The organism is Promicromonospora sukumoe 327MFSha3.1, assembly GCF_000385135.1.
GTDB lineage: Bacteria > Actinomycetota > Actinomycetes > Actinomycetales > Cellulomonadaceae > Promicromonospora > Promicromonospora sukumoe_B.
The window spans coordinates 287,005-344,164 of record NZ_ARQM01000012.1 but is presented as its reverse complement, the minus strand read 5'-3'; the positions used below and the strand labels follow the sequence as shown (position 1 = coordinate 344,164).

Here is a 57,160-nt window from a genome sequence, read left to right as displayed (position 1 = left end):
GTCGCCGACTCCAAGCTGCTCACGCCGGGCGCGCGCGAGACCATCGCGCCCGCCGTCCGGCGCTGGGCCGTCGCCTGGGGCGTGGGGCACGCGGGACCGGCCGAGATCGACGAGGTGGGAATCATCGCCGCGCTCCGCCTGGCCGGGCGCCGCGCCCTGGCGCAGGTGCGGCAGGTGTGCGGCGACGTCGACGTCGTGGTGCTGGACGGCAAGCACAACTGGCTGTCCACCCCGGCGCTCGACCTGTTCGCCGCGGCGGACGCCCCGGAGGACGACCTGCCGGAGCCGGCGGTGCGGACGCTGATCAAGGCCGACATGACCTGCACCTCCGTGGCGGCGGCGAGCGTGCTGGCCAAGGTGGAGCGCGACGCGATCCTGGTCGAGCTCGCGCAGCGGCATCCCGAGTACGCGTGGGACCAGAACAAGGGCTACAGCGCGAAGGCGCACATGGACGCCCTGGGCCTGCACGGGCCCACGCCACAGCACCGCAGGTCCTGGAACCTGCCCGGAACAGCGGCGTCGGTGGGATGATGTCGCTGTGAGCGCTGAAGACCTCGAGAACTACGAGACGGAGATGGAGCTAGCGCTCTATCGCGAGTACCGCGACGTGGTGGGCCTGTTCGCCTATGTGGTGGAGACCGAACGCCGGTTCTACCTGGCCAACCAGGTCGACCTCCAGGTGCGGTCCGCCGCGGGCGAGGTGTACTTCGAGCTGCGGCTCGGGGACGCCTGGGTGTGGGACGTGTACCGCTCGGCGCGGTTCGTGAAGTCGGTGCGCGTGGTGACGTTCAAGGACGTGAACGTCGAGGAGCTGGCCAAGGCCGAGCTCGCGCTCTGAGCGATCTTCTCGAGATTGCTCGGGGGTCGGCGCAGACCCTCGTGACGAGGCCCCAAGGCTTCGAGTGCGACCTCGACCCTGTGGATCGTCGATCCGTGCACAGGTGACCCTGCGGACGCCGTCGGCGGGCACCTCCGTGACCAAGGCTGGTCACGGAGGTGGACGCGATGGCGAAGAAGGACGGCGTAGGCCGGTACGGCGAGCGGGTCGCGGTGCGGCACGTGGAGGCGCGCGGCTGGCGGGTGCTCGACACCAACTGGCGCGGCAGCGAGGGTGAGCTCGACATCGTCGCGCTCGACGGCGACGTGCTCGTGGTGGTGGAGGTCAAGACCCGGTCGGGCCTGGGGTTCGGGCACCCCGCGGAGGCGGTGACACCGCGCAAGCTGACCCGGATCAAACGGCTGACGGGGCAGTGGCTCACCGTCTTCCGGGAACGCCTCGCGGCGGAGCGGCTGGAGGCGGAGGGGCAGGCCGGCGGCGCGGAGGCGGGCGGTCCGGTGGCGGTGCTGCCCGACGTGCGGACCTGGTTCGGCGCGATCCGCATCGACGTGGTGGCGGTGACGCTCCAGCGGCAGGGACCCGCCGTCGTCGAGCACCTCGAGGCGGTGGCCTGATGGGGATCGCGACCACGCGGGCGGTGTCGCTCGTCGGCATGCAGGGGCACGTGGTGGAGGTGCAGGCGCACTTCGCGGCGTCGGTCCCGGGGTTCACGCTGGTGGGGCTGCCGGACGCAGCGCTGAGCGAGTCGCGGGACCGGGTGCGGGCCGCGGTGACCTCCACGGGGCTGCCCTGGCCCGTCAAGAAGATCACGGTGAACCTGTCGCCCGCGTCGCTGCGCAAGCAGGGCAGCGCGTACGACCTGGCGATAGCGGTGGCGATCCTCGCGGGCGCCGACGGACCGTCGTCCCCGGGGATGCGCCGGACCGGCCTGGACCGGGTGGTGCACCTGGGCGAGCTGGGGCTCGACGGGCGGATCCAGCCGGTGCGCGGGGTGCTGCCGACCGTGGCGGCCGCCGTGGCGGCGGGCTTCCCGGACGTCGTGGTGGCTGCCGGCGACGCCGACGAGGCGCGGCTGGTGCCCGGCGCCCGGGTCGTGGGCGCCGCGAGCCTGGCCGAGGTGGTGGCGCTGCACGGCGGCCCGCCGGAGCTGGTGCGCGAGGTGGTGGCGGTGCGGCCGGCCCGCACGGCGCTCTCCGCGCGGCTGCCGGGGGACCTGGCCGACGTCGTGGGGCAGGAGCGGCCGCGCGCGGCCCTGGAGGTGGCGGCCGCGGGCGGGCACCACCTGCTGCTGGTCGGCCCGCCCGGGGCGGGCAAGACGATGCTCGCCTCCCGACTGCCGGGCATCCTCCCGGACCTGACCGACCGCGAGGCCGTCGAGGTCACGGCCGTGCACTCCGTGGCCGGCACCTTCGATCCCGGCGGCGGGCTGATCCGGCGCCCGCCGTACGAGGACCCGCACCACACGGCCACCCAGGCGGCCGTCGTGGGCGGCGGCTCCGGCATCCCGCGGCCGGGGGCGGTGTCGCGGGCGCACCGGGGGATCCTGTTCCTGGACGAGGCCCCGGAGTTCGGCGCCCGGGTGCTGGAGACCCTGCGCCAGCCGCTGGAGCAGGGCGAGCTGGTGATCCACCGGTCGGGCGGCGCGGCGCGCTACCCGGCCCGGTTCCAGCTCGTCATGGCGGCCAATCCCTGTCCGTGCGGGCTGGCCATCGGCAAGGGACTCGAGTGCAGCTGCTCGCCGACGCTCCGGCGCCGGTACTTCGCGCGGCTCTCCGGGCCGCTGCTGGACCGCGTGGACGTTCAGGTCGAGGTCCAGCCGGTGGACCGGGTCGAGCGCATGGAGGGCACGTCCGAGCCGACGTCGGCGGTGGCCGCACGCGTGCTCGCCGCCCGCCAGGCCGCTCGCGCCCGGCTGGCGGAGACACCCTGGTCCACCAACGCGGAGATGCCCGGGCGGTTCCTGCGCGACCTGCTCCGGCCGCACCCCGGGCTGCTCGCCCCGATCGAGAAGGCCATGACCGCCGGGACGCTCAGCCTGCGCGGCGTCGACCGGGTGCTGCGGATCGCCTGGTCCATCGCGGACCTCGCCGGCCGCGCGGCGCCCACGGTGTCCGACGTCGGCAACGCCCTCCTGCTGCGCACGGGAGGCGAGCATGACTGACCCGCTCTTCGAGCTGCCGCGCGCCGGCCTCCGCTTCGACCGGGACGACCCGGTGCTGGCCCGGGCCGCATGGAGCCGGATCGCCGAACCGGGGGACCTGGTCGCGGGCGCCCTCGTGGGTCACCTCGGTCCCGTCGACGCCCTCGACTGGCTGCTCGACGCCGCCCGCGACCCCGATCGCGCCGGTGCGGCGCTGCGGAGGATCGGCGGCGCGGACACCGTCCAGGAGGCACTCGCCGGGTCGCCCGGACGGGCCGACGCGCCCGGACACCTGCTCGATCCGGGCCCCGAGGGTCCGGCGGCCGGCGGGGGCCGGGCCGCCGGTCTCGTCGTGGCCGCGGTCGGGCGCTGGGCGCCCCGACTGGAGCGCCTGGACCCCGAGGGGGAGCTCGCGGTGCTCGACCGCTACGCCGGCACGTTCCTCACCCCGGACCACCCGGGCTGGCCCACGGCGCTCGACTCCCTCGGTGCGGCCGCGCCCCTCGCGCTGTGGGTACGGGGCGACGCGGACCTGGCCGCGCTCGCGGAGCGCTCGGTGTCCCTGGTCGGCTCGCGCGCCTGCACCCCCTACGGGGTGCGGGTCACGCGGGACCTCGCGTGCGGGCTGGCCGACCGCGGGTTCACGGTGGTCTCGGGCGGCGCCAACGGGATCGACGCGGAGGCGCACCGCGGCGCGCTCGTCTCGGGGGCGCGGACCGTGGCGTTCCTCGCGGGCGGGGTCGACCGCCTCTACCCGGCGGCCAACACGGACCTGCTCCGGCGCGCGATCGACCAGGGCGCCGTGGTGAGCGAGGTGCCGCCCGGCTCGGTGCCGGGCAAGCGGCGGTTCCTCCAGCGCAACCGGCTCATCGCCGCCTTCACGGCGGGCACGGTGGTGGTCGAGGCGGCGCTGCGCTCCGGCGCGCTGTCCACGGCCAACCACGCCGTAAGGCTCCTGCGCCCGCTCGGTGCGGTGCCCGGGCCGGTCACGTCGATGGCGTCCAGCGGCTGCCACGAGCTGCTCCGGCAGGGCGCGGCCGTCTGTGTGACCGACGCCGCGGAGGCCGCCGAGCTGGTCGGCGACCTCGGCGAGACCGCCCCGCGCCGCCAGGGCGAGGTCCGCCCCGGCGACGACCTCGACACGGCCGGCAAGGCGGTGCTCGACGCACTGCCCGTGCGCAAGCCGGCGCACGAGCGCTCCATCGCACGGGCCGCCGGGCTGGCGCTCGCCGACACGACGGGGGCGCTCGGCCTGCTGGAGCTGATGGGGCTGGCCGAGCAGCGGGACGGCGGGTGGCGGAGGCGGTGAGGTGGGGCGCCCGGCCGCGGCCTGGGGCGGGGCCGAGCGGGGCCGGGCGCTCGGCCCCGGCCGCGCGGCTGGTGGGCTGACCCGGCGGGAGCCGCTGCGGACGGGTCAGCCTGCCGGGTCGAGGACGAGCTTGCCGACCGTGCCCCGGGAGCGCAGGGCCTCGTGCGCTCCGCGGGCGTCGGACAGCGGGTACTCCCCGCCGGCGACGACGCGGATCTCGCCGCGTCCGGCCAGCTCGAACAGCTCGGACAGCGCCCTGCCGTAGAGGTTGCCCGGCAGCTTGAACACGTGCGGCAGCCACATGCCCGCGACGGTGCTGCTGTGGCCGAGCAGGTTGCGCAGCTCGACGGGCCTGGGCTGCTCACGCCCGGCCATGCCGTAGAAGACCAGCCGGCCGAACGGTGCGAGCGCGGCCACGCTCTGGTCGGTGGTGGTGCCGCCGACCATGTCGAGCACGATGTCGACGCGGCCTCCGTTGGCCTCGATCAGGGTCGTCGTCATGTCGGCGGCGCGGGAGTCGACGGCGACGTCGGCCCCGAGGCCGAGGGCCAGCGCGCGCTTGTCGTCGGTGCTCGCGGTGGCGACGACCCGGCCGGCGCCCCACGCCTTGGCGAGCTGCACGGCGATCGTGCCGACCCCTCCGGCGGCCGCGTGAACGACCACGGACTCGCCCGCCTCGAGGTGGGCGTTCTTGCGCAGCAGGATCCAGGCGGTCGTGCCCTGTACCAGCATCGACAGCGCGGTGAGGTCGTCGACCTCGTCGGGCACGGGGAAGGTCAGGGCCGCGTCGGCGACGGCGCGCTCCGCGTACCCGCCCCCGCCGGTCAGGAGCGCGGCGACCCGGCGGCCGTCCGCGGTGCGCCCGACGACCTCGCTCCCGGGAACGAACGGCAGCCTGGTCGGCGTCTGGTACGAGTTCTCGATCTGGTGGGTGTCGGCGTAGTTGACGCCGATGCGGGAGACGTCGATCAGCACCTGCCCCGGTCCCGCCGCCGGCTCCGGCACCTCGGCGGGCCTGAGCATCTCGGGCCCACCGAACTCGGTGATCTGTACGGCACGCATCATCGCGGTCCTCCTGCGCTCGTCCGGCTGCACTCGTCCGCCCCGAGTCTGGCAGAGGCCCGGCGCCGGCCCCGCTCACCGCTCCCGTCTGCCCGGGGAATCGCGGCGCGCCTGCTTCACCCGGTGGCGGGCGCGCGGCACACTGGCAAACGTGGACCTTACCGACCTGTCCGGCTTGCCTCGGCTGCCCGAGCAGTTGTCCGACGCCGTGTCCCGTTTCGCCAGCTACCTCCACGCGCAGCGGGGGCACTCCGCCCACACGCGGCGTGCCTACGTGGCGGACGTGACCGACCTGCTGCGGTACGCGATGCGGCACGGGAGCACGAGCCTCGACGAGATCGACCTGACGCTGCTGCGCGGGTGGCTCGCGTCCCAGTCCGAGCGCGGGCTCGCGCGATCCACGCTCGCGCGCCGTGGCGCCTCGGCCCGGGCCTTCCTGCGCTGGGCGCACCGCACCGGGCTCGTGCCCGTGGACCCCTCGGCCCGCCTCGCGAGCCCCAAGGTGCCGCGCACCCTCCCGACCGTGCTCGACGTCGACGCGGCCGGCCGGCTGCTCGACGGCGCCCGGGCCGCCGCGGACGCCGCTGACGAGCCGGACCGGCCCGCTGCGCTGCGCTCGTGGGTGGCCGCCGAGCTGCTGTACGGCGCGGGGATCCGCGTGGGCGAGCTGGTCTCGGTCGACGTCGGGCACGTGGACCCGCGCGACCGGCTCGTGCGGGTGCTCGGCAAGGGCGGCAAGGAGCGGGTGGTCCCGTTCGGCATCCCGGCCGCCCGGGCCGTGGACGCCTGGCTGACCGACGGCCGCCCGGCGTTCATGACCGCCACCACCGGTGACGCCTTCCTGGTGGGGGAGCGTGGCGGGCGCTGGGGCCAGCGGCAGGTGCGCGAGGCCGTGCACCGGCTCGCGGCCCAGGCCGGCGTCGACGACGTCGCCCCGCACGCGCTGCGGCACTCCGCCGCGACGCACCTGCTCCAGGGCGGTTCCGACCTGCGCGCGGTGCAGGAGGTCCTCGGCCACGCCAACCTCGCCACCACCCAGCGCTACACCCACGTGGACGCCGAGCGGCTGCGCAGCGTGTACGCCCAGGCGTTCCCGCGCGCCTGACCGGCCGTTCCTCGACCGGCCGGTCCTCAACCGTCCCGCGCCTCAACCGTCCGGCAGCAGCACGATCGGCGGCCGGTCCAGCAGGGACAGCGGGTCGATGTACCGCTCGCCCCGCCGCACGCCCCAGTGCACGCAGGACCGGGGCGTGCAGTGGTTCGGCGTCGCGCCGTCCTCGACCACGCCGACCGCCGTGCCCGCGGCCACGGCCGTGCCGACCGGCACGGACGCCGCCACCGGTTCCAGGCTCGTGCGCAGGCCGTCGGGATGGGTGACCACCACGACCCCACGGCGGGCGACCTGCCCGGCGAACGTGACCACCCCCGGACCCGGGGACAGCACCGGCGAACCCACCGCGGCCGTCAGGTCGACGCCGCGGTGTCCCGCGCCCCACTCCTCCTCGGGCGGGTCGAACAGGCGCTCCACCCCGGCGGGCGGGTCCACCCCCGCGACGGGCGGCACGTAGCCGGTCGCTCCGGATCCGGGCCCAGAGCGGCTGGATCCGACACCAGGACTTGCCGCGCCCGGCCCTACAACACCCGCCCTCGCGGCCCCCGCCCCCGCGTCACCCGCCCCCGCGACACCGGCGGCCCGCAGGGCGAACGGCCCGGCGGCGTCGGCCGGGACCGCGACGTCGGGCCCCGTCCGTAGCGCCCCGGCGGGCGGTGCCGTCGCCACGGTGACGAGAAGGATTGCTACGAGAACGAAGAGCGGTAGGAAGCGCCGGCCCGGGGCCCGACCACCGGTCCAGCGGGGGTTACGAGAGTTCGTCATGCCGCGAGCATCACTCGACGGGCCGCCATGCGGGAGCGGTCCTGGACCCGCCTGTGCACGAACCGGCTCGGAGGCGCCCTGTGGTCGCGCTCGCTGCCTTCTGCCGCCGTCACGAGCGTCGGTCGGCGGGCGAGAACGTCCGCCAGGACAACCCCGCGCGACCGCCCGCGCCAGAGCGGGCGACGTCACAACGGGGGCCCGTCGCCGAGGTCCTCGCCGCGGGGGCCGGTCGGGTAGACTTCAACCCGCGACCGGCATGTGCTGCCAGTCCGGCAGGCGTCCAGCTCCGCTGGCCCTCTGCCTGACAGGGAGATCTCCGGTCGACATCGCGCGCCACATCGAGTCGCGTCCGGCAGTGGTCCGGCCCCCAGGGTCGGCGTCGGGAACGACGTGGCGCCAGGGGCACCTTCACGAGAAGGCGCCGCCAACCGAACCGTGGCCCAGGCCTTGTGTCCTGTGCCGCCTGAAATGCGTGCGGAGCCCCGGGTCGATCCCGGACCGCACCGAAAGGACGTGTCATGGCCGTCGTGTCCATGCGCCAGCTCCTCGAGAGCGGTGTCCACTTCGGACACCAGACCCGCCGTTGGAACCCGAAGATGAAGCGCTTCATCTTCACGGAGCGCAACGGCATCTACATCGTCGACCTGCAGCAGTCGCTGCACTTCATCGACAGCGCCTACGACTTCGTCAAGGAGACGGTCGCCCACGGCGGCTCCATCCTCTTCGTCGGCACCAAGAAGCAGGCCCAGGAGCCGGTTGCCGAGCAGGCCGCCCGCGTCGGGATGCCGTACGTGAACCACCGCTGGCTCGGTGGCATGCTCACCAACTTCACCACGGTGCACAAGCGTCTCCAGCGCCTCAAGGAGCTCGAGGAGATCGACTTCGACGACGTGGCCGCCTCGGGCCTCACGAAGAAGGAGCTCCTGGTGCTGCGCCGCGAGAAGGACAAGCTCGCGCGCACCCTCGGCGGTATCCGTGACATGGCCAAGGTCCCCTCGGCCGTCTGGATCGTCGACACCAACAAGGAGCACCTCGCGGTGGACGAGGCCCGCAAGCTGGGCATCCCCGTCGTGGCGATCCTCGACACCAACTGCGACCCCGACATGGTCGACTACGCGATCCCGGGCAACGACGACGCGATCCGTTCCGTCACGCTGCTCACCCGTGTGATCGCGGACGCCGCCGCCGAGGGCCTCATGCAGCGCCACTCGGGCGGTGCCAAGACCGGCACCGAGGCCGAGGCCGCCGCCGAGCCGCTGGCCGAGTGGGAGCGCGAGCTCCTCGCCGGTGACACCACCGAGGGCACGGTCGAGACCCCGGCCGCCGTCGCCGAGGGCACCGTCGACGAGGCCGCCGCCGAGGCTGCCGCCGCAGCCACCCCGGCCTCCCCGGCCGAGGTCGTGGAGGCCGCCGAGGCCGCCGAGGCCGCTCCGGCTGCTGCTCCCGAGGCCGAGACCGAGAAGTGACGCGCTGCGTCGGCCGGGTGCGTCACGCGCGGACCCGGCCGGCGCGCCGTCCCTGACGGTCGTACGACCTCCCAAGAACAACACGACTGCACGGAGGACCAGAACAATGGCGAACTACACCGCCGCTGACATCAAGGCGCTGCGTGAGCGGACCGGCGCCGGCATGCTCGACGTCAAGAAGGCCCTGGACGCGGCCGACGGCGACGCCGACAAGGCCATCGAGATCATCCGGACCAAGGGCCTGGCCCGCGCCGCCAAGCGCGAGGGCAACGCCACGTCCGAGGGTCTCGTCGCCGTCAAGGTCGAGGACACCGCGGCCGGCCAGGTCGCCACCATGATCGAGCTGAACGCCGAGACCGACTTCGTCGTCAAGAACGAGAAGTTCATCTCGCTGGCCGAGGCCGTCCTGGAGGCCACCGCTGCCGCCGGTGCCGCCGACGAGGTCGCGGCCTCCGCCGCCCCCGCCGGTGAGGGCACGGTCGCCGAGCTCATCGCCGCTCAGGGCGCCACGCTGGGCGAGAAGCTCGTCCTGCGCCGCGTCGCGCGCGTCGAGGGCCCGAAGGTCACGACCTACCTGCACAAGACGGCCAAGGACCTGCCGCCGTCGATCGGCGTCCTCGTGGTCACCGACGAGGCGGGCGCGGCCGTCGCCAAGGACATCGCGCAGCACGTCGCCGCGATGGCCCCGAAGTACCTCACGCGTGAGGACGTCCCGGCGGACGTCGTCGAGAAGGAGCGCGAGATCGCTCTGGAGACCTCGAAGAACGAGGGCAAGCCGGAGGCGGCGCTGCCCAAGATCGTCGAGGGCCGCCTGAACGGCTTCTTCAAGGAGGTCGTCCTGATCGACCAGCCGCTGGCGAAGGACCCGAAGACCACGGTCGGCAAGCACGTCGCCTCCGTGAACGGCTCCCTCACCGCGTTCGTGCGGTTCCGCGTCGGTTCCTGACGCAGCTCGTTCGGCCCGGCCCGCGCTTCGGCGCGGGCCGGGCCGACGCGTACGCGGCCGGTTCCGTCGGAGCCGGACCGCACGCCGCGCTCCGGCCGGAGCGCGGTGCGGCTTCGATACTTTCGGTGTGACGTAGAGCCGGGCGGGCTCCAGGTCGCACCAGGGGTCTCGAGGCCGGTCCGGAGGCCCTGCCTGGCGCAGAGGTGCGTCGCCCGCGAGTCGGGCGCAGTATTCCGGGAAGGGCCGGTGTCCCGGCATCGACGATCGAAGGGTGACGGATCAGTGAGTGACGAGGCGACGCAGAACTTCGCGGTGGACGTGGAGGGCAAGCCGGCCCGGCGCGTGCTCCTGAAGCTGTCGGGCGAGGCGTTCGGCGGTGGCAGCGTGGGGCTGGACGCCGACGTGGTCCGGCGCATGGCGAAGGAGATCGGCGTGGCCGTCCGGGACGGCATCCAGGTCGCGATCGTCGTCGGCGGCGGGAACTTCTTCCGCGGCGCCGAGCTGAGCGTGGCCGGCATGGACCGGGCCCGCGCGGACTACATGGGCATGCTCGGCACGGTCATGAACTGCCTCGCCCTCCAGGACTTCCTGGAGCAGGCAGGCGTCACGACTCGCGTGCAGACCGCCATCACGATGGGCCAGGTCGCCGAGCCGTACATCCCGCTTCGGGCGATCCGGCACCTGGAGAAGGGCCGCGTGGTGATCTTCGGCGCGGGTGCGGGCATGCCGTACTTCTCGACCGACACCGTCGCGGTGCAGCGTGCCCTGGAGACCGGCTGCGAGCAGGTCGTCATGGGCAAGAACGGGGTCGACGGCGTGTACGACTCCGACCCGCGCCGCAACCCCGACGCGAAGAAGCTCGACCACCTGACCTACACCGACGCCCTCGTGAACCGGCTCGGCGTCATGGACGACACGGCGCTGGCCATGTGCCGCGACAACGACGTCCAGATGCGGGTCTTCGGCATGGAGGGCGAGGGCAACGTCACGCGCGCACTGGCCGGCGAGCCGATCGGCACGCTGATCACGACGCGCTGAACCGCGGGACCCGGGCCCGCCCGGGAACTCGCGATCCTTTCGGTAGCCGGGCAAAGTGTCCGTAGAGTGGCCCCGGCACCACCCGTAGACCAACGACAGGAGCAGTGGTGATCGACGAGACCCTCCTCGAAGCCGAGGAAAAGATGGAGAAGGCGATCGAGGTCGCCAAGGAGGACTTCGCGGGCATCCGCACCGGCCGCGCGAACGCCGGGATGTTCAGCAAGATCACCGTCGACTACTACGGCGCGCCCACGCCGCTGCAGCAGCTGGCGTCGTTCAACATCCCCGACGCGCGGACCGTGCTGGTCGCCCCCTTCGACAAGGGCTCCGTGCCCGCCGTCGAGAAGGCGCTGCGCGACTCCGACCTGGGCGTGAACCCGGCGACCGACGGCAACGCCATCCGCATCGTGCTGCCCTCCCTGACGGAGGAGCGCCGCCGCGACTACGTGAAGCTCGCCAAGTCGAAGGCCGAGGACTCGCGCGTCTCGGTGCGCAACATCCGCCGCAAGGCCAAGGAGACGCTGGACCGCATCGTCAAGGACGGCGAGGCCGGCGAGGACGAGGTCGTGCGCGCGGAGAAGGAGCTGGACAAGCTGACCAAGAGCCACGTCGACATGATCGACCAGCTGCTCTCCAGCAAGGAGAGCGAGCTGCTCGAGGTCTGATGCCCGCACCGCCTCGAGACAGAACAGAGCGAGACAACGCGCACACCGCAGTGAGCCCAGAACCCGTACCCGCCGCGAAGACGTCGCGCGCGGGCCGCAACCTGCCCGCAGCGATCCTCGTGGGCGTCGGCCTGCTCGGCGTCGTCGGCGCGTCGCTGTACTGGCGACCCGAACCGTTCGTCCTGTTCGTGGTGCTCCTGCTGTGGGCGGGGCTGTGGGAGCTGCGGCAGGCGTTCGCGCGCCGTGACCTGCGGCTGCCCATGGTCCCGCTCTTCGTGGGCACCGCGGGCATGGTGGTCTCCGCGTACCGGGGCGGTCCGGAGGCGCTGTTCGTGGCCTTCGTGCTGACCGTGGCCGCGACCGTGGTGTGGCGGGCGCTGGACGGCTCCGGCCTCAGCGCCGTGCGGGACTCGGCGGCGGCGATCTTCGCCGCGTCCTACCTGCCGTTCCTGGCCGGGTTCGTGGTGCTGATGCTCGCGCAGCACGACGGCGAGATCCGCGTCGCGCTGTTCATTCTCTTGGCGGTCGCCAACGACACCGGCGGCTACATCGCCGGCGTCATGCTGGGTCGGCACCCGCTGGCCCCGACGGTGAGCCCCAAGAAGTCCTGGGAGGGCCTCGCCGGCTCGATCGTGCTGGCCACGGTCGTGGGCGTGCTCGGTTCGGTCTACGGGCTGGGCGAGAGCCCGGTCCTCGGGGTCGCGCTCGGCGTCATGACCGCCATCACTGCCACGGTGGGCGATCTCGCCGAGTCTCTCCTCAAGCGTGACCTAGAATTGAAGGACATGGGCTCATTGCTCCCGGGGCACGGGGGCGTGCTGGACCGCCTCGACTCGCTGGTCATCACAGCGCCCTTCGTCTATCTCGTGCTCTCGGTGGTTGCCTGATGAAAACTCCCCTTGCCCAGCCGACCGTCCGTCCTTCGGACGAGACCCCGGCGATCCCGCTCCAGATGGCGCCGAAGCGCCGCGGCAAGCCGCCGAAGCACTTCGCCGACCTGACGCCCGAGGAGCGGGTGGCGTCCGTGGTGGAGGCGGGGGAGCCGGCCTTCCGGGCCAAGCAGCTCGCCACGCACTACTTCACGCACTACACCAGCGACGCGGCGCAGATGACGGACCTCCCGGCGAAGTCCCGCGAGGCGCTGGCTGCGACGATGTTCCCGCAGCTCATCCGCCCCACGCGCAAGCTGGAGGCCGACGGCGGCACCACGGTCAAGACGCTGTGGCACCTGTTCGACGACGCCAAGGTCGAGTCGGTGCTCATGCGCTACCCGAACCGCACCACGCTGTGCGTCTCGAGCCAGGCCGGCTGCGGCATGGCGTGCCCGTTCTGCGCCACGGGCCAGCTCGGCCTGACCCGCAACCTGTCCACGGCGGAGATCCTGGAGCAGGTGCGCGCGGCCTTCCGCTCGCTGGCCGACGGCGAGATCCCCGGCGGTGTCACCCGGCTGAACAACCTGGTCTTCATGGGCATGGGCGAGCCGCTGGCCAACTACAAGGCCGTGATCGAGACGGTCCGCACGCTGGTGGCGCCGCAGCCCGAGGGCCTCGGCATGTCGGCGCGCAACATCACGGTCTCCACGGTGGGCCTGGTCCCGGCCATGCAGAAGCTCACCAAGGAGGGCATCCCGGTGACGCTCGCCCTCTCGCTGCACGCGCCGGACGACGACCTGCGCTCCGAGCTGGTGCCGATCAACACCCGCTGGAGCGTCGACGAGACGCTGGACGCCGCGCGGAACTACTTCGAGGTGACCGGGCGTCGCGTCTCCATCGAGTACGCCCTCATCAAGGACATGAACGACCACGCCTGGCGGGCCGACCTGCTGGGCGAGAAGCTCAACTCCCGCGGGCGCGGCTGGGTGCACGTCAACCCCATCCCGCTCAACCCGACTCCCGGCTCCATCTGGACCGCGAGCGACCGGGATGTCGAGGACGAGTTTGTGGCACGATTGCGCGGTCACGGGATCCCGACCACTATCCGTGACACCCGCGGGAGCGACATCGACGGGGCCTGCGGGCAGCTGGCGGCTGAGGAGGACGACGAGTGAGTGGGATGTTCAACAGCGTGCCCGCGATGCGCACCGGGTACGACAAGGACGAGGTCGACGAGTTCTTCGAGCACGCCCGGCAGGCGTACGAGGGACGTACCGCGGATCGGCTGACGAGTGCCGACATCCAGGCCTCGACCTTCGACCTGACCCGCGGCGGGTACAACACCCACGAGGTAGACGCGGCGCTCGACCGCCTGGAGGCGGCGTTCATCGCGCGGCAGCGCGCGGAGTACGCGGCGGCACACGGACAGCAGGCCTGGATGAACGCGCTCGCCGAGCGGGCCCGTTCCCTGTACGGGCGTCTGGGCCGGCCCGACGGCGAGAAGTTCGGCCCTGCCGACCGCGGCTCGCAGGGCTACGACAAGGACGACGTCGACGACCTGTGCGACCGGCTGATCGGCTACTTCGACCGTCAGGAGCCGCTGACGGCCGGGGACATCCGGTCGGCGACCTTCGGCCGGGCCCGCGGCCCGGAGGCCTACGACGAGGCCTCCGTCGACGCGTTCCTCAGCCGTGCGGTGGAGGTCCTGCTCGGGGTCGAGTGACCCCCTGCCGAGGTAGAACCCTGGCGAGATAGAAGCGGGGCCGGAGCGCTGATCAGCACTCCGGCCCCGGTTCTATCTCGCCACAGTTCCACTTCGGCACAGCGGCACAGCGGGGGAGCGTCAGACGGCGGCCGCCGACTCCCGTTCCTCCCGCAGCAGCACCTCGTGCTGGGTCGCCGTCAGGAACTTCCGGATCGAGTCCCGGCTGCGGGTCAGGCAGTCGATGCGCGCCTGGACGCCCACCAGCTCGGTGGCGAGCTGCTCGGCGACCTCGCGCGGGCAGGTCGGGTCCTCGCGGTTCGCAGCGTCCTCGGCGTCGATCAGGATCTTGACCAGCCGGGTCGGGATGCCCGCCTGGACCAGGCCGGCAACGCGGGACACCCGCTCCACGTGCTCCTCCGTGTACGTCCGGTAGCCGTTGGCCGCCCGGTCCGCCTCGAGCAGGTCCTGCTGCTCGTAGTACCTGATCAGCCGGGTCGTGACACCGGTCCGCGTGGCGAGCTCACCGATCTTCATGACGTACCTCCGGGCAGGGCCTTGACATTGACACCAGTGTCAAACTTTAGCGTGGCGAGCATGGACACGACAGGCTCCGCACCAGCCGCCCCCACCAGCGTCGATACCGTTCCGGCCGCCCCGGCCGGCCCCGAGCCCGGCACCCTGCCGTGGCCCTCCCTGCTCGTGCTCGGCGCCGGGACGCTGTTCATGGTCACCGCCGAGATGCTGCCCACGGCGGTGCTCCAGCAGATGAGCACAGGCCTCGGCGTCGCGGAGTCGAGCACGGGGCTGCTCGTCTCGGTGTGGGCGGCCGTGGTGGTGGTGCTGAGCTTCCCGCTCGTCCGGCTCACCCGCCGCCTGGACCGCCGCGCCGTGATCGCCGGTGGCCTGGCCGTCCTCGCGCTGTCCTCGGCGCTCACCGCCCTGGCCCCGACCTTCCAGGTGGCGGTCGGCGCACGGGTGCTGGGCGCGGCCGCCGTCGGCCTGCTGTGGGCCACGACCAACGCGCACGTCGCCGACCTCGTGCCCGACCGGCTGCTCGGTCGCGCCATCGCCGTCGTGCTCGGTGGGGCGACGCTCGGGATGGTGGTCGGCACCCCGCTGGCGCGCCTCGTGGCCGACGCCACCGGCTGGCGCGCCGCCTTCTGGGCCCTCGCGGTCCTCGGGCTGCTCGCCGCGGTCGCGGTCCGCCTGGTCGTCGCCCGCGCCGCGGTGCCCGACGGCGCGCCCGGCACCCCGGCGGACCAGGCCGCGGGGGGCACCCGCGCGGCGGCCGGAGGCATGGGCCGGCTGCTGACCGTGACCGGCCTCGTGGCCCTGGTCCTGGTCGGGCACTACGGCGCGTACACGTACATCACGCGGCTCGCGGAGGCCCCGGCACACGCGCTGCCGGGCGGGATGAGCACCCTGCTCCTGGTGTTCGGGCTTGCCTCCGCCGTCGGCGTCGCGCTGGCCGGACGGCTCGGGGAGCGCAGCGGCCCGGCGCTCGTGGTGAGCGTGGCGGCGACGGCGCTGGCCGTGCTCGGGCTGGGCGCGGACGCCGGCCCCGTGGTGGGGGTCGCCGTCGTCGTGGCCTGGGGCGTGGTGTCGGGCGCCATGCCGCCGTTCGCGCAGACGCTGATCCTGCGCCTGGCCGGGCCGGAGCGCCGCTCGTTCGCCGGGGCGCTGATCCCGGTGCTGTTCAACGGCGGGATCGCCGTCGGGGCAGCGCTCGCCTCCGCCGTCGTGGCCGGGTCGGGCGTGGCGGCGCTGCCGCTGCTGGCGGCCGTGGTGGTCGGCGTGGCGGCGGCGGGCCTGGTCGGCGCGGTCCGCCGCGCCTGACCCTCCGTGTCAGACGTACAGGTCACGGGAGTGATCTGTACGTCTGACACGTGGGTGGGGTCAGCAGGCCTTGGCAGCCGGGCCGCTGGAACCCGTGTTGACGTACGCGTCCGAGATCCAGTTGCCCGGCCCGATCCGGTTCCACACGTTGCTGACGCCGTAGTAGCCGTCCACGCGGCTGCCCTTCGCGGTGCACTCGATCACGACGTTGGTGAACCGCCCGGCCTGCCCGACGGCGGAGTGGTTCGTGCCGGGGCCGGACCGCACCGTCAGGGGCCGGCCGCTGGTGCGCACGACGCCCTTCGGCCCGTTGCCGGTCCACAGGTAGGTCACGGTGGTCCAGGCGTTGTCCTTCAGGCCGAGGCCGTCCCAGAAGGTGCCGTCGCCCAGGTCGATCCCCGCGGGGTTCGCGACCTTGCGGCCGAACCCGTCCTTCCCCTTGTTGTAGCCGTCCTCGTAGGCGGCCTGGGCCTGGGGCAGGCCCCGCGGCAGGTCGTCCCACGACTCGCGCTTCTTCGACCCGTTCCAGTGGTCGTCCTTGGTGTTCCAGGGGCCGACGTCCCACACCGGCGCGTACGCGCACCGGCCGGTGCGCTCGGCGCAGACCCGCACCGAGTAGCTGCCCGAGTTCTTGGCCGCCAGCCCGCGCCGGGACGGCAGGGCGACGAAGTGGTCACGCTTCTTGATGACGTGCCCGTTGGCGGTGGTGCCGCCCACCAGGCCCTCGCGGGTCGCGAAGACCTTGTAGCTGCGCCCGTCGGCCTTGGCCTGGACCTCGACCTCCTGCAGGGACCGCGACCGCTCCACCTCGGGCGTGAGCGTCACCTCTCGCACGGTCGGGGTCACGTCGCTGTCGCCCACGAGCGTGACGCGCGCCTGGAGGGTCGCGGACGCGACCGGGAGCCGCTCGCCCGCCGGAACCCACTCGGTCCACGAGTCGGGGCCCTCCTCGGCGAGCCGGCCGCGCACGTCCACGAGCACGGACGTGCCGTCGGGCGTGGCGGCGTCTACCTCGGCGGCGACGCCGGTCGCAGGGGAACCGAGCTCCACCGGGTCGGCGACGAGCTGGCCCGCCGCCTCCCGGGGCCTGTCGGCGCCAGCTCTTCCGGCGTCGGCCGGGGCATCCGGGACGGCGATGCGGAGCCCCTCGTCCGCATGTCGCACCCCGGCGTCGTCCGGGCCGACGGCGTCGAGGTCGACGGACCAGGCCTGGGCGGCGAGGTCCTGGCCGGACCCGGTGCTCGGCGCGACGGCGGCGACGGCCGTGCCCGAGACGACCAGGAGAGCGCAGGTGGTCGCCGCCAGGAGGGCGGCGCGGCGTCGGGGAGTGCGGGCCTGGGTCACCATGCCCTGAATGTAAGCGCCACCTTTTTCGCCCGCGAGGCGAAGCGGGTGGAATTTCGGGCGGCGGGTCCGCTGTCGAGCTTGTCGGGACCAGGGTCTCGACAAGCTCGACCAGCGGTGTGATCCGGGCTCGACCGGCGGTGGATCGGGGCCCGCGTGGTGCATGATCGGGGGAGCACCGAGCACGACCTGAGACAGCGATCAGCAAGGAGAAGCACGTGTCCGAGTTCCTGGCCGACAAGCCCGGCAAGTTCGACCTCGACGGCGACGGCGTCACGGACGTCGAGGTCGCAGACACCGACGGCGACGGCGTCGTGGACGCCCAGTTCGAGGACTACGACGGCGACGGCGTGCCCGACGTCGAGCTGTACGACACCGACGGGGACGGCGTGCCCGACGTCGTCGTGGAGACCGCCGGCGGCACGCGGACCATCTCCGTGGACGCCGACGGCGACGGCGTGGACGACGCCGTGGACTCGTTCCCGGCCTGAGAGTGCGCCTCTACCCAGTCATTCGGCCCGGAACCACGTCGGTTGCGGGCCGAATGACTGGGTAGAAGCGCACCTCTACCGGGCCGCCGCCACGGGGCGCCCGTAGACGAGGCGGCGCAGCGCGACCTCGGCCGGGCCGCGGCGGCCCGTCTGCTCCTGCCAGACGGCGAACGCCACCGTGAGCCCCCAGACCAGCACGGCGTAGAGCAGCATGCTCCACGAGCTGAGGTACTGGCCGAGCCCGAGGCCCCACGCGGCCAGAACCGGCGCGCACAGCACGGACTGCAGCAGGTAACAGGTCAGCGACCGCTTGCCGACGGCCTGGACGGCGCCGGCGAACGGCCCGTCCGTGACCAGCAGGTTGCGCGACGGCGCGCTGGTGCGGCGCTGGGCGACCCGGTGACCGATCAGGCCGAACAGGGCGACGTACCCGAGACCGCCGAAGAAGCCGGTCAGGACCTGCACGGGCAGGAAGACCCAGGCCGCGTGGTCCGGTACGGCCAGCGCGCCGACGTGGTCGAGCGCAGACGGGAGTGGGCCGAGGCAGCCGATCGTGAGGCCCACGACCGCCACGCGGCGCAGCAGCGTCAGGTGCTCGCCGGGGTTCTCCAGGATGCGGCGGCGCCCCGCCCAGAAGGCGAGCAGGAGCATCATCGGGACCACGAGCATCAGCACGCCCTGCCCGACGGTTCCAGCCGCCCAGAACAGCAGGCGCTCACCGATGCTGGCGACGTACGACGTCGACGTCATCGCGTCGGTGGACGATGCGAAGCCGGCGGCGATCTCCCGGGCGACCGGGTCGTCGGCGGGGATCTGCGCGGTGAACCACGCGCCCACCACGGCGAACGCCGTGCCGATCGCCAGCAGGCCGCAGAGCACGCCCGTCCACACGAGCAGCGTACGGTCCTTGACCTGGAAGAAGAGCCACACCATGAGCAGGCCGGCCAGACCGTACGCGCCGAGCACGTCGCCCATCCAGAGCAGCGCCGCGTGCACGAACCCGAACGCGAGCAGCAGCCAGTTGCGCTTCTGCAGGAGCTTCCGCCCGGCCTCCTCGGACGTGCCCGACGACACCTGCCGGTTGTAGAGCTGCATCATCCCGTAGCCGAACAGGAACGCGAACATCGGGTAGGTCCGCAGGTCCACGAGGACGATGATCAGGAATGCGGCCACCTTGTCGACCACGGAGCCGTCGACGGGGTGGGACGACATCCCGGCCACCTCGCTGCCCCACAGGTAGAACGGCGTGTTCGCGATCGCGATCAGCAGGAGCATGAACCCGCGCGCCAGATCGGGGGCGGGGGAGCGTTCGGCGGCCTGGACGGGTCCTCGGGTGAGGGCGGTGGTCGTCATGGGTCCATCTCAGCAGGCCACGTGCTCCGCCGCGAGGAAAGCGCTAGGCCGCGGGCTCCTCCAGCCGCGCCCGCTCCTCGTCGACGATCCGCTTGGCCAGCTCCTTGTCGCTGACCTCGGCGGCGCCGGCCCCGGGCGCCGTGGGCACCGTCGAGCGTCCGGCGTACTCCGCGAAGAGCTCGGCCTTGGTGCCGAGGATCTCCAGGAGCCGCTCGTCCACGCTCTCCTCGATGAGCAGGCGGTGCACCTGCACGGTGCGCACCTGGCCCATCCGGTGCGCGCGGGCGATGGCCTGCGCCTCGACGGTCGGCTTGACCTGCGGCTCGCACAGGATCACCACGGAGGCGGCCTGGATGTTGAGCCCCACCCCGCCAGCCTCGATCTGGCTGACCAGCACCTTGGGCTCCTTCGCCTGCGTGAACTCGTCGACCAGCTCCTGACGGCGGGCGGACGGCACCGACCCCGTGATGGGCCCGACGGCGAGCGGGCCGAGCTCGGCGAGCACCCGCTCGATCACGTCGCGGAAGTAGGAGAAGACCACGACCTTGCGGTTGTTCTCCACGGCCTCGTCGACGATCTCGCGGAGCCGGACGAGCTTCGCCGTCGGCTCGGGGGCCTCGACGAACGCGGCGCGGCGCATGTCGGCGAACGAGCGCCCCAGCACCGCCTGGCGGTAGGCGGCGCCGTCGTGCTTGCCGAACCGCTCCCACTCGTCCACCTGGACCAGCTCGGGGAGCTCGGTGAGCACGTCCTCCTGGTTGCGGCGCAGGTAGACGGTCGCGACGGACCGCCGGAAGGCGGAGGCACCCGCGAGGCCCGCCGCCGGGTCGATGTCGTCGGCGACCTCAGGCTTGAGGTAGCCCACCAGGCTGCGGAACTCGTCCACGGTGTTCTCCATGGGCGTGCCCGACATGAACAGCACGCGCTCGGCCACGCGGGCCCATTCCGCCGTCCGCTCGGAGCGCTGCGCCTCCGGGTTCTTCACGTAGTGCGCCTCGTCGACCACGAGCAGGGCGGGGCGCGGCAGGTCGCCCGTCCGCAGGTGCCCGAGCTGGGGGAAGGTCGCGACGCCGACGCCGCCGTCGGCCGCCCACTCCTTGATGCCCGCCTCGCGGTCGTCGCCGTGCAGCACGCGGACGGTCAGCTTCGAGTGGGCCGCGACCTCGCGGGCCCAGTTGGCCGCGACGCTCGCGGGGCACACCACGAGGAAGTGCGTGCTCCCCTTCGCGGCGAGGTGGGCCATCACCGCGATGGCCTGGACGGTCTTGCCCAGGCCCATCTCGTCGCCGAGGATCGTGCGCCGCTGGGACAGCGCGTACCTGGCGCCGAACGCCTGGTAGGAGCGCAGCGAGACGTTGAGCAGCGAGGTGTCCAGGTCCTGCGTCGCGACCTCGTCGACGACGTCCTCGGGCAGGTAGCCCTCGGCGGCCTCGACGTCGATGCCGAGGTCGACCAGGTCGCCCAGCGCCGTGAGGTAGGCGGCGGCCCGCGCCTCGAAGTCGCTCCAGACGTCGGCGTCGGACGTGTTCGTGAGCACCTCGTCCAGGGTGCGCAGGGCGTCGGTGATGCCCACGGCGTCGAGGTCGTCGGTCAGCGTGCGCAGGTCGGTCAGCGCGGCGTCGGCACGGTCGGTGCGGCGGCGGCCCGCGAAGAACCGCCGCACGAACGTGGCCCGCACGGCACCCGTCTCGGCCAGGCGGGCGAGCTCGCGCACGTCGACGTCGAGCCGGTCCTGCCAGGTGCCGAAGAACGCCTTGACGTGCAGGTGGTCGTGCAGCGCGCGCACCAGGCGCGTGGCGAGCGGGTCGGCGGGGGAGTGGTCCAGCCGGAAGGCGAGGCCGGCGTCCACGGCGCTGAAGACCTGCTGGGCAGCCTTCTGCAGGGCCTCCGCCGTGCGGGCGCCGACGCCCGCGATCGCCGTGAGCTCCTCCGGGGCGGCCGCCCTGATCTGGCCGACGGTGCGGTACCCCGCCTGCTCGAGCGGGCCGAGGCGCAGGCCGCCCGCGCCCACCTCGCGGACACGGTCGAGGGGTACCTCGGAGAGCTCGTCCAGCACGCGTGCGTCGCGGGCGGCGCGGTAGGCGGCGCGCACTCGGGCGGGTGCGCCGCGGCGCTGGCTGAGGGTACGGGAGCCCAGGTCGTGCCGGGTTCCGGCCTCCTCGAGCAGCTCGCGGGCATCACCGCGGGACCAGGTCGTCATGGCCGACGACGGTACTGCGTGCGGGGCGTCGCGGAGGCCTCGACGTGCGTCGTGGACCGACGTTTCTTACATACCGGACCGAATGCCCATTCTGGTAGTTTCGTCGCACCATTAACAGGAGGAAAAAGTGAGCACGGACGCACTGCCGGAGCAGGCACAGGCGGCGCAGGCCACCGCCGCAGGGGAGCCGACGCCGCAGCTGGCGCCGGAGGCGACGCCGGACGTCGCCCAGGGCGACACGAACCCGGAGCCGGCCGCGAGCCCGGCCCCGGTCGCCGGGCCGGAGGGGGCCGTGGCCCCGGCCGCGACGCCGGCACCGGCCGCGACGCCGGAGCAGGACGAGGACCCGGAGCGCGCGGACAACATCGAGACGCGGACCGCGGCCCGGCTGCACCAGCTGGTCGCGTCGGGCGCGGAGAAGCTGCCCGGCGAGGCCGGCAGCACCGTGTCGAAGCTGGCCGTGGCGCTGCTGTCGTTCGGCAGCCAGGCGGCGGCCAAGGACCAGGAGAAGTCGACGTCGGCGCTCGTCGGCGAGGCCGTCGGACTCTTCAAGAGCCTGGACGACGACGACCCGGCCAAGCAGCGCAACGCCCTGGAGCACGCGCTGGAGACGTTCACGACGTCGACCATCGGGGGCAAGGAGCGCTCGCAGGTGCTCGAGGTCGCCGAGGAGGCGATGGGCCTGTGGAGCAAGCTGCGCGGGACGTCGTCCGACCTCGCCAAGTCCGACGCCGCCGCCTCGATGCGCTCGCTGACCAGCGCGCTGCGCAAGGAGGGCCGCGACGCGGAGGCCGACGAGGCCGAGACCGAGGCCAAGCGCCTCGAGTCCTGACCTGACCCGCTGAGTGCCGGATCCTCGCCCGACCGGGGCGAGGATCCGGCACTCAGCGGTTCTCCGGGCAGGTGGGGGTGTCCGTGAGGGAGACGCCGTCCGGCATGTCCGCCGCGGTCGGCTCCCGCCCCGCCATGGCGCAGGCCCGCGCGATCATCTGGTCGTCCGAGAAGGTCCAGCCCGTGGTGACGCCGTGGTCCTGGACCACGAGGAGCTGGCCGTCGCCGGCGTACACGTCGCCGGGCGCGACCTTGCCGCCGGGCGAGTAGAGCCGGGTCGCGAGCGCGCCGACCTTCTGGCCGGTCGCGATGTCGAAGAACGCCAGCGCGGCGCCCTGGTTGCGGGCCACGAGGTCGGGCCCGGGCAGCACCGCGAGCACGTCGCCGTAGGTGCCGGTCAGGTCGAGGTCCTCGGGGTCGCCCGGCCCGGCGACGGCGCGCAGCCGCACCTTCGCGTCGAGGCCGAGCGTGACGAGCCGCTCGGGCAGCGTCATGTCCGCACCGGTCCGCGCGCCGATCAGGTGCACCTGGTCCACGCTGCTGCCCCGCACGGTCCAGACGTCCCGCGCGCCCGCGGCGGCCGCGGTCAGGTCGGCGACCCGCAGCGAGAAGTCCCGGGGTGCGACGGCGACCTGGCTGCCGTCGTCGGCGACCGCCACCCGCCCGGGCTCCGCCCACGCCGAGCCGAGCCGCGGCGTCGTACCGAGCGGGCCGGGCACGTACAGCGCCCGCTCCTGCAGCCCGACGTCGAGCACGTGCAGCCCGGAGCAGGTGTCCACCAGAACCAGGTCGTCGCGGGTGCGCTGGGCGCTCACGATCGTGGCGCAGCCCGGGTCGCCGCCGTCCAGGCCCGGTGCCACGAGGTCGCGGAACCCGGCCTCGTAGCCGGCGGTCGTGCCGCCCTGGGTCCGGTAGGCCTCGCCGTCGGGGGTGACCAGCAGGAGCCGGTCCTCGTCGAGCCAGACCGGCAGCAGGGGCCGGCCGGCGTCGGGGCTGTCGGCCGGGAGGTCCACCGTGCCGAGGCCGTGGATCAGCACGGTGCCGTCCGACCAGGACGCCGCCGTGCTGGCCGGCCCCGTGGGCTCGGCGCGGTAGGTGGCCAGGACGGCCGTGGGGCCGGCCTGGGCCGGCCCGCCGACCTCCGAGTCCTCGCCGGGATCCGCGCCCGGGTCCTCGCCCTGCCCGGGATCCGAACCGGTCGCCGCCGCGCCCGCCCCGCTCGGCAGGGGCACGTCCCCGTCGGTCCCGGCGGTGCTCCACAGCGCGATGCGGCCGTCCGACGCCGCCGCGACCCGGTCCACCCCGACCAGGACGGGCGACCCCGGCCCCCGGATGCCGGACAGGTGCCAGGTGCGGTGCACGTCGGTGTCGGCGCCGATCTCGCACGCGACCAGCCCGCTGTCGGTGGCGACCAGGGCGCGGGTCGTGGCGTCGTCGACCGCGACCACCTCGGGGTCCGACCAGGCGCGCGGCACGGGGCAGTCCGCGGTGCGCGCGGTGCCGTCGGCCCAGTGGTGCAGGGTCACGGTCGTGGTGTCGCCGTCGGAGGCCAGCGTCGCCCAGTCGCGCAGGGACGGGGAGGGCACGCCGCCGTCGGGCAGGTCCACGGGGCCGCCGCCGGTCGGCTCCAGCGTGTCGAGGCTGCGGATCTCCAGGGTCCCGGCGTCGGCGTCCGCCACGGCGAGGGTGCGGCTGGAGCCGACGGCGAGCGATGTGACGCCGAGGTCGGTCTCGGCCTTGGTGCGGAACGCGAGGCGCTGCTCGGCGGGGCGCGCGGCGCCGTCGTCGGACTCCAGGACGGCGAGGTCCCGGCCGGCCAGGTTGATGGTGCCGATCCGGTTGCGGTCGCTGGTGGCGTCGTGCCAGGCGATGACCAGGGTGTCGCCGTCGGGCGTGACGGCGACCGCCGTCGTGCCCGGCAGGTCGAGGTGCGTCTGCCGGCTGGTGCTGTCGGCGGGCAGCGGCCCGAACCGGCCCAGGGTCACGCCGAGATCGTCCACGGCGGCGACCACGGCGCCGTCGGCGCTGCCGGACACGACGGGTCCCGTGCGCCCCGGCCCGCTGACCGAGCCGAAGGGCGTGCGGTCGCCGCGCAGCACGGCGGGCGCGCCGTCGTCGGGGTTCCAGCGCACGAGGTCTCCGGTCTCGGTCCGGCCGACGACGCCGGCGGCGGTCGGTGCGACGTCGGCCAGCCCGGTCTCCTCCGGGACGTCCACGGTGCGCAGCAGGTACGGGTCCGCGGGCTCGTTGGCCGTGACCGCGTTGAACAGCGCGGTCCGGGTCTGCCCGTCCCGCAGCCGCCGCACCGCCTCGACCGCCAGCAGCTGCGCGGTGGCGGGGTCGTCCTGGTGCACCACGTGCGACGTCGCGCCCAGCAGGTGCGCCTCGTTGGCGTTCACCGCCTCGTTCGCGCGGTCCGCCTCCCGCTGCGCGTACGCGAACGCGCCGATCGACAGGACGAGCATGACCGCCAGCGCCATGTTCACCAGGCGGTTGCGCAGGCCCGCCGAGCTCTGCCGGGCGATGTGCGCGCTGAGGATCTCCTCGGTGCTGACGTCCTGGCCGCGCAGCGGCGCCACCAGCTCGGCGAGCACGCCCGGCCGGTCGGGGTGGTGCCGCCAGAACCGGCGCTGGCGCAGCATCGTCAGGTCGGTCCACTTGGGCTCGTGGTCGATCCGCTCCACCAGCGGCGCGGGCAGCGCCGTGGTGCTGATCGCGTCGATCTCGTTCGCCGTCTGGTCCCAGACGATCTTGCCGCTGGTCAGCGCGACCAGCAGCGTCTCGGGACCGCGGTGGTCGAGCCACCACGCGACCTCCTTGGCCACGTACTTCGAGCTCGCCGCGCCCTCCGAGGCGAACAGGATCAGGTAGTCGGACCGTTCGAGCTTGCGCTCGATCGCGTCCCAGAGGCTCGGGTTGTTCGCCAGACCCGTCCGGTCCAGGAAGACGTTCAGGTCCGGCACGTCGTCGCGCTTGTCGAAGTCGAGGAGCTCCGCGTGGAACGCGGGCGCGAAGTCGCCGTCCGAGTCCCGGCTGTAGGACAGGAAGGCGTCGTACCCGCCGGAGGGCGGCGTGGCGTGCGCGCGGCTGTTCCGGGCCACCCGCCCGGCGCGGCTGGTCGGTAGCAGGGAGCGGACAATCCGGTCGGTCATCCTGCTCCCGCAGCCTTTCCTCGGCGAATGTTTGCGGACCGGGAGAAACATATCCCCTGGTGTGTAGTGTCGCCGCAGGCCATGACGCTAGTCACCTTCGTGGTGAAATGCACGGTTAAGCACGGTTGGTTCGCCCGACGAGGAAGGCACCAAGATGGCACCGGAGCTGGTCGTCCCGCCCGACGGTCCCCGGCGGCTGCGCGTGCGCCGCTCCTGGGTCCGCGCCGGCTTCGTCGCCCTGTTCGGCGTCGCGTTCGGCCTGGGCCTGTGGGGCTTCTGGCTCTACCGCACCTCGCCCGACTTCGAGTGGGGCACCAGCGCCTGGGACCTCGTCTACTACTCCGTCCAGCTCTTCGTGCTCGGCGCCGAGGCCACGAACCAGGGCGGCGACCTGCCCTGGCAGCTCCAGGCCGCCCGGTTCCTCGCCCCGGTCGCCACCGGCTACGCCGTCTTCGAGGCCGTGCGCTCGCTGTTCGCCGACCAGTTCGTGCTCATGCGCACCCGCCGCATGCGCGGGCACGCGATCGTCGTGGGCCGCGCGCCCGCCGCCGACCTCATCGCGGCGGCGCTCGCGGCCCGGGGCGCCGTCGTCGTACGCACCGCGACCGGCGACGCCGCCTCGCTGCGCAACGCCGGCGTGGCGGGCGCCGCCGTCCTGTACGCGTGCGAGGCCGAGGACGACGAACCCGGCGTCAACGTGCTCACCGTCGCCGTGGCCAGCCGCGCGGACCGGGCCGCCGACCTGCCGGGCCTGCGCCTGAACGCCCACGTCAGCGACCCGGAGCTCGCCCTCGCCCTCCAGGCGCGGCACCTGAGCCACCCCCAGCCGGGTGTCGACTTCTTCACGCTGGGCGAGCTCGTGGCCCGGTCCCTGGTGCGGCGCGACCGGATCGTCGCGCGCGGCACCGCGCCGCACATCTCCGTCGTCGGGCACGGGACGTTCGGCCGGGCGCTGGTCGTGGCGTTCGCGCGCCTGCGGAGCGTCGAGATCGCATCCGGCGGCGAACCGCTCACCGTGACCCTGGTCGGGCCGGGCGCGTGGGAGGCCGCCGCGGCGCTGCGCGCCCGCTGGCCCTCCGTGCGCGCCGCGTGCCGGCTGGTCCCCGTGGACACGTTCGCGCAGGTCCGGTCGGTCGGCACGCCCCAGCGCGTCTACGTGTGCCACGACGACGACGGAGACGCGCTCCGCGAGGCGCTGCGCGACAGCGACCTCTGGCGCGCGAGCGAGGGCGCCGTCGTGCTGCGGCTGAACCGGCTCGCCGGGCTGGGCGGGCTCTTCGGCGCGCACGACGGCGCCATCCTCGACGACCTCGCGGGCCGCCTAGACGTCGTGGAGCCCGGCACGCTGCTGCGCCGGGCGACGGCGCCCGGCGCCCTGGTGCACGACGACGTCTACGACCTCATGGCCGTCTCCGCGCACCTGACCTACCTGCGCAACCAGCGCGCGCAGGGCGTGGCCTGGCAGAGCACGCCCGCGATGGTCTCGTGGTCCGAGCTGTCGGAGGACCTGCGGGCCGCCAACCGCGCCCAGGTCCGCGCGATCCCGGACCGCCTGCGCCAGATGGGCTGCACCGTGGTGCCCGCCGGGAATGCCGAGCACGGCCGGATCCCGGAACCCGTCGTCGACGCGCGCGCCGTCGACGAGCACGACCGCTGGATGGCCGAGAAGGTCGCCGCGGGCTGGACCTACGGCCCCGAGCGCGACGACGCCCGCCGGCTGCACCCGGACCTGCGGCCCTGGGCCGACCTCTCGGAGGCCGACCGCGAGAAGGACCGCGCGGCGATCCGTGCCATCCCGGTGATCCTGGCCGACTTCGGCCTGCACGTGGTCCCGCTCGACGACGACGCCGGGTGGGAGGCCGCCGACGCCCCCGTGCCCGACCCGCGCGGCGTGGTGCGGGGCTGGCGGATGTTCGGCCGCGGCCGGTCGGAGCCGTCGGGCGAGGGCTGACGTCGGCCGGGCCGTGCCGGGCTGACAGGATGGGCCCATGCGAAGCGTCACCCTTCTGGGCTCCACCGGTTCCATCGGCACGCAGGCCATCGACGTCATCGGGCGCAACCCCGAGCGGTTCCGCGTGGACGCCCTGTCCGCGGGCGGCTCGGACCTGCCGCTGCTCGCGAGCCAGGCGGCCACGCTCGGCGTCCGCGCCGTCGCGGTCGCCGACCCGGCCTCGGGCCCCGCGCTGACCACGCTCCTGCGCGAGGCGGGGGCGGACGGCGTCGAGGTGCTCACCGGGCCGGACGCCGCCACCGAGGTGGCGGGCCGGGGCAGCGACGTGGTGCTCAACGGCATCACCGGCTCGGTCGGGCTGCGCCCCACCCTGGCCGCGCTGGCCGCGGACTCGACCCTGGCGCTGGCGAACAAGGAGTCGCTCGTGGTGGGCGGCGCCCTGGTCAAGGCCGCGGTGCGGCGCGAGGGCCAGATCGTGCCCGTGGACTCCGAGCACTCGGCCATCGCGCAGTCGCTCCGCTCGGGGGCGTCGTCCGAGGTGCGCAAGCTCGTGGTGACCGCGAGCGGCGGGCCGTTCCGGGGGCGCTCGCGGGACGAGCTGCGCGACGTGACCCCCGCCCAGGCCCTGCGGCACCCCAACTTCGCGATGGGCCGCGTGGTCACCACCAACTCGGCGACGCTGGTCAACAAGGGGCTCGAGGTGATCGAGGCGCACCTCCTGTTCGACCTGCCGTTCAGCGCCATCGACGTCGTGGTGCACCCGCAGCAGATGATCCACTCCATGGTCGAGTTCGTCGACGGCTCTACGATCGCGCAGGCCGGGCCGCCGCGGATGCTCGTGCCGATCGCGCTCGGCCTGTCCTGGCCGGACCGGCTGCCCGACGTCGACGTCGGCATCGACTGGACGCAGGCGGCGAGCTGGGAGTTCCTGCCCCTGGACGACGACGCGTTCCCCGCCGTGCGGCTGGCGCGCCAGGTCGGAGAAGCCGGGGGCACCCACCCCGCGGTCTACAACGCCGCGAACGAGGTGTGCGTGGACGCGTTCCACGACGGCACGATCGGGTTCCTCGACATCGTCGACACCGTGGCCGCCGTCGTGGAGGCGCACGCGTCGGCCGGGGCGGGCGATGCGGGCTCGGTCGAGGGTGTCCTGGAGGCGGACGCCTGGGCGCGGGCGCGGGCGGCGGAGATCCTGAAGTCGGTCTGACGCGGGGGCTGGTCCGGCTGATCGTCCGGCTGGGGCCGATCCCCTTTGAGGCCTAAGTTTCTTCGCTTTCGGACAACTCAAAGCGAAGAAACTTAGGCCTCAAAGGGGATCTCCCGGTCCCGTCCCGGGATCAGCGGGCCGCGAAGCCGTGGTGCACCGGCCCGTGGCCCCGCCACGGACCCGACGCCGTCCCCGTTCCGCCGACGACGAGGTCGTCCGCGGCGCGCAGCGCCCCGGTCAGGTACTCCTTGGCGGCGCGGACCGCCGGCTCCCAGCCGTCGTGCACCGGCCGCAGGACGGCGCAGGCCGAGCTCAGCGTGCAGCCCGTGCCGTGGGTGTTCCGGGTCGGCACGCGGGGCGCGGTCAGGGCGACGGCGCCGTCCAGGCCGGGACCCGCGAGGTGGTCGACCGACTCCGCCGAGTCGAGGTGCCCGCCCTTGACCAGCGCAAACCCTTCCCCGAGCGCGCTCAGCGCCCGGGCCTGGTCCGCCGCCGCACGGCCGTCGCGGGCCGGTTCGACGCCGAGCAGCACGGCGGCCTCGGGCAGGTTGGGCGTGACCAGGTCGGCCAGGGGGAGCAGCTCGTCGCGGAGCACCGCCTCGGCGTCGGGTGCCAGCAGCCGGTCGCCCGACGTCGCGACCATCACCGGGTCGAGCACCACGAACGGCGCCCGCCCGGCGGCCCGCAGGTCGCGCAGGACGGCGGCGACCGCCCGCGCGACGCCCGCGTTCGTGGTCATGCCGATCTTGATCGTGTCCACGGCGACGTCGGCGAACAGCGTGTCGAGCTGCGCGCGCACCATGTCGGCGGGCACCGGGTGCACCTGCGTCACGCCGGTGGTCGACTGCGCCGTCAGCCCGGTGAGCACCGCGCAGCCGTAGCCGCCGAGCGCCGCGAAGGTCTTCAGGTCGGCCTGGATCCCCGCGCCGCCGGACGGGTCCGACCCGGCGATCGTCAGCGCCACGACCGGGTGCCCCGGCGGCCGGGTGCGTCGTCCGGCTTCGGGTGTGAGCCTGGTGCGTGCTCCCGCGGACGGCGCGGCGTGCGACCCGGTCATGCCGCAGGTCCCGCCGACACGCCGAGCCGGCCGGACGGCGCGCGCTCGGCGGTCGGGTCGCCGCCCGGACCCGAGCCGCCCTGACTCGAGCCGCTCGCATCCGCCCCGCCGCGCACAGCCGCCCACGCCCGGGCGATCTCCCGTGCCGCAGCTTCCGGGTCGGGCCGGCCGCAGACGGCGGAGACCACGGCGCTCCCGGCTGCCCCCGCCCCGTGCAGCGCGGCGACGTCGGCGGCCCGCAGCCCGCCGATCGCCACGCAGGGGAGCGGCGCGGCGGCCGTGACGACGCCGAGCCGTGCGAAGCCGATCGCCGCACGGGCGTCGGTCTTGGTCAGGGTGGGCCGCACAGGCCCGACGCCCAGCAGGTCCACCGTGCCGGCCGGCAGGTCCGCGACCGCCCGCGCCTCCTCCGGCGTGCTCACGCTGAGCCCGAGGTGCCGGTCCGGGCCCAGCAGCCGGCGCGCCGAGACGGGGTCCAGGTCGCGCTGGCCCACGTGGGCGCCGTCGGCGTCGATCGCGAGCGCGACGTCGACCCGGTCGTCGACGATCAGCGGCACCCCGAGCGGCCGGAGCAGCGTGACCAGGGCGCGGCCGAGGTCCACGAGCTCGCGCGTGCTCGCCGCCGGGTCGCGGAGCTGGACGGCGGTGACGCCGCCGTCGACCGCCGCGCCCACCGTGGCGACGACCCCGGCGGGGCCGCCGCACTGCCGGGTGTCGGTGACGAGGTAGACGGACGGGTCGAGACGGATCCGGGCGCTCACGCGCGGGCCCGGGCAGGCTGGGCCCCGGCGGCAGGCTCGTTCAGCAGGCCGGCCCCGAACCCGACCGCCTCGGCGTCGACGTCGAACACGCGGTCCACCAGCTCGACGGCGAAGCTGCCGGGCGTGGCCGACGTCGTGCGGTCCGCGGCGACGCAGAGCCAGGCCGTCGCGGCCGTGGCCGCGAGCAGGCGGTCCTCGGTGACGGCGGCGCACGCCGCGACCAGCGCGCCGAGCGAGCAGCCGACGCCGGTCACGCGCGTCATCAGGGAGGTGCCCGCCTGGACGCGCACGACACGCTCGCCGTCGGTGATCAGGTCGGACGCGCCGCTCACGGCGATCACGGCGCCGGAGGACCGGGCCAGGCCGAGCGCGACGTCCCGCACGCCGTCGGGCGTGTCCAGGGAGTCGACGCCGCGGCCGCCGGCCCCGCCCGCGAGCGCCTGGATCTCGGAGCCGTTGCCGCGCACGACGGCGGGGCCGCGGGCGAACAGCTCGGCGGCGAGCCGGGTGCGCAGCGGGAGCGCGCCGATGGCCACGGGGTCGAGCACCCAGGGCACACCGGCGGCGGTGGCGCCGTCGACGGCGGCCCGCATGCCGTCGGCCTGGCCGCCCTCGATCGTGCCGAGGTTGATCAGCAGCCCGCCGGCGACGCCGGCCATGACGGGCGCCTCCTCGGGGTCGGCGACCATTGCCGGTGCCGCGCCGGCGGCGAGCAGGATGTTCGCGGTGAAGCCCGTGACCACGACGTTGGTCACGCAGTGCACCAGTGGGGCGGTGTCGCGCACCGCGGTGACGACCGACGCGACGGCGTCGGGCAGGACTGAGCCCATGAGGCGTTCCCTTCGCTAGCACTACCTAGATCAGGTTCCACGGGTGCATCTCAGCCGGACAGGTGCCCGGCGCCCCGCGCCATTGGGTGCCGACCTTATACGGCTCTCGCCGGTGTCCGGAACCGTCGGTGCGTGCTGGAGGGGAGGGGTCAGGCCTGGTACCGCAGCCCGTCGACGAGCAGGTCGAGCATGCGGCGGCCGTGCTCGGGATCCTCGTCGCTCATGGTCACCGACAGCTTGGACACGGCGTAGAGCAGGTCCTTGGGGCTGGCCACGGGGCGGATGGCGCCGGCCGCGGCGGCCGCGTCGAGCAGGGAGCCGACGGCGGGGCCGAGCCGGCCGATGAAGTAGGCGGGCAGCGCGTCGAACGTCGGGTCGCCGGAGTGCAGCGCGGAGGCGAGCCCGCGCTTGGTCGCGAGGAACTCGGTGTACCGGTGGAGCCACTTCTCCAGCGCGACGACGGGGTCGTGCTCGGCGGCCAGGGCGGGCGCGGCGTCGGCGGTGGCGTCGACCTCGGCCTGGAACACGGCCTTGACCAGGTCGGACCGCTTGGGGAAGTGCCGGTAGAGCGTGCCGACGCCGACACCCGCGAGGTCGGCGATCTCCTTGGCGGGCGCGTCCACGCCGGACGTGCCGAAGACCTGCTTGGCGGCGTCGAGCAGCGCGTCGATGTTGCGCTGCGCGTCGCGGCGCAGCGGCCGCTGCTCTGTGTGCTGGGTCACTTCTCTCCCGATCCGTTGCTAACCGGAACGCCTTTCCATATAGTTCTGGAAGAGCGTTCCGCTTAGCTCCAGACTATGGCATCGCCGGTGCGCTCACCAGACCTCTCGACCCCAGGAGGGCCCCATGCACTACCGCAGCCTCGGCCGGACCGGCATCAAGGTCAGCCCCTACGCGCTCGGCGCGATGATGTTCGGCGCGATCGGCAACCCCGACCACGACGAGTCCGTCAAGATCATCCACAAGGCCCTCGACGCGGGCATCAACTTCATCGACACGGCCGACGCCTACTCGCGGGGCGAGTCCGAGGAGATCGTGGGCAAGGCGCTGAAGGGCCGGCGCGACGACGTCGTGCTGGCCACCAAGGTGCACCTGCCCATGAGCGACGACCCCAACCACCGCGGCAACTCCCGGCGCTGGATCATCGCCGAGGTCGAGAACTCCCTGCGCCGCCTCGGCACGGACCACATCGACCTCTACCAGATCCACCGGCCCGACCCGGACACCGACGTGGAGGACACGCTCGCTGCGCTGACCTACCTGATCAACTCGGGCAAGGTCCGCGCCATCGGCTCGTCCACCATGCCCGCCGCCGACATCGTCCAGGCGCAGTGGGTCGCCGAGCGGCGCGGCCTGGAGCGGTTCCGCACCGAGCAGCCGCCGTACTCGATCCTGAACCGGGGCATCGAGCGCGACGTGCTGCCCGTGGCCCAGCAGTACGGCATGGGCACGCTGGTGTGGAGCCCGCTGGCCGGGGGCATGCTCACCGGCAGGTACCGCAAGGGGCGCACCAGCGACGCCCACCGGGCGCAGTACGGGTTCAAGCACCTGCAGGACGAGCGGCGGCTCGACGTCGTCGAGCAGCTCATCCCCGTCGCCGAGGAGGCCGGGATGCCGCTGAACCACCTCGCGATGGCGTTCGCGATCGCGCACCCGGGCGTCACGTCCGCGATCATCGGGCCGCGCACCATGGAGCACCTCGACAGCGCGCTCGCCGGCGCCGAGGTCAGCCTGAGCGACGAGGTCCTCGATCGGATCGACGCGATCGTCCCGCCCGGCACGGACGTCAGCCGCCTCGACATGGCCTACGACCCGCCGGCCATCCAGCAGGCGACCCTGCGCCGCCGCCCGACGGAACAGCGCGCGGCGGCGGCCTGACCCCGGGCTGACCTGGAAGGTGCGCTTCTACCCAGCGATTAAGCCCGAAAACGCGCCAGTTCCGGGCCCAATGACTGGGTAGAAGCGCACCTCCGACCCGGGCGGAGCGCCGACCACGCCCCACGCCCCGTCACAGCCGCGTCCACGCCTCGCTCAGCACCCCGCGCAGGATCTGCTCGATCTCGTCGAACTCCGGCTGCCCGATCGTCAGCGGCGGGGCGAGCTGCACCACCGGGTCGCCGCGGTCGTCGGCGCGGCAGTACAGGCCTGCCTCGAACAGCGCCGGGGTGAGGAACCCGCGCAGCAGCCGCTCGGCGTCGTCGCCCGAGAACGTCTCCCGGGTGGCCTTGTCGCGGACGAGCTCGATCGCGTAGAAGTACCCGGCGCCGCGCACGTCGCCCACGATCGGCAGGTCGTACAGCCGCTCCAGGGTGGACCGGAACGCGGGTGCGTTCTCCTTGACCCGCCCGGTCAGGTCCTCCTCGTCGAAGAGGTCGAGGTTCGCCATGGCTACCGCCGCCGACACCGGATGCCCGCCGAACGTGTACCCGTGCGCGAACGTCGTCGAGCCGTGGGCGAACGGCTCGAACACCCGGTCCGAGACCAGGCAGGCGCCGATCGGGGAGTAGCCCGACGCCATGCCCTTGGCGCACGTGATCATGTCGGGCACGTAGCCGAAGTCGTCGCACGCGAAGATCGAGCCGATCCTGCCGAACGCGCAGATCACCTCGTCGGAGACCAGCAGCACGTCGTGCCGGTCGCAGATCTCGCGCACCCGCTCGAAGTACCCCGGCGGGGGCGGGAAGCAGCCGCCCGCGTTCTGCACGGGCTCCAGGAAGACGGCGGCCACCGAGTCCGGGCCCTCCGTCTCGATGAGCACCTCGATCTGGTCCGCGGCCCACCGGCCGAACGCCTTCGGGTCGTCGCGCAGGTCCTCGGACGCCCGGTAGATGTCGGTGTTCGGCACCTTGAACGCGCCCGGCACCAGCGGCTCGAACGGCGCCTTGAGGCCCGGCAGGCCCGTCAGGGACAGCGCGCCGTGCGTGGTGCCGTGGTAGGCGATGTTCCGCGAGATCACCTTGTACTTGCCGGGTCGGCCCTCCAGCCTCCAGTACTGCTTGGCCAGCTTGAACGCCGTCTCCACGGCCTCGGAGCCGCCGGTCGTGAAGAACACGCGGTTCAGGTCGCCCGGGGCCAGACCGGCGAGCCGTTCGGCCAGGTCGATGGCCGGCGGGTGCGCGAACGACCACAGCGGGAAGAACGCCAGCTCGCCCGCCTGCGCGGCGGCCGCCTCGGCGAGCACCCGGCGGCCGTGCCCGGCCTGGACCACGAACAGCCCCGACAGCCCGTCGATGTACCGGCGTCCGGCCGCGTCCCAGACGTGGTGGCCCTCGCCGCGCACCAGCGTCGGCACCCCGGCGTCCCAGGCGGACTGCCGCGTGAAGTGGCCCCAGAGGTGCCGCCGGGCGGCGTCGTCCCGCGGTGTGCCGCGTGGCGTGACGTTCGCCCCGCCAGGGGCGGGCGCAGGGAATCCGGTCATGGAGGTCTCCCGTCGTAGCGGCCGACCCGACCAGGCTATGACGTGTCAGACGTACAGGTCACTCGGGGGATCTGTGGGTCTGACACGTGCGGGCAGAGGGTCACCGCCGGCTCGTCCAGCTGAAGACCGCCCAGCCCGTCACGAGCGCACCCACGGTGACCAGCGCCGTGGCCGTGACTGCCTGGAGCGGGCCGATCAGCGACGCGTCCAGCGCCACCTGGACCGTGCCGATCAGGGCGTAGACACCGGCGAACACCGTGATGGCCGACAGCGTGCCGTCCATCAGCCGACGACGGGAGCGCTCGCGCCGCGCCTCGGCCGCCCGCTCGCGGTCGTTGTGCAGGCGTTCGAGCGCGGCGAGGCGGGCCGCGATGGGCTCCTGGAGCAGCTCGCGCAGCCGTTCGGTGACGCCGGCCGCCTGCTGCTCGAACCGCGAGGCGTGCAGGAGCTGGTTCAGCATGCGCGACTCGAGCGCGGACGCGAGGAACGTGGGGGAGGTGATGGTGGTCAGCGTGGTACGCACCTCCGACGCGAACTCGTGCAGCCGCAGCTGCTCGCGGGTGAGCCCCTCCTTGCGGTCGGCCAGGTCGGCGCCGTTGTTCACGTCGTGGTCGGCGAGCATGGCCGCGACGGTGCGCAGGTGGTCGGCCAGCGTGGCGTTCCAGGCGCTGAACAGCCCGTTGAGGCTGGCCACGAACTCGGCGAGCGACCCGTACTGGGAGATCTTGAAGTGCGCCGTGCCGACCAGTGCCACGGTGGTCGAGTTGGTGGCCACCGCCACGACGTCGCCCAGGTGCCGCACGCCCTCCAGCAGCACGGGGTTGCGCTGGGGCAGGGTCCAGTCGCACAGCGTGGCCGTGCCGTACGACACGGGCTGCAGCAGCACCTGCGAGCCGAACGCGGCGAGCATCTCGTCGCCCATGGAGACCGGCGTGCGTCGCTCCGGGGGCGCCGCCGGGCCGCGGCCCCGGCTCGCCTCGTAGACGGTGGTGACGACGTGCGCTCGTCCCTGGGCGATCTCGGTGCCCTCGCGGACCAGGTCCGCCGTCGCGCGCTGGAGCAGGTCGGCCAGGTCGAAGAGGCGTTCGGGCGGCAGGGCGCCGCCCGGGTCGACGTCGACGGGCGAGCCGTCCAGCGCGATCCACCGCACCCGGATGTCGGCGTGCAGGTTGGACAGCCGGAACCGTGCGTCACGGACCTGCTGCGGCGACTGGTCGCGCGACGAGTACCGGAAGCGCACGTAGTGGTTGCCGAACTCGGTGAACCGCACGTCGCAGGACAGCTCGGCGATGAACGTCCCGTCGGGCTGCTCCAGGCGGACGTTCGGCATCGACAGCGACGCGCCGCCGTAGGGGCGCGCCGCCCGGTCGACGCTCGCCCAGACGTCGTCCATCTTGAGCCGGCCGCGTACCGCGAAGGCCTGGACGCCGAGCAGCTCGGGGCGCTCGTCGCGGTGCGCGAGCCGCCGGATCGCGGTGACCGCGGCGGCCGGTCGCACGTCGCGCAGCCCGAACGGGTAGATGTAGACCGTCCGCAGGCGGTCGAGCGTGAGCCAGGTCGAGTCGAGGTTGCGGTGCAGCTGCGTCAGGTGCATCCGGTAGGAGCGCAGCTCGCTGGCCAGGATGTAGTTCAGGTGCCGGTCGGTCTCGGCGGCGCGCAGGCCGTCGAGCGCGGGGCCGAGCCGCGCCGGCTCGCCCGCCATCGCCTCGGACGCCGCCCGGGCCGCCTCGGCCAGCGCGCGGAAGTAGCGGATGCGGGTCACGGCCTGCGGGACCAGCGCGCGCCGGAACGGCGACGTCGGGTCGGGGATCGCCCGCGCCGCCCGCAGCAGCTCCCCGCACCGCTCCCCGGCGTGGGCGGCGGCGTCCGCCACACGGTCGAGGTCACCCGCGCTGCGCGCGGCCGCCGTGTGCATCTGGGTGATGAGGGTGCGCAGCAGCACGGCGACGGCGTCGCCCTCGGCCTGGCAGACGTCGTCGGGCGCGTCGTCGCGGCACGTCTCCCAGGTCTCGACGAAGGCCCGCAGCGGCACGATGATGCGGCCGTGCCGGAACGTGTACTGCAGCGCGTCGCCGGCCTGCGACCACAGGTACACGCCCAGCAGCGCGGCGGCTCGCGGCCTGCCGGTCACCGCCCGCAGCGCGGCGGCGGTCTGCGGGCCGCGCGGGTCGCCGGGCACGGGGTGGCGGCGGTTGGGCGCGTCGCCGTCGTCGCCCATGTTCCAGCGCGAGGCCGACCAGATCTCGTTGACGTCCACGCCGATCTCGCGCAGCTGCCGGGCCACGCGGGAGTCGCCGTCCGCGGCGGACCAGGCCTCGGTCTGGAAGATCGAGGTCAGGCTTCCCATGAGGGAGGCCGGGCCGTGCGCGTGCAGCTCCCGGAACCCAGGGACAGACGAAACCGACATGTCGTCAGGTTAATGATCAGTAACCACTGTTTCAAGGAATGACCATGTTCTCGCCGCGAGGTGAACGTCGGGTGGCCGTACCGGGGGGAGCCGTGCGCGCCCCGCCGGGCTGTCAGCCAGGTGTCGTAGTCTCGGTCCCGTGAGCATCGTTCCGCACATCGTTGGTGTGCTCGTCCTGCTGGTCGGCGTCCTCGTCTCCGTCGGTCTGCACGAGCTGGGACACATGATCCCGGCCAAGAAGTTCGGCGTCCGCGTGAGCCAGTACATGGTGGGCTTCGGCCCCACCCTCTGGTCGCGCACCAAGGGCGAGACCGAGTACGGCATCAAGGCGATCCCGCTCGGCGGCTTCGTGCGCCTGGTCGGCATGATGCCGCCGGCCCCCGAGGGCACGCCGCGCAAGAAGGGCTTCTGGAACGAGCTCGTGGCGGACGCGCGCGACGCGTCGGTCGCGGAGGTGCGGCCGGGTGAGGAGCACCGCGCCTTCTACAACCTCTCCACGCCCAAGAAGCTCGTGGTCATGTTCGGCGGGCCGTTCATGAACCTCGTGATCGCCACGTTCCTGATGGCGGTCATCCTGATCGGCTACGGCCTGCCCGCCGTCTCGACGACGGTCGCGCAGCTCTCCGAGTGCGTCCCGGCCTCCGCGACGTCCGGCGCCGCCGGCGACGACTGCGAGGGCCGGCCCGCCGCGCCCGCCGCCGCGGCCGGGCTCCAGCCCGGCGACGAGGTGGTCTCGTTCGGCGGCACCGAGGTGACCGGCTGGCAGCAGCTGGTCGGCCTCATCAACGACTCCGCGGGGCGCGAGTCCGACGTCGTGGTGCTCCGCGACGGCGAGCGCGTCACGCTCGAGGTCACCCCCGCCGAGACCGAGCGCCCCGTCGTCGACGAGCAGGGCGCCGCCGTCCTGGGCGCCGACGGCGAGCCGCTCACCGAGCCGGGCGGCTTCGTGGGCTTCTCCCCGCTCCAGGTCCGTGAGCCACAGCCGCTGTCCCGCGTGCTGCCCGAGGTGGGCAACATGACGTGGCAGACGGCGACCATGGTGGCCACCCTCCCGGTCCGCGTGGCCGACGCCGCCACCCAGGCCTTCACCGCCGAGGAGCGCTCGCAGGACTCGGTGCAGTCCATGGTGGGCGTCGCGCGCATCAGCGGCCAGATCATGGCGCTGGACGAGGCGATCCTCGACCGCGTGATGATCTACCTCAGCCTGCTCGCCAGCCTGAACATCGCGCTGTTCGTCTTCAACCTCATCCCGCTGCTGCCGCTCGACGGCGGGCACCTGGTCAACGCCCTCTACGAGGGCGGCAAGCGCACGGTCGCCCGGGTGCGCGGGGCGGCCGTCCTGCCGGGCCCGGCCGACGTCGCCCGCATGACCCCCGTGGCCTACGTGGTCTTCCTCGTCCTGCTCGGGGTGGGCGGCGTGCTCATCGTGGCGGACCTGGTGGATCCCGTGCGCATCACGTGACGCCGCGCACGAAGTGCGTTTTGACCCCTTCGAAGAGTGGATACTTGATTTCGTGACCGCAATCAGCCTCGGCATGCCAGCAGCACCCCCGCCGGTCCTCGCCCCTCGCCGCAAGACCCGGAAGATCAAGGTCGGCAAGGTCGAGGTGGGCGGTGACGCACCCATCAGCGTGCAGTCGATGACCACCACGCCCACCACCGACATCAACGCGACCCTCCAGCAGATCGCGGAGCTCACCACGGCAGGCTGCGACATCGTGCGCGTCGCCGTCCCGAGCGCCGACGACGCGGAGGCGCTGCCGATCATCGCGAAGAAGTCCCAGATCCCCGTGATCGCGGACATCCACTTCCAGCCCAAGTACGTGTACGCCGCGATCGACGCCGGCTGTGCCGCCGTCCGCGTGAACCCGGGCAACATCCGCAAGTTCGACGACCAGGTCAAGCAGATCGCGGCCGCCGCGAAGGACGCCGGCGTCTCGCTGCGCATCGGCGTCAACGCCGGCTCGCTCGACAAGCGCATCCTGGAGAAGTACGGCAAGCCCACCCCGGAGGCCCTGGTGGAGTCCGCCGTGTGGGAGGCGAGCCTCTTCGAGGAGCACGACTTCCACGACTTCAAGATCTCGGTCAAGCACAACGACCCGGTGGTCATGGTGCGCGCCTACGAGCTGCTCTCCGAGCGCGGCGACTGGCCCCTGCACCTCGGTGTCACCGAGGCCGGCCCCGCGTTCCAGGGCACCATCAAGTCGGCCACCGCGTTCGGCGCCCTGCTCAGCAAGGGCATCGGCGACACGATCCGCGTCTCCCTCTCGGCCCCGCCGGTCGAGGAGGTCAAGGTCGGCAACCAGATCCTGCAGGCGCTCAACCTCCGCCCCCGCAAGCTCGAGATCGTGTCCTGCCCGTCGTGCGGCCGCGCCCAGGTGGACGTGTACACGCTTGCCGAGAAGGTCACCGCAGGCCTCGAGGGCATGACCGTCCCGCTGCGCGTCGCCGTCATGGGCTGCGTCGTCAACGGCCCGGGCGAGGCCCGCGAGGCCGACCTCGGCGTCGCGTCCGGCAACGGCAAGGGCCAGATCTTCGTCAAGGGCGAGGTCATCAAGACCGTCCCCGAGGCGATGATCGTCGAGACGCTCATCGAAGAGGCGATGCGGATCGCGGATGAGATGCCCACGCCGGAGAATGAGGCACAGGCCGGTTCGCCGGTCGTCTCGGTCGGCTGAGCCGCGTCGGATCCCAGGGCTCGGGCGATACTGAAGGGTCAGACTCGAACGGAGCAAGGCATGTCTCGGTGGCGCACCCCGGTTCCGGCCGGGGCGCGCCCCGAGGGGCCGCACGAACCGGGCGAACAGGACATTCGCGCGGACGGCGACGGCGAGGTGATCGCCCGGGCGCTGACCCGGAACGACCTGCCGCAGGCGCTCGCGGTCTGTGCCCTCGATCCCGTCGCCTCGGTCCTCGCCACCGCCCGGCTGGAGATCGCGCTCCGCTCCGGGTTCGGCGCCGCCGCGGGCCAGGCGTGGGGGTTCCCCGCCGTCGGCCCGCTGGAGGCAATCTGCTGGTCCGGCGCCAACCTGGTGCCCGTGGTCCCGATCACCGATCCCGCCCGCCGCGCCGAGGCGCTCGCCGCCTTCACGACCGTCGCCCGGCTCTACGGGCGGCGGTCGTCGTCGATCGTGGGGGAGCAGCGGGCGGCGCTCGGGCTGTGGGAGCGGCTGTCCCCGTACTGGCCCCCGGCCCGTGACGTGCGCGCCGACCAGCCGTCGATGGCCATCGGCGGCGCACCCTCCGTGCCGGCCGAGCCCACGGTCCGCCGCTCCGTGCCGGCCGAGCTGGACCTCGTGCTGCCCGCCTGCGTGCGCATGTTCACCGAGGAGGTCGGCTACTCGCCGATCGCCTCGGGCGGCTCCGCCTACGCGGAGCGGGTGCGCTCGCTCATCACCGAGGGGCGGTCGTTCGTCCGCCTCGTGCCCGACGGCGACGGGCGGCCCGCCGTCGGCTTCAAGGCCGAGCTCGGCGCCGTGGCCGGCGGGGTCGCCCAGGTGCAGGGCGTCTGGGTCGAGCCGGCGTTCCGCGGTCGCGGCTGGTCCGAGTCGGGCATGGCGGCCGTGGTCGACGCGACCCGCGCCACCATCGCGCCGATCGTGTCGCTCTACGTGAACGCCTACAACGAGCGCGCCGTGGCGGCCTACCGGCGCGTGGGCTTCGAGCAGGTCGGCACGTTCGCGACGGTCCTGTTCTGACCCGCCCGGTCAGCGCAGCAGCTTGGACATCCGGCGGTCCGCCAGCGGCTTGCCGCCCGTCTGACACGTCGGGCAGTACTGCATCGACCGGTCGGCGAACGACACCTCGTGCACCGTGTCGCCGCACGGCGTCCCGTCCCACCCGGGGCAGGGCTGGCCGGTGCGGCCGTGCACGCGCATCCCGGCGCGCTTGGCGTCCTTGAGCTCCTTGGCCGGCTTGCCCGACGCCGCCGCGATCGCCTCCGTGAGCACGTCGCCGATCGCCGTGTGCAGCCTGGCGGTCTCCTCCGGCGTGAACGAGCCCGTGAGCTTGTACGGGCTGAACCGGCCCACGAGCAGGATCTCGTCGCTGTAGGCGTTGCCGATGCCCGCGATGGCACGCTGGTCCCGTAGCAGGCCCTTGACCTGCTGGTTCTTCGCCGACAGCAGCTCGGCCAGCACCTCGGTCGTGAACCCGGGGTCGAGCGGCTCCACCCCGAGCGAGGCGACCATCTCGATCTCGGCCGGGTCGCGGACCACGTGCACCGCGAGCCGCTTGCGGGTGCCCGCCTCGGTCAGGTCGAAGCCGGAGCCGTCGTCCAGCCGCACCCGCAGCGCGAGCACGGCGCCCCGGCTTGAACCGCCCAGCGACGGCCGGACCGGCTTGGTGGGCAGCGCGTCGGACCAGCGCACCCAGCCGCCGCGCGAGAGGTGGAAGACCAGGTGGAGCGGGGCGGCGTCGGCCGCCGAGCCGGCGGGGGAGACCGCGAGGTCCAGCCACTTGCCGTGCCGGGCGACGTCCGTGACCTGGCCGCCGGCGAGCGCCGCGGGCTGCGGGTCGAACGTCTTGAGCGCCGCGATCGAGCCCACCTCCACCGCGCTGACCGTGCGTCCCGCGGTCCGCGCGCGCAGGAAGTCGGCGAGCGCGGCGACCTCGGGCAGCTCCGGCATGGCCTCATCCTCCGAGACTTCGCGGACCACGGCAAGGTATGCACCACTAATTCCGGGCGAGCCGCGGGGCCCCGCGCGGATAGGCTGTGCCCCATGTCTTCCGCACGCCTCACTCAGGGCGACGTGCTGCGCATGTCGTCCCTCTTCGTCCGAACCCTGCGCGAGGACCCGGCCGAGGCCGAGGTCGCCAGCCACAAGCTCCTCGTGCGGGCCGGGTACATCCGCCGGGCCGCCCCGGGCATCTACTCGTGGCTGCCGCTCGGCCTGCGGGTGCTGGCCAAGATCGAGGCGATCGTCCGCGAGGAGATGGTCGCGATCGGCGGCCAGGAGGTGCACTTCCCGGCGCTGCTGCCGCGGGAGCCCTACGAGGCGACGGGCCGCTGGGAGGAGTACGGCGCCGGCCTGTTCCGGCTCAAGGACCGCAAGGACGCCGACTACCTTCTCGCGCCCACGCACGAGGAGATGTTCGCGCTCCTGGTCAAGGACCTGTACTCGTCGTACAAGGACCTGCCGGTCACGCTGTTCCAGATCCAGACCAAGTACCGCGACGAGGCGCGCCCCCGCGCGGGCCTGATCCGCGGGCGCGAGTTCATCATGAAGGACTCGTACTCGTTCGACGTCAAGGACGAGGGCCTGGACGTCAGCTACCAGAAGCACCGCGAGGCGTACGAGAAGATCTTCACGCGCCTCGGCCTGGACTACGTGATCGTCTCCGCGATGTCGGGGGCCATGGGCGGCTCCCGCTCGGAGGAGTTCCTCTCGCCCTCGCCCATCGGCGAGGACACGTTCGTGCGCTCGGCCGGCGGCTACGCCGCCAACGTCGAGGCCGTGGTCACCCCGGTCCCCGAGGCGATCCCGTACGACGACGCCCCCGCGGCCCACGTCGAGGACACCCCTGACACCCCGACGATCGCCACGCTGGTCGACGTCGCCAACGCGAAGTTCCCGCGCCCCGACCGGGCCTGGACCGCCGCCGACACCCTGAAGAACGTGGTGCTCGCGCTCGTGCAGCCCGACGGGACCCGCGAGCTCGTCGTCGTCGGCCTGCCCGGCGACCGCGAGGTCGACCTCAAGCGCATCGAGGCGGCGCTGACGCCGGCCGAGCCCGAGGCCGCCACCGAGGAGGACTTCAAGAAGTTCCCTCAGCTGGTCAAGGGCTACATCGGGCCGCAGGCGCTCGGCCCCCAGGGCGAGCAGGTCGAGGGCGAGGACGGCGAGAAGGTCCCGGCCATCCGCTACCTGCTCGACCCCCGCGTGGTGGCCGGCACCCGCTGGATCACGGGCGCCAACGAGCCCGGCAAGCACGTGTTCGACCTGGTGGCCGGGCGGGACTTCACGGCCGACGGCACCGTCGAGGCCGCCGAGGTGCGCGCCGGTGACCCGGCGCCCGACGGCTCCGGCCCGCTGCAGCTGGCGCGCGGCATCGAGATGGGCCACATCTTCCAGCTCGGCCGCAAGTACGCCGAGGCCCTGGGCCTCGTCGTGCTCGACGAGAACGGCAAGCAGGCCGTGGTGACCATGGGTTCGTACGGCGTCGGCGTGACGCGTGCCCTGGCCGCGCTGGCCGAGGCCAACCACGACGAGAAGGGCCTGGCGTGGCCGGCACACGTCGCCCCGGTGCACGTGCACCTGGTCGCGGCGGGCAAGGAGGCCGCGGTGTTCGAGGCGGCCGAGAAGATCGCCGAGGAGCTCGCCGCCCGCGGCGTCGAGGTGCTCTACGACGACCGGGCCGGCAAGACGTCGCCGGGCGTGAAGTTCAAGGATGCCGAGCTGCTCGGCGCCCCGCTCGTGGTCACCGTGGGCAAGGCCCTGGCCGACGGCGTGGTCGAGGTCCGGCCGCGTGCGGGCGAGGCGGAGCAGTTCCCCGTCGACGGCATCGTGGACGCCGTGGCCGAGAAGGTCGCGGCGCTCCTCGCCTGAGCTCCCTCAGCGGGCCGGCCCTTCGGGGCCGGCCCGTGCGAACCCGGCCGTCAGGCCTGCTCCGGCAGCCCCGGGAACGGGACCGCCGGTGCGCCCCACCGGGCCGCGGCCAGCGTGGAGTCGGTCAGCAGCGCGACCAGGACGGCGCGGGTCCCCGGCTCGGCGATGCCGACCAGCGTGGCGTAGTCCTGCGCCAGGCCGGTCTCCAGGTCGCGGGCCAGGTCGGTCGTCGGCGTCTCCGAACCGGGGACGTCGTACGCGACGCGGCGCGGGTCCTGGTCGGTCCCGTCGACGCCGGCGACCAGCGCCCACGCCTGCGCCCGCGCGCGGTGCAGCTCCGCGCGGTCGTGCGCCCGGGTGCGGGTGTCGCCGCTGGACTGCGCGGCGCGCACCTCGAGCGCGTAGCCCGCGGTGTCCTCGGCCAGGATCAGGGCGCTCAGGTCCTCGGCGGACAGCCCGGTCGGCGCCACGGGCGCCTCGCTCACGGTTGCCGCCGGGGTCGCGGCGTCGTCGTCGCCCTCGCTGGGCTGCGGGGCGGGGTCGGCGGGCTCGGGGATCTTCGTGGAGGGCAGCGTCGGGCCCTTGACGTCGGTGAGCCGCGCGAGCTCCTGCGCCTGCTGCGTCTGCGACGTCGAGATCGAGGCGAGCAGCCGGCCCAGCGGTCCGGACTGCGCCTGGTCGGCGGCGGCCCGGGTGCGGGTGGCGGCGTCGCGCAGGGAGGCGACGACGGCCCGCGGCGTCTGCTCCTGGACGTGCGCCGACGGCGAGGCGCCGGGGTCTTCTGACACGAGGTCCCCGAGGCCGGAGTCGTACTCGCCGCCGAGCTGCTCCGCCTGTACGGTCGCGGACTCGGCGATCTCGGTCAGCTCCGACTCGACCGCGGGCTCGATCCCGTCGGTCTCGGCCGCGGCGGTGGCCTGGTCGGCCACGAGCAGCGCGTCGGCCACGGCGGTCCGCCGCAGCACCTCCACGGCGTCCGGCACCGGCTCGGTCGGCGGCGGTGTCTCGAGCCGCAGCCCGCAACCTGAGAGAATGATCGCGCAGGTCAGGGCCAGCGCGGTCAGACCTGACCGGCGTCGGGTACGGGCCGTGCGGTTCGAGGCGTTCATCGTGGCCGATGATGTCACGTTCCGGAACCCCGTTCGTCGCCCGGCCGATTGCGGTCGGGTCACGGACATCACGTTCTTCGCGAAGTGCCGAGGTCGGAGGCTTCGTTAGGCTTGACGCAGACAACAACAGCACATCGGTCGAACCGTTCCGGCTCGAACCGTGCCCCCGCGCATGGGGGAGCCGACGGGAGGCAGTCGATGACACAGCAGGCGGATGCGGTCCGCGGGGTGGTAGGGCCGGTGGTCGAGGCCGCCGGGCTCTACCTCGAGGAGGTCAGCGCCACGCGGGCGGGCAGCAAGTCCGTGGTCCGCGTCACGGTCGACCTGCCGGACGACGCCGTCGGCAGCCTGGACTCCGACGCGCTGGGCGACGTGTCGCGCGCGATCTCCGCGGCGCTGGACACGGACGACGTCGTCGCCGGTGCCTACACGCTCGAGATCTCCACGCCGGGCACGTCCCGGCCGCTGACCGAGCTGCGTCACTTCAAGCGTGCCCGGACCCGTATGGTCACGCTCAAGCTCACCGACGGCAGCCGTGCCGAGGGCCGGCTGACCGACGTGCTCGACGACACCGACGGCGCCGTCCTGGTGCTCGACGACGACCGGCGGATCCCCGTCGCTGACGTCACGCGGGGCAAGGTCGAGGTCGAGCTCCGCAGGCTCGAGGACGCCCAGGATGCCGAGGATTCGGAACTGGGCGAGAGTGCAGGTGAAGACACCGACGAGGACTCGGACGGTGCTGGTACGGACAACCCGACCGGGTTTCGCCCCGGCCGCAACGAGGAAGGCTGACATGGACATCGACATGACCACGCTCCGGATGCTGGAGCGCGAGAGGGACCTCAGCCTGGACGTCCTCGTCGCGGCCATCGAGCAGGCCCTCCTCTCGGCCTACCACCGCACCCCGGACGCCTACAACCGGGCCCGCGTCGAGGTGGACCGCGCGTCGGGCCACGTGACGGTCTGGGCGCGCGAGGAGCTGCCCGTCGAGGCGGACCCCGAGGACCCCGACGCCCGTCCCGCCGTGGAGCTCGGCCCCGAGTTCGACGACACGCCCCAGGACTTCGGCCGCATCGCCACCGCGACGGCCCGGCAGGTGATCGTGCAGCGCCTGCGGGACGCCGAGGACGACCAGGTGCTCGGCACCTTCCGCGGCAAGGAGGGCGAGGTCCTGGCCGGCGTCATCCAGCAGGGCCGCGACCCGCGCATGGTGCTCGTCGACGTGGGCGGCACCGAGGCCGTGCTGCCGCCGCACGAGCAGGTCCCCACCGAGGAGTACGTGCACGGCGAGCGGCTGCGCGCCTACGTGGTCGAGGTCAGCCGCGGAATGAAGGGCCCCCAGATCACGTTGAGCCGTACGCACCCGAACCTGGTGCGCAAGCTCTTCGAGCTGGAGGTCCCGGAGATCGCGGACGGCTCGGTGGAGATCACCGCCATCGCCCGTGAGGCGGGGCACCGCACCAAGATGGCCGTCCGGTCCCGGGTGTCCGGGCTGAACGCCAAGGGTGCCTGCATCGGCCCGATGGGCGCGCGGGTGCGTGCCGTCATGGCCGAGCTGCACGGCGAGAAGATCGACATCGTCGACCACAGCGACGACCCCGCCTCCTTCGTGGCGAGCGCGCTGTCCCCGGCTCGTGTGTCGTCGGTCACAGTGGTGGACGCCGACGCGCGTGCCGCCCGGGCGATCGTCCCCGACTACCAGCTGTCCCTCGCGATCGGCAAGGAAGGGCAGAACGCCCGGCTGGCCGCGAAGCTGACGGGCTGGCGGATCGACATCCGCTCGGACGAGGCGGCGGACGCCGACGCAGGTGGCGCCGCCGCCGACGCGCAGAGCGGCCGGTAACGCCCGGTGAGTCGGCGCGGTAGACTGTCCGAGTCTGGGCCACGCGCCCGTCTTTCGACACACCCCACACCACCCGTCACGGGCCCGGTGCGTACGTGTGTCGGGTGCCGGGGGCGCGACCAGCGGTCTGCACTCCTGCGTCTGGTGCTGGACTCCGCGATGCATGATGCCGATGTGGCAGAGCCACGACGCATCGTCGTCGACGTCCGTGCCTGTCTGCCGGGTCGCGGCGCCTGGGTTCACCCAGAGCCGCAGTGCCTGGAGCTCGCCGAGCGCCGCAGGGCCGTCCCCCGCGCACTGCGCACCGACGGTCCTCTCGATCTCGGCGAGGTACAAGCACACCTCGGCCGGTGAGGGTGCCGACCGCAAGACCGTTCCGACCGGGCGCGACAGAGCGCCCGGCCGAATCATGAAGTTCGTCGACAAGGAAGCGGGTTTGAAGCCGATGGGCACCCGATGAGTCCCCAGCGATGAGTACGCAGTACTAACGGTGGTCCTCCCTGTCCCGGGACGGACCGAGACAGGAGAGATGTGGCGAAGATCCGCGTTCACGAGCTTGCCAAGCAGCTCGGAGTGGAGAGCAAGACCCTGATGGGCGAGCTGAAGGCCGCGGGCGAGTTCGTCCGCTCGGCCTCCTCGACCCTTGAGGCCCCCGTCGAGCGAGCGATGCGCGACAAGTTCCCCGTCGGTGGCGCCGCCGGCGCGTCCGACAAGGGCGCAGCGGCCAAGCCCGCGCCGAAGCCGGCCGCGAAGCCCGCGGCCCGGAAGCCCGCCGAGGCGACCCCCGCCCCGGCCCCGGCTCCCGCCCCGGCACCGGCCCCCAAGTCCGAGGCACCCGCGCCCGCGCCTGCCCCGGCACCGGCCCCCGCACCGGCGGCTCCCGCCCCGGCGCCCGCGGCCGCAGAGACCCCGGCGGCGCCTGCGGCGTCCGCCAAGCCTGCCGGTGCGGCTCCCAAGCCCGGCGCACCCCGTCCGGCTGCCGCGGCTCCCAAGCCCGGTGCCCCGAAGCCTGCTGCCGCGCCCTCCGGCGCGCGTCCGGGTGGTCGTGACGGCGGCCGCGACGGTGGCCGTGGTGGCCGTCCGGGCGGCGGCAACCCGCGTCCGGGCAACAACCCCTTCGCGACGAGCCAGGGCATGCCCCGTCCCGGCGGCGGCCGTGGTGGCCGCCCGGCGCCCGGCGCCGGCGACCGGCCCGGTGGCGGCAACCCGCGTCCGGGCAACAACCCGTTCGCGACCAGCCAGGGCATGCCCCGCCCGGGGCAGCGCCCCGAGCGGTCGGGCGAGTCGTCCGGCGAGCGTCCGGGCGGTCCCCGTCCCGGTGGCCCGCGTCCCTCGGCGCCCCGTCCCGGTGGCACCGGTGGCCCGCGCCCGAACCCCGGCATGATGCCGGGCAAGACCAACATGCCGCGTCCGGGTGACCGCCCGGCCCCGGGTGGCGGCCGCGGTCGCCCCGGTGGTGGCGGTCGTCCCGGCGGTGCCGGCGGCGGCGCCGGTGCCGGTGCTCCGGGTCGTCCCGGTGGCGGTGGCGGCTTCGGCGGCCCGCGTCGCGGTGCCGGTGGTCGCGGTGCGACGCAGGGTGCCTTCGGGCGTGCCGGCGGCAAGCCGGTCCGCGGACGCAAGTCGCGTCGGGCGAAGCGCCAGGAGTTCGAGGCGATGCAGGCCCCGTCGCTCGGCGGCGTGCAGGTTCCTCGCGGCAACGGCACCACCGTCGTCCGGCTGCGCCACGGCGCGTCGCTGAACGACTTCGCCGACAAGATCGACGCGAACCCCGCGGCGCTCGTGACCGTGCTGTTCCACCTGGGCGAGATGGCCACGGCCACGCAGTCCCTGGACGAGGACACGTTCGGCACGCTGGCCCAGGAGCTCGGCTACGTCATCGAGATGGTCTCGGCCGAGGAGGAGGACCGCGAGCTGCTCGGGGCCTTCGACATCGACCTGGAGGCCGAGGAGGCCGGCGAGTCCGACGAGGACCTGGCCGCGCGTCCGCCGGTCGTGACCGTCATGGGTCACGTCGACCACGGTAAGACGAAGCTGCTCGACGCCATCCGCAAGTCGGACGTCGTCGCCGGTGAGCACGGTGGCATCACCCAGCACATCGGTGCCTACCAGATCACGCACGAGCACGAGGGCGTCGAGCGCGCCATCACGTTCATCGACACCCCGGGTCACGAGGCGTTCACCGCCATGCGTGCCCGTGGTGCGCAGGTCACGGACATCGCGATCCTCGTGGTCGCGGCCGACGACGGCGTGATGCCGCAGACGGTCGAGGCCGTGAACCACGCGCAGGCCGCCGGCGTGCCGATCGTGGTCGCCGTCAACAAGATCGACGTCGAGGGCGCCAACCCGGCGAAGGTGCGTCAGCAGCTCACCGAGTACAACCTGGTGGCCGAGGAGTACGGCGGCGACACGATGTTCGTCGACGTCGCGGCCAAGCCGGGGATCGGCATCGACGACCTCGTCGAGGCCGTCCTGCTGACCGCCGACGCGGCTCTCGACCTGCGCGCCAACCCGACCAAGGACGCGCGCGGCGTCGCGATCGAGGCCAACCTCGACAAGGGCCGCGGCCCCGTGGCCACGGTGCTGGTCCAGTCGGGCACCCTGCACGTCGGTGACTCGATCGTCGCCGGTACGGCCCACGGCCGTGTCCGTGCGATGTTCGACGAGCACGGCAACGCGGTCGAGGCGGCTCTGCCGGCCCGCCCGGTGCAGGTGCTCGGTCTGACGAGCGTCCCGAGCGCCGGCGACACGTTCCTCGTGGCGCCGGACGACCGGACCGCGCGGCAGATCGCCGAGAAGCGCGAGGCGGCCGAGCGTGCCGCGACGCTGGCCAAGCGTCGCAAGCGGATCAGCCTCGAGGACTTCGACACCGAGCTCAAGAAGGGCAAGGTCGAGAGCCTCAACCTCATCCTCAAGGGTGACGTGTCCGGTGCCGTCGAGGCACTCGAGGACGCGCTGCTCAAGATCGACGTGGGCGACGAGGTCGAGCTGCGCGTCATCCACCGTGGTGTGGGTGCGATCACGCAGAACGACGTCAACCTGGCCACCGTCGACAGCGCCGTGATCATCGGCTTCAACGTGAAGTACGGCGAGCGCGTCGAGGAGCTGGCGGAGCGCGAGGGCGTCGACGTCAAGTTCTACTCGGTCATCTACAAGGCGATCGAGGACGTCGAGGCGGCCCTCAAGGGCATGCTCAAGCCGGAGTACGAGGAGGTCCAGCTCGGGACCGCGGAGATCCGCCAGGTCTTCCGTTCCTCGAAGTTCGGCAACATCGCCGGTTCGGTGGTCCGTTCGGGCGTCATCCGCCGCAACGCCAAGGCGCGCGTGCTGCGCAACGGCACGGTCGTGGGCGACAACCTCTCGATCGAGTCGCTGCGCCGCGAGAAGGACGACGTCACCGAGGTCCGCGAGGGCTTCGAGTGCGGTATCGGTCTCGGGTCGTTCAACGACGTCACCGAGGGCGACACCATCGAGACGTTCGAGATGCGCGAGAAGCCGCGCGACTGATTTCGATCGCCGAGTCAGCCATGCTGGTCCGCGATCCGCAGGGGTACTCCCTGCGGGTCGCGGGCCAGCGTGCTGAATGGGCGCATGTGAAAGGACTGGACCATGGTCGACAACCCGCGGGCTCGTAAGCTCGCCGACCGCATCAAGGTGATCGTCGCGCAGATGATCGACACGCGGATCAAGGACCCGCGGCTCGGTTTCGTGACGGTCACGGACGTCCGGGTCACCGGCGACCTGCAGAACGCCTCGGTGTTCTACACGGTCTACGGCTCGGACGAGGACCGGGACGGCACGGCCGCGGCGCTGAAGAGCGCCACGGGCATGATCCGCTCCGAGGTGGGCAAGCAGACCGGTGTGCGTCTGACGCCCACCATCGAGTTCCACCTGGACTCGGTCCCCGAGACGGCCGCCCACCTCGACGCCGCGCTGATCGAGGCGCGCAAGCGGGACGCCGAGCTCGAGGAGCTCCGTGCCGGGGCCCGGTACGCGGGCGACGAGGACCCCTACAAGAAGCCGCGCGAGGACGACGCCGAGGCCGAGTGACACTCGCCCACTGCGCTCGTGCGTGACACCGCCGCCGCCTGCCGCCTGACCGGGACGCTCACGCCCCGGTCGGGCCGGGCGGCGTCGTACCCGGGTACGGGCCTGGACGCCGCGCGGCGTACCTGACCCGCGCGATACTGGTACCCATGACCTCCCCCTCCCCGCAGGCTCCCGCGCGCCGTCCCACGGCCGCCGACGGGTTCGTCGTGGTCGACAAGCCGCAGGGCTGGACCAGCCACGACGTCGTCGGCCGGATGCGGCGCCTGGCCGGTACCCGCAAGGTCGGCCACGCCGGCACGCTGGACCCGATGGCGACCGGCGTGCTCGTGCTCGGCATCGGCAAGGCGACCCGCCTGCTCACGTACGTCGTGGGCGCGGACAAGGACTACGACGCCACGATCCGCCTGGGCGTGGCCACCGCCACGGACGACGCCGAGGGGTCCGTCGTCGCCGTGGCCGACCCGGCCGCCGTCGGGCAGGTGGAGCGGGCCGCGCTGGACGCTGCGATCGCGGACCTGACCGGCGACATCCTCCAGGTGCCCACGTCCGTGTCCGCGATCAAGGTGGACGGCAAGCGCGCCTACGCGCGCGTCCGGGCGGGGGAGGAGGTCGCGCTCAAGGCGCGGCCGGTCACCGTCTCCCGGTTCGAGGTGCTGGACGTCCGCGCGGTGACGGCGACCGTGCCGGACGGCGACCTGGAGGACGTGTACGTCGAGGCCGGCGACGCGGCCGCCGACCCCGCGGCCGAGCCCGGCATCGCCCCGACCGCCGCCGAGCCCGGCGACGGCCCCACCCGCGACGTGCCCGTGGTCGACGTCGACGTGCGCGTCACCGTCTCGTCCGGCACCTACGTGCGCGCCCTGGCGCGCGACCTCGGCGTCGCGCTCGGAACCGGCGGCCACCTCACGGCGCTGCGCCGCACCCGCGTGGGCGGCTACCCACTGGCGGGCGCCCGCACGCTGGAGGAGCTGGAGGCCCAGGCGGACGCCGACGGCACGCTGGCGACCCTCCCGCTGGCCGACGCCGCCCGCAGCACCTTTCCGGTGCGCGAGCTCGACGACGTCGAGGTGCGCGCGCTCGGCTACGGCCAGTGGGTCGAGCCGTCGGGACGGTCCGAGGTCGTGGCGGCTCTCTCGCCGTCGGGCACGCTCGTGGCGCTGCTGGAGGATACGAAGCGCCGCGGCGAGAGCCTGGCCAAGCCCGTCCTGGTGCTCGCCCCCGCGCCCTGACCGGGCCGGTGGGCGCACGACCGCCGAAACACGCCGTAGGCTTTTGGCGACCGGTGCGGGGCGCGGCGTGAGCGGCTCCCGCGCCCGCGCCACCCGATTCATGAGGAGCAACCCGCGTGCAGCTGTGGACGGACCTGGAACAGGTTCCCCCGGACTTCGGGCCATCAGTGGTGACGATCGGCAACTTCGACGGCGTCCACCGCGGCCACCAGGCGGTGCTCGACCGCATCCTCCGGCTCGCCCGGGGTGACGCGGCCAGCGCCGTCGCCGTGACGTTCCACCCGCACCCGGCGGCGGTGCACCGGCCCGAGTCGGCCCCTGAGCTGATCACGGGCCTGGACGACCGCCTGGCGCTCATGGAGCGCACCGGGCTGGACGCGACCCTGCTGGTCAACTACACGCTCGACTTCGCGGCGCAGACGCCCGAGGAGTTCGTGTCCCGGTACCTCGTGGACGGCCTGCGGGCGCGGACCGTGGTCGTGGGGCACGACGTGCGGTTCGGCAAGCAGAACGCCGGGACGCTCGCCACGATGGTCGAGCTCGGCGGGGAGCACGGGTTCGAGGTCGTCGCCATCGAGGATGTCGGCGACTCCGTGGCCGAGGGCGACGGCCACCAGCGCTGGTCCTCGACCGCCGTGCGGGCGCTGCTCGCGGAAGGCGACGTCGACCAGGCCGCCGACGTGCTCGGCCGCCCGCACCTCGTGCGCGGCACCGTGGTGCACGGCGACGCGCGCGGCCGCGAGATGGGCTTCCCGACCGCCAACCTCGGCGACATCACGGGCCTGGTGCCCGCCGACGGTGTCTACGCGGGCTGGCTGCGCCGCGGCACGGCCGCGACGTGCGCGAGCCTCGCCGGTCCCGACCACGACCGGGCGGCCGCCTCCGGCGCCGGCCTGGGCCAGGAGGAGATCCTGCCCGCCGCGATCTCCGTCGGCACCAACCCCACGTTCGACGGCGTAGAGCGCCGCGTCGAGGCCTACGTGCTCGACCGCACCGACCTCGACCTGTACGACCAGACGGTCGTGCTCGAGTTCGTGGCCCACCTGCGCCCGACGCTGCGGTTCGACGGCATGGAGCCGCTGATCGCCCAGATGAACGACGACGTGGCGCGGGCCCGGAAGATCCTGCGGCCCTGAGGCGCCCGGGAGATCTTTCCGGGCCTCGCGCGTTGGGCTGGGCATGACCTACCTCGAGCTGTCCGACCTGGTGGTCGGGTACGGCGGCAACGCCGTCTGCGCACCCGTGAACCTCACGCTGGGGGCCGGCGACATCGTCGCCGTGATCGGCGCCAACGGCACCGGCAAGTCCACGCTGCTGCGCACCGTGCTCGGCCTCCAGGAGCCCCTGTCGGGGACGGCGAGCGCCTTCGGCCGCCTCGTGGACGAGCGGGAGCGGCGGTTCCGTGCCCGCGTCGCGGGCGTGCTGGACGACGACGCGTTCTTTCCCGGCGTGACCGTCCGCGAGCACCTCGTGCTGACCGCCCGCGGCCACGGGGTGCCGGACGCCGGCGCCGTCACCGACCAGGTGCTCGACCACGTGGGCATCACCCGGCACGGCAGCGCCATGCCGCACACGCTGTCGTCCGGGCAGCGCCGCCGGTTCCTGCTGGCGAGCGCCCTGGTGCGGCCGCGCGACCTGCTCGTGCTCGACGAGCCGGAGCAGCGCCTGGACACCGCGATGCGCGCCCGGCTGGGCGAGACGCTGCGCGCCGAGGCGGACGCCGGCACCGCCGTCCTGTTCGCCACGCACGACGACCGGCTGCTGGCGGCCTCGGGCGCGAGCGCGGTGCACCTGTCCGACGACGACACCGTGCTCCTGGATCCGGCCGAGGCGCCGGGCGTGCTGGCGGGCTTCCGGTGACGGGCGAGGCAGGGGCCCCCGCGGCCGATGCCGGTCCCGTCGGCACCGGGGCGCTCCCGCGGCTCGTGGGCAGCGACGAGGAGAGCTTCACCGGCGCCGAGCTGCGCCGGTTGACCGCGCGGGTGCGGGCGCACAACCTCCCGGCCGAACCGGGCCGGGTCGCGCTGGACGTCGCCGAGGTCGTGATCTCCCTCGCCCTGGTCGTGCTGTACCTGTGGGGATTCGGGGGTCCGGTGCGGGAGCTGCTCGGCTCCGACGCCACCGCCTTCGGGCTCGGCCCGGGCCTGGTCCAGGGCCTCGTGCTGGCGCTCGCCGTCGTCGGGGGAGCGTCCGTCGCGCTGCGCCTCGGCCCGGCCGGGCTGCCCGCCGCCGGGGTGCGCTGGTGGGTGCCCACCGCTGCCGACCGGGCCGGGCTCACCTCGCCGTCCGTGGTCCGCTCGGTGCTCGTCGGCATCGGCGCTGGCCTGGTCGTGGGCGGGGCGCCCGCGGCGCTCGCCGGGCTCTCCCCGGCGGGGATCGTCGTGGACGCGGTGCTCGGCGGCGCCGCCGGGCTCCTGGTCGTCGCGGGCGCGGGCGTGCTGCAGGTGACCGGCATCGCCTCGGGGAGCCTGCCCGGGCGGGTGCTCGACCTGCTGCTCGCCGCGGTGCCGGTGGCCGGCCTCGGCCTGGCGCTCTGGGCCCCCGCGTGGGCGGCGTGGGCCGTGCCGTGGAGCGTGCCCGCGGTGCTGGCCGCCGTCGGCGCCGTCGCGCTCGTGGTCTGGGTGCGCGGCCTGGACCGGCTCCGGGCCGGGGCGCTGCGCGCCCGCGCGTCGGCCGCCCTGCAGGCCTCTGCCGCGGTGCTCTCGCTCGACGGCGGCGGCGTCAGCCGGGCGCTGGGCACCGGGCCGACGGCGTCGCGCGCCTTCGGGTGGGTGCCCCGGGCGGCGCGCGGTCCGGTGGGCGCCCTGGTCGCGGCCGACGCCGCCCTCCTGCTGCGCTCGCCCGCGTCCCTCGCGGCGCTGCTCGCGCTGGCGTGCACCGGGGCCGTGGCCGTGCAGGTGCCCGCGCTCTCCGACGGGATCGGCCTCTGGGCGGTCCTGGCCGGGGTGGGGTACGCCGGGGCGCTAGCGGGCGCCGGCGGACCGCGCGCGGCGGGGGAGAACCCGCGACTCGACGCGCTGCTGCCGCTCGGCGCGCGGACCACCCGCGCCGTCCGCGCGGTGTGGCCGGTGCTCTCCGCGGGCGTCGTGCTGCTGCTCGTGGCCGTGGTGGGCGGCGTCGGGCCGTGGCTCGGCGTCGCGGCACCCGCCGCCGTCGTGCTCGGGGCGGCCGCGATCCGCGCGGCGTACCGAGGGCCCGTGCAGTGGGACGTGCCGATGATCGCCACCCCGGCGGGCGCGTTCCCGACCGGGCTGGTGCTGCACCGGATCAAGGGGCCCGACCTGGCGCTGCTCGGCACGATCCCGCTCGCGTGGGCGGTGGTCACGGGCGTGACACCGGCGCTCGTCGTCGCGCAGTTGCTGGCGGCCGCGACGGCGGTCTACCGCGCCGCGCGCTGACGGGGCTCCCGGCCGTCGGCGCAGGTCGGCGGCCGGGCGCGGCGCATTCACCCGCCGCGGTGTACGTGGCTGTGATCCCCGTCACTCCGTCTTGGGTGGAGGACCTTCACCCCCAGCGAAGGAGAGACCCATGGTCCAGACCACGCAGGCCCCGCCGCAGGGCGACCCGAACCACAGCCCGCACGAGGCCGTCGACCTGGCGCAGACCCCCACCGGACGCACGGTCCGGCGGATCGGGCACGGGGGCGTGTTCGTCCCCGCCGACCCGGAGGCGCCGCAGGACCCGCAGGACAGCACGGCCACGCTCATGCCCCGCACGGAGGCCGCGGTGCGCCGCGACCTGCGCGAGCAGCGGTTCGACGCGACGACGTCGTTCGACTACCTGCTGCGCGACCTCGCGCGGGACTTCCCGGCCGCGCACCTGCCGGTGGGCGACGACGTGGCCCCCACCCGGGACGCCCTGCTGCGGCTCGGCGCGGGCATGATCGAGGCCCCCGCCGGGGCGCCGGCTCCCGGGGCGCCCGCCGCACCGCCGCGCGACTCGACGATCCCCAGCATCTACACCTACTGGGGCCAGTTCATCGACCACGACATCACGCTCAACACCAACGGCCCGGACGACGGCAGCGGCCCCGGCGGCGACCAGGCCCTCGGCGACATCGTGAGCGAGCCGTTCCGCGCGTTCGAGCCCGACGTGGTGCGGCGCAGCCTGCACAACGGGCGCAACCCGCTGCTCGACCTGGACAGCCTGTACGGGTCCGGTCCCCGGTTCGAGGGCGAGAAGGACCGGGGCACCACACGCAGCGAGGCCGCGTACGTGCCGAACTCGGCCAAGCTGCGGCTCGGCCGCATCGGCACCGAGCCGTTCGGGCCGTTCTCGCTCGTGGCCCCCGGCGACGACCCGCAGCGCGACCTGCCGCGCAGCACCGCGCCGGGCAGCGAGCGCATGCCGCTCATCCCCGACAGCCGCAACGACGAGAACCTGATCGTGGCGCAGTTCCACGTGGCGATGATCCGGTTCCACAACGCCGTCGTGGACTGGGTGGCGCGGTACGAGCCCTGGTGCGCGGTGACCCAGCGTGAGCTGTTCGACCGGGCGAGGGAGCTGGTGCGGTTCCACTACCAGTGGCTCGTCGTCAACGACTACCTGCGCACCCTGACCAAGTCGGGCGTGCTGGACTCCGTCCTGGCGACGGGGCCCACGCTGTTCCGGCCCGCGCGGCGCGTGGCGATGCCGCTGGAGTTCGCGGTCGCGGCGTTCCGGTTCGGGCACTCGATGGTGCGCGGCGCCTACGACTTCAACGTCAACTTCACCGGCAACGGCCCGGGCGGGGTCGCCTCGCTCGACCTGCTGTTCCGGTTCACCGGCAACGGCGGGCTCTCCCCGAACCCGGCGAACCCGGCGCCGGCGCTGCCGTCCAACTGGCCGGTCGAGTGGCCGCGGCTGACCGACAAGGGCGACCCCCTGTCGTTCCGCATGGCCCGCAAGATCGACCCGTTCCTGGCGGACGGCCTGGGCCACCTGCTCAACGAGGGCAACACGGCTACCGAGCCGATCAAGGCGCTGCTCAAGCAGCTCGCGCAGCGCAACCTGCTGCGCGGCTACATGCTCGCGCTCCCGACGGGGGAGGCCGTGGCCCAGGAGCTGCGCGCCGGTCCGCTCACGCCCGAGCAGCTGCGGCAGAACGCGGCGCCCGAGGTCGTGGCGGCGCTCGACGACCTGGACGGCACGCCGCTCTGGTACTACGTGCTCAAGGAGGCCGAGGTCCAGGGCAACGGCAACTTCCTGGGCGAGGTCGGCAGCCGCATCCTGGCGGAGACGTTCGTGTACCTGATGCGGCTCGACCCGGAGTCGTTCATGCGCCGCCCCGGTGGTGACTGGACGCCGGCGTACGGGGTCCGGTTCGAGGACGGCCGCCTCGTCACGACCATCTCGGACCTCCTGGCGTTCGCGGGGGTCTTCCCGATCGGCCAGGACGAGTCCGGCCCGGTCTTCCGCCGCAACGGCAAGGGCTACGCGGGCCACGACGGCGCGTGATCCCACTGCCGTGCTCACGGCAGTGATGTGAGTGGTCGGTAGTTTGTCAGGTGATCGGCACCCCGGGGTGCCGATCACCTGACAAACTACCGACCACTCACATTTCCAGGCAGCCAGGGAGACGACGGCGGCACGATGACCGAGTGGCATCCGAAGATGACCCGCGAGCTCTTGCCCGGCCGTTCGGTCCATG

General features: G+C 73.7%; 49 protein-coding genes and 1 riboswitch (2 of these 50 running past the window's edge). Of the genes, 34 read left to right on the top strand and 15 right to left on the bottom strand.

The window, feature by feature from the left end; all coding sequences use genetic code 11:
- From H291_RS34260 to dprA, 5 genes are all read left to right on the top strand, one after another.
- Positions 1–531, top strand: the 3' portion of a protein-coding gene (locus H291_RS34260; RefSeq protein WP_020016859.1) for a ribonuclease HII. It extends 159 nt beyond the left edge of the window; 531 of the gene's 690 nt are visible here — the last part of the coding sequence; its start codon lies off the left edge, out of view; its stop codon occupies positions 529–531.
- Positions 532–538: 7 nt separating this feature from the next.
- Positions 539–838, top strand: coding sequence for a DUF2469 domain-containing protein (locus H291_RS0120305; RefSeq protein ID WP_020016858.1), 300 nt, complete (start codon positions 539–541; stop codon positions 836–838).
- Between the two features lie 167 nt (positions 839–1,005).
- Positions 1,006–1,452, top strand: a complete 447-nt coding sequence (locus tag H291_RS0120300) for a YraN family protein (protein WP_026365950.1) — start codon at positions 1,006–1,008, stop codon at positions 1,450–1,452.
- Positions 1,452–2,999 carry a YifB family Mg chelatase-like AAA ATPase gene (locus tag H291_RS0120295; RefSeq protein ID WP_020016856.1) on the top strand — a complete coding sequence of 516 codons (1,548 nt, stop codon included), beginning with the start codon at positions 1,452–1,454 and terminating at the stop codon, positions 2,997–2,999. Before H291_RS0120300 ends, H291_RS0120295 begins: the two co-directional genes overlap by 1 nt.
- Complete coding sequence (dprA, locus tag H291_RS0120290) at positions 2,992–4,287, top strand: DNA-processing protein DprA (protein ID WP_020016855.1); 1,296 nt, start codon at positions 2,992–2,994, stop codon at positions 4,285–4,287. Before H291_RS0120295 ends, dprA begins: the two co-directional genes overlap by 8 nt.
- A gap of 105 nt (positions 4,288–4,392) precedes the next feature.
- On the opposite strand, the gene H291_RS0120285 is transcribed toward dprA, so the two are convergent.
- Positions 4,393–5,352 (bottom strand): quinone oxidoreductase family protein, encoded by a 960-nt coding sequence (locus H291_RS0120285; protein WP_020016854.1) that lies wholly within the window; start codon positions 5,350–5,352, stop codon positions 4,393–4,395.
- A 148-nt stretch (positions 5,353–5,500) separates the two neighbouring features.
- Between H291_RS0120285 and H291_RS0120280 the strand changes: the two genes are divergently transcribed.
- Entirely contained in the window at positions 5,501–6,454 is a 954-nt protein-coding gene (locus H291_RS0120280) for a tyrosine recombinase XerC (protein ID WP_232216126.1), read from the top strand.
- 42 nt (positions 6,455–6,496) lie between these two features.
- On the opposite strand, the gene H291_RS33450 is transcribed toward H291_RS0120280, so the two are convergent.
- The gene (locus H291_RS33450; RefSeq protein ID WP_232216125.1) at positions 6,497–7,129 is read right to left on the bottom strand and encodes a M23 family metallopeptidase; all 633 of its coding nucleotides are present in this window, start codon (positions 7,127–7,129) and stop codon (positions 6,497–6,499) included.
- Positions 7,130–7,743: 614 nt separating this feature from the next.
- On the opposite strand from H291_RS33450, the gene rpsB reads away from it, so the two are divergent.
- From rpsB to H291_RS0120240, 7 genes are all read left to right on the top strand, one after another.
- Positions 7,744–8,691, top strand: a complete 948-nt coding sequence (gene rpsB, locus H291_RS0120270) for a 30S ribosomal protein S2 (protein ID WP_020016851.1) — start codon at positions 7,744–7,746, stop codon at positions 8,689–8,691.
- 106 nt (positions 8,692–8,797) lie between these two features.
- Entirely contained in the window at positions 8,798–9,637 is an 840-nt protein-coding gene (gene tsf / locus H291_RS0120265; RefSeq protein WP_020016850.1) for a translation elongation factor Ts, read from the top strand.
- Positions 9,638–9,919: 282 nt separating this feature from the next.
- Entirely contained in the window at positions 9,920–10,675 is a 756-nt protein-coding gene (gene pyrH, locus H291_RS0120260; RefSeq protein ID WP_020016849.1) for a UMP kinase, read from the top strand.
- A 107-nt stretch (positions 10,676–10,782) separates the two neighbouring features.
- Positions 10,783–11,340, top strand: a complete 558-nt coding sequence (frr, locus tag H291_RS0120255) for a ribosome recycling factor (protein ID WP_026365946.1) — start codon at positions 10,783–10,785, stop codon at positions 11,338–11,340.
- Between the two features lie 50 nt (positions 11,341–11,390).
- Positions 11,391–12,227 (top strand): phosphatidate cytidylyltransferase, encoded by an 837-nt coding sequence (locus H291_RS0120250; protein ID WP_020016847.1) that lies wholly within the window; start codon positions 11,391–11,393, stop codon positions 12,225–12,227.
- A 65-nt stretch (positions 12,228–12,292) separates the two neighbouring features.
- Positions 12,293–13,387: a 23S rRNA (adenine(2503)-C(2))-methyltransferase RlmN gene (rlmN, locus tag H291_RS0120245; RefSeq protein ID WP_020016846.1), complete on the top strand. Its 1,095-nt coding sequence runs from the start codon at positions 12,293–12,295 to the stop codon at positions 13,385–13,387.
- Positions 13,388–13,392: 5 nt separating this feature from the next.
- The gene (locus H291_RS0120240) at positions 13,393–13,935 is read left to right on the top strand and encodes a DivIVA domain-containing protein (protein ID WP_020016845.1); all 543 of its coding nucleotides are present in this window, start codon (positions 13,393–13,395) and stop codon (positions 13,933–13,935) included.
- 120 nt (positions 13,936–14,055) lie between these two features.
- Here the strand turns inward: H291_RS0120240 and H291_RS0120235 are convergent, their stop codons facing one another.
- Positions 14,056–14,451 carry a MerR family transcriptional regulator gene (locus H291_RS0120235; RefSeq protein WP_020016844.1) on the bottom strand — a complete coding sequence of 132 codons (396 nt, stop codon included), beginning with the start codon at positions 14,449–14,451 and terminating at the stop codon, positions 14,056–14,058.
- Between the two features lie 60 nt (positions 14,452–14,511).
- On the opposite strand from H291_RS0120235, the gene H291_RS0120230 reads away from it, so the two are divergent.
- Positions 14,512–15,753 carry an MFS transporter gene (locus H291_RS0120230; RefSeq protein WP_020016843.1) on the top strand — a complete coding sequence of 414 codons (1,242 nt, stop codon included), beginning with the start codon at positions 14,512–14,514 and terminating at the stop codon, positions 15,751–15,753.
- A 60-nt stretch (positions 15,754–15,813) separates the two neighbouring features.
- Here the strand turns inward: H291_RS0120230 and H291_RS0120225 are convergent, their stop codons facing one another.
- Positions 15,814–17,100, bottom strand: coding sequence for a hypothetical protein (locus H291_RS0120225; protein WP_020016842.1), 1,287 nt, complete (start codon positions 17,098–17,100; stop codon positions 15,814–15,816).
- A gap of 215 nt (positions 17,101–17,315) precedes the next feature.
- Between H291_RS0120225 and H291_RS30925 the strand changes: the two genes are divergently transcribed.
- Positions 17,316–17,588, top strand: a complete 273-nt coding sequence (locus tag H291_RS30925) for a hypothetical protein (protein WP_020016841.1) — start codon at positions 17,316–17,318, stop codon at positions 17,586–17,588.
- A 75-nt stretch (positions 17,589–17,663) separates the two neighbouring features.
- Here H291_RS30925 and H291_RS0120215 read toward each other — a convergent pair whose 3' ends face one another.
- Together H291_RS0120215 and H291_RS30920 are read right to left on the bottom strand one after the other, a co-directional pair.
- On the bottom strand, positions 17,664–18,941 hold the full coding sequence (locus tag H291_RS0120215) for a DUF418 domain-containing protein (RefSeq protein WP_020016840.1): 1,278 nt from the start codon (positions 18,939–18,941) through the stop codon (positions 17,664–17,666).
- Positions 18,942–18,984: 43 nt separating this feature from the next.
- Positions 18,985–21,141, bottom strand: coding sequence for a DEAD/DEAH box helicase (locus H291_RS30920; RefSeq protein WP_020016839.1), 2,157 nt, complete (start codon positions 21,139–21,141; stop codon positions 18,985–18,987).
- 127 nt (positions 21,142–21,268) lie between these two features.
- Between H291_RS30920 and H291_RS0120205 the strand changes: the two genes are divergently transcribed.
- Positions 21,269–21,973 (top strand): hypothetical protein, encoded by a 705-nt coding sequence (locus tag H291_RS0120205; RefSeq protein WP_020016838.1) that lies wholly within the window; start codon positions 21,269–21,271, stop codon positions 21,971–21,973.
- 52 nt (positions 21,974–22,025) lie between these two features.
- Here H291_RS0120205 and H291_RS0120200 read toward each other — a convergent pair whose 3' ends face one another.
- A complete protein-coding gene (locus H291_RS0120200) occupies positions 22,026–25,124 on the bottom strand; it encodes a toll/interleukin-1 receptor domain-containing protein (protein ID WP_157237205.1) in 3,099 nt (1,032 codons plus the stop codon).
- Positions 25,125–25,278: 154 nt separating this feature from the next.
- On the opposite strand from H291_RS0120200, the gene H291_RS0120195 reads away from it, so the two are divergent.
- Positions 25,279–27,075 (top strand): RyR domain-containing protein, encoded by a 1,797-nt coding sequence (locus H291_RS0120195; protein WP_020016836.1) that lies wholly within the window; start codon positions 25,279–25,281, stop codon positions 27,073–27,075.
- Between the two features lie 37 nt (positions 27,076–27,112).
- Positions 27,113–28,282, top strand: coding sequence for a 1-deoxy-D-xylulose-5-phosphate reductoisomerase (gene dxr / locus H291_RS0120190; protein WP_020016835.1), 1,170 nt, complete (start codon positions 27,113–27,115; stop codon positions 28,280–28,282).
- A gap of 130 nt (positions 28,283–28,412) precedes the next feature.
- Here the strand turns inward: dxr and thiD are convergent, their stop codons facing one another.
- From thiD to H291_RS0120170, 4 genes are all read right to left on the bottom strand, one after another.
- Positions 28,413–29,339 (bottom strand): bifunctional hydroxymethylpyrimidine kinase/phosphomethylpyrimidine kinase, encoded by a 927-nt coding sequence (thiD, locus tag H291_RS0120185; RefSeq protein WP_084468288.1) that lies wholly within the window; start codon positions 29,337–29,339, stop codon positions 28,413–28,415.
- A complete protein-coding gene (gene thiE / locus H291_RS30915) occupies positions 29,336–30,100 on the bottom strand; it encodes a thiamine phosphate synthase (RefSeq protein WP_020016833.1) in 765 nt (254 codons plus the stop codon). The genes thiD and thiE overlap by 4 nt, the downstream gene beginning before the upstream one ends.
- Positions 30,097–30,930 carry a hydroxyethylthiazole kinase gene (gene thiM, locus H291_RS0120175; RefSeq protein WP_020016832.1) on the bottom strand — a complete coding sequence of 278 codons (834 nt, stop codon included), beginning with the start codon at positions 30,928–30,930 and terminating at the stop codon, positions 30,097–30,099. The genes thiE and thiM overlap by 4 nt, the downstream gene beginning before the upstream one ends.
- Positions 30,920–31,017, bottom strand: a riboswitch (TPP riboswitch). It overlaps the preceding gene by 11 nt.
- Positions 31,018–31,079: 62 nt before the next feature.
- Positions 31,080–31,652 (bottom strand): TetR/AcrR family transcriptional regulator, encoded by a 573-nt coding sequence (locus H291_RS0120170; protein ID WP_020016831.1) that lies wholly within the window; start codon positions 31,650–31,652, stop codon positions 31,080–31,082.
- A 124-nt stretch (positions 31,653–31,776) separates the two neighbouring features.
- Here H291_RS0120170 and H291_RS0120165 point away from each other — a divergent pair, with 124 nt between their 5' ends.
- Positions 31,777–32,808 carry an aldo/keto reductase gene (locus tag H291_RS0120165; protein WP_020016830.1) on the top strand — a complete coding sequence of 344 codons (1,032 nt, stop codon included), beginning with the start codon at positions 31,777–31,779 and terminating at the stop codon, positions 32,806–32,808.
- A 130-nt stretch (positions 32,809–32,938) separates the two neighbouring features.
- Here the strand turns inward: H291_RS0120165 and H291_RS0120160 are convergent, their stop codons facing one another.
- Complete coding sequence (locus H291_RS0120160; protein WP_020016829.1) at positions 32,939–34,348, bottom strand: aspartate aminotransferase family protein; 1,410 nt, start codon at positions 34,346–34,348, stop codon at positions 32,939–32,941.
- Between the two features lie 100 nt (positions 34,349–34,448).
- A complete protein-coding gene (locus tag H291_RS0120155) occupies positions 34,449–36,755 on the bottom strand; it encodes a hypothetical protein (RefSeq protein ID WP_157237204.1) in 2,307 nt (768 codons plus the stop codon).
- Between the two features lie 139 nt (positions 36,756–36,894).
- Here H291_RS0120155 and H291_RS0120150 point away from each other — a divergent pair, with 139 nt between their 5' ends.
- The 3 genes from H291_RS0120150 to H291_RS0120140 all read left to right on the top strand — a co-directional run bounded on the left by H291_RS0120150 (position 36,895) and on the right by H291_RS0120140 (position 40,453).
- A complete protein-coding gene (locus tag H291_RS0120150; protein WP_232216124.1) occupies positions 36,895–38,217 on the top strand; it encodes a M50 family metallopeptidase in 1,323 nt (440 codons plus the stop codon).
- 73 nt (positions 38,218–38,290) lie between these two features.
- A complete protein-coding gene (gene ispG / locus H291_RS0120145) occupies positions 38,291–39,433 on the top strand; it encodes a flavodoxin-dependent (E)-4-hydroxy-3-methylbut-2-enyl-diphosphate synthase (protein WP_020016826.1) in 1,143 nt (380 codons plus the stop codon).
- 60 nt (positions 39,434–39,493) lie between these two features.
- Positions 39,494–40,453: a GNAT family N-acetyltransferase gene (locus H291_RS0120140; RefSeq protein ID WP_020016825.1), complete on the top strand. Its 960-nt coding sequence runs from the start codon at positions 39,494–39,496 to the stop codon at positions 40,451–40,453.
- A gap of 9 nt (positions 40,454–40,462) precedes the next feature.
- Here the strand turns inward: H291_RS0120140 and H291_RS0120135 are convergent, their stop codons facing one another.
- Positions 40,463–41,383 (bottom strand): Fpg/Nei family DNA glycosylase, encoded by a 921-nt coding sequence (locus tag H291_RS0120135; protein ID WP_020016824.1) that lies wholly within the window; start codon positions 41,381–41,383, stop codon positions 40,463–40,465.
- Positions 41,384–41,476: 93 nt separating this feature from the next.
- On the opposite strand from H291_RS0120135, the gene H291_RS0120130 reads away from it, so the two are divergent.
- Complete coding sequence (locus H291_RS0120130; protein ID WP_232216123.1) at positions 41,477–43,303, top strand: proline--tRNA ligase; 1,827 nt, start codon at positions 41,477–41,479, stop codon at positions 43,301–43,303.
- A 50-nt stretch (positions 43,304–43,353) separates the two neighbouring features.
- On the opposite strand, the gene H291_RS0120125 is transcribed toward H291_RS0120130, so the two are convergent.
- Positions 43,354–44,412, bottom strand: coding sequence for a DUF4439 domain-containing protein (locus H291_RS0120125; protein ID WP_157237203.1), 1,059 nt, complete (start codon positions 44,410–44,412; stop codon positions 43,354–43,356).
- A gap of 198 nt (positions 44,413–44,610) precedes the next feature.
- On the opposite strand from H291_RS0120125, the gene rimP reads away from it, so the two are divergent.
- The 11 genes from rimP to H291_RS0120070 form a co-directional block, all read left to right on the top strand.
- Positions 44,611–45,204, top strand: coding sequence for a ribosome maturation factor RimP (gene rimP, locus H291_RS0120120; RefSeq protein WP_051109560.1), 594 nt, complete (start codon positions 44,611–44,613; stop codon positions 45,202–45,204).
- Between the two features lies 1 nt (position 45,205).
- The gene (gene nusA, locus H291_RS0120115) at positions 45,206–46,255 is read left to right on the top strand and encodes a transcription termination factor NusA (RefSeq protein ID WP_020016820.1); all 1,050 of its coding nucleotides are present in this window, start codon (positions 45,206–45,208) and stop codon (positions 46,253–46,255) included.
- 6 nt (positions 46,256–46,261) lie between these two features.
- Entirely contained in the window at positions 46,262–46,609 is a 348-nt protein-coding gene (locus tag H291_RS33445) for a YlxR family protein (protein WP_084468284.1), read from the top strand.
- A gap of 177 nt (positions 46,610–46,786) precedes the next feature.
- Positions 46,787–49,759, top strand: a complete 2,973-nt coding sequence (gene infB / locus H291_RS0120105; protein ID WP_020016818.1) for a translation initiation factor IF-2 — start codon at positions 46,787–46,789, stop codon at positions 49,757–49,759.
- A gap of 102 nt (positions 49,760–49,861) precedes the next feature.
- Positions 49,862–50,302 (top strand): 30S ribosome-binding factor RbfA, encoded by a 441-nt coding sequence (gene rbfA, locus H291_RS0120100; RefSeq protein ID WP_020016817.1) that lies wholly within the window; start codon positions 49,862–49,864, stop codon positions 50,300–50,302.
- Between the two features lie 146 nt (positions 50,303–50,448).
- Positions 50,449–51,531: a tRNA pseudouridine(55) synthase TruB gene (truB, locus tag H291_RS0120095; protein WP_020016816.1), complete on the top strand. Its 1,083-nt coding sequence runs from the start codon at positions 50,449–50,451 to the stop codon at positions 51,529–51,531.
- 116 nt (positions 51,532–51,647) lie between these two features.
- Positions 51,648–52,667 (top strand): bifunctional riboflavin kinase/FAD synthetase, encoded by a 1,020-nt coding sequence (locus tag H291_RS0120090; RefSeq protein WP_026365942.1) that lies wholly within the window; start codon positions 51,648–51,650, stop codon positions 52,665–52,667.
- Between the two features lie 43 nt (positions 52,668–52,710).
- The gene (locus H291_RS0120085; RefSeq protein WP_020016814.1) at positions 52,711–53,391 is read left to right on the top strand and encodes an ABC transporter ATP-binding protein; all 681 of its coding nucleotides are present in this window, start codon (positions 52,711–52,713) and stop codon (positions 53,389–53,391) included.
- Positions 53,388–54,929, top strand: a complete 1,542-nt coding sequence (locus H291_RS0120080; RefSeq protein WP_020016813.1) for a DUF6297 family protein — start codon at positions 53,388–53,390, stop codon at positions 54,927–54,929. Before H291_RS0120085 ends, H291_RS0120080 begins: the two co-directional genes overlap by 4 nt.
- 130 nt (positions 54,930–55,059) lie before the next feature.
- Positions 55,060–56,967 carry a peroxidase family protein gene (locus H291_RS30910; protein ID WP_020016812.1) on the top strand — a complete coding sequence of 636 codons (1,908 nt, stop codon included), beginning with the start codon at positions 55,060–55,062 and terminating at the stop codon, positions 56,965–56,967.
- Positions 56,968–57,123: 156 nt separating this feature from the next.
- A protein-coding gene (locus H291_RS0120070; RefSeq protein ID WP_232216122.1) for a hypothetical protein crosses the window boundary here: on the top strand, positions 57,124–57,160 show its start. 419 nt of this gene lie beyond the right edge of the window; 37 of the gene's 456 nt are visible here — the first part of the coding sequence; the start codon lies at positions 57,124–57,126; the stop codon falls past the right edge of the window.

Excerpts from the sequence above, each read along its gene's own strand:
- rbfA (WP_020016817.1), top strand. The coding sequence starts at position 49,862 with ATGGTCGACAACCCGCGGGCTCGTAAGCTCGCCGACCGCATCAAGGTG.
- ispG (WP_020016826.1), top strand. The coding sequence starts at position 38,291 with ATGCCAGCAGCACCCCCGCCGGTCCTCGCCCCTCGCCGCAAGACCCGG.
- H291_RS0120285 (WP_020016854.1), bottom strand. The coding sequence starts at position 5,352 with ATGATGCGTGCCGTACAGATCACCGAGTTCGGTGGGCCCGAGATGCTC.
- thiM (WP_020016832.1), bottom strand. The coding sequence starts at position 30,930 with ATGGGCTCAGTCCTGCCCGACGCCGTCGCGTCGGTCGTCACCGCGGTG.
- H291_RS0120295 (WP_020016856.1), top strand. The coding sequence starts at position 1,452 with ATGGGGATCGCGACCACGCGGGCGGTGTCGCTCGTCGGCATGCAGGGG.
- H291_RS0120225 (WP_020016842.1), bottom strand. The coding sequence starts at position 17,100 with ATGGTGACCCAGGCCCGCACTCCCCGACGCCGCGCCGCCCTCCTGGCG.
- H291_RS0120235 (WP_020016844.1), bottom strand. The coding sequence starts at position 14,451 with ATGAAGATCGGTGAGCTCGCCACGCGGACCGGTGTCACGACCCGGCTG.
- rpsB (WP_020016851.1), top strand. The coding sequence starts at position 7,744 with ATGGCCGTCGTGTCCATGCGCCAGCTCCTCGAGAGCGGTGTCCACTTC.
- rimP (WP_051109560.1), top strand. The coding sequence starts at position 44,611 with ATGACACAGCAGGCGGATGCGGTCCGCGGGGTGGTAGGGCCGGTGGTC.
- truB (WP_020016816.1), top strand. The coding sequence starts at position 50,449 with ATGACCTCCCCCTCCCCGCAGGCTCCCGCGCGCCGTCCCACGGCCGCC.
- H291_RS0120165 (WP_020016830.1), top strand. The coding sequence starts at position 31,777 with ATGCACTACCGCAGCCTCGGCCGGACCGGCATCAAGGTCAGCCCCTAC.
- H291_RS0120215 (WP_020016840.1), bottom strand. The coding sequence starts at position 18,941 with ATGACGACCACCGCCCTCACCCGAGGACCCGTCCAGGCCGCCGAACGC.
- H291_RS0120125 (WP_157237203.1), bottom strand. The coding sequence starts at position 44,412 with ATGAACGCCTCGAACCGCACGGCCCGTACCCGACGCCGGTCAGGTCTG.
- rlmN (WP_020016846.1), top strand. The coding sequence starts at position 12,293 with ATGGCGCCGAAGCGCCGCGGCAAGCCGCCGAAGCACTTCGCCGACCTG.
- H291_RS0120155 (WP_157237204.1), bottom strand. The coding sequence starts at position 36,755 with ATGTCGGTTTCGTCTGTCCCTGGGTTCCGGGAGCTGCACGCGCACGGC.
- dxr (WP_020016835.1), top strand. The coding sequence starts at position 27,113 with ATGCGAAGCGTCACCCTTCTGGGCTCCACCGGTTCCATCGGCACGCAG.
- dprA (WP_020016855.1), top strand. The coding sequence starts at position 2,992 with ATGACTGACCCGCTCTTCGAGCTGCCGCGCGCCGGCCTCCGCTTCGAC.
- H291_RS0120230 (WP_020016843.1), top strand. The coding sequence starts at position 14,512 with ATGGACACGACAGGCTCCGCACCAGCCGCCCCCACCAGCGTCGATACC.
- H291_RS0120195 (WP_020016836.1), top strand. The coding sequence starts at position 25,279 with ATGGCACCGGAGCTGGTCGTCCCGCCCGACGGTCCCCGGCGGCTGCGC.
- nusA (WP_020016820.1), top strand. The coding sequence starts at position 45,206 with ATGGACATCGACATGACCACGCTCCGGATGCTGGAGCGCGAGAGGGAC.
- H291_RS0120300 (WP_026365950.1), top strand. The coding sequence starts at position 1,006 with ATGGCGAAGAAGGACGGCGTAGGCCGGTACGGCGAGCGGGTCGCGGTG.
- H291_RS0120130 (WP_232216123.1), top strand. The coding sequence starts at position 41,477 with ATGTCTTCCGCACGCCTCACTCAGGGCGACGTGCTGCGCATGTCGTCC.
- H291_RS30920 (WP_020016839.1), bottom strand. The coding sequence starts at position 21,141 with ATGACGACCTGGTCCCGCGGTGATGCCCGCGAGCTGCTCGAGGAGGCC.
- H291_RS0120135 (WP_020016824.1), bottom strand. The coding sequence starts at position 41,383 with ATGCCGGAGCTGCCCGAGGTCGCCGCGCTCGCCGACTTCCTGCGCGCG.
- H291_RS0120160 (WP_020016829.1), bottom strand. The coding sequence starts at position 34,348 with ATGACCGGATTCCCTGCGCCCGCCCCTGGCGGGGCGAACGTCACGCCA.
- H291_RS0120200 (WP_157237205.1), bottom strand. The coding sequence starts at position 25,124 with ATGACCGACCGGATTGTCCGCTCCCTGCTACCGACCAGCCGCGCCGGG.
- H291_RS30910 (WP_020016812.1), top strand. The coding sequence starts at position 55,060 with ATGGTCCAGACCACGCAGGCCCCGCCGCAGGGCGACCCGAACCACAGC.
- tsf (WP_020016850.1), top strand. The coding sequence starts at position 8,798 with ATGGCGAACTACACCGCCGCTGACATCAAGGCGCTGCGTGAGCGGACC.
- H291_RS0120085 (WP_020016814.1), top strand. The coding sequence starts at position 52,711 with ATGACCTACCTCGAGCTGTCCGACCTGGTGGTCGGGTACGGCGGCAAC.
- H291_RS0120240 (WP_020016845.1), top strand. The coding sequence starts at position 13,393 with ATGTTCAACAGCGTGCCCGCGATGCGCACCGGGTACGACAAGGACGAG.
- H291_RS0120140 (WP_020016825.1), top strand. The coding sequence starts at position 39,494 with ATGTCTCGGTGGCGCACCCCGGTTCCGGCCGGGGCGCGCCCCGAGGGG.
- thiD (WP_084468288.1), bottom strand. The coding sequence starts at position 29,339 with ATGACCGGGTCGCACGCCGCGCCGTCCGCGGGAGCACGCACCAGGCTC.